The sequence below is a fragment of the Microbacterium sp. PRF11 genome, from assembly GCF_031844085.1.
Classification (GTDB): domain Bacteria; phylum Actinomycetota; class Actinomycetes; order Actinomycetales; family Microbacteriaceae; genus Microbacterium.
Window position 1 is genome coordinate 344321 of record NZ_JAUZUP010000002.1, and the last position, 56148, is coordinate 400468.

Consider the following 56148-nt stretch of genomic DNA (forward strand, 5'->3'; position numbering starts at 1 on the left):
ACGCGCCGTCCCCTCCGCGAAGGGACCCACCACCCCGTCCCCCGCGAGGACGAACGACGGTTCGGCATCGTGGTCGTGACGCGGCGGTTCCGAGCCGGCGATCAGCTCGACCCGACTCGTCCCGAGCGCCCGCGCGAGCCGCTCGAGACTGGCCATGCTCGGACGCGCGAGCCCCCGCTCCAATTGGCTGAGGAAGGGATGCGACAGCTCGGCGGCCTCGGCGAGCTGCGTGAGCGTGAGGCCCCGCGCCTTGCGCAACCCCCGCAGGTGCGCGCCGAGCCGCTCGTCGCTGGTGGGAGCCGGGATCGCTGGTGCCATGGACGTCATCGTGCCACCCTCTCGAACAGCCGGGCGACGACCTCGGCCTCATCGGCGGTCACCAGGCACCCGTCTTCGACGACCACCCGCCCGCCGACCAGGACGGTGCGCGGACGCCGCCCGGGCGCCGCCCACAGCAATCCCGCGACCGGATCGGCCACCCCGGCGTCCGCGACGCCCGAGACATCCCACACGCAGACATCACCCGCGGATCCAGGCGCGAGGCGACCGAGCTCCGACCGACCCAGACCGTCGGCCGACCCCTCGCTCGCCATCGCCAGAACCTCGGATGCCGCCAGCTGCGGCCCCACGAGCGCCGACACCTGCATCGCCAGACGCGCGTCGGCCAGCAGATGTCCCGCGTCGTTGCTGCCACCCCCGCTGGTCCCGAGACCGACCGCGACCCCCGCGTCGAGAAGACGCCGGACGGGCGCGACCCCCCAGCCCATGGGCACATCGCACCCGGGGGCGTGCGTCGCGGACGCCCCGGATGCCGCTACCTGCGCGATCTCGTCGGCGGTGACGTCGCAGAGGTGGGCGAGCGTGACATCCGGGGCGAGCCAGCCCCACTCCGCGAGCAGCTCGAGGGGGCGACGACCGTATCGCTCGAGGGCGATCTCGACGTCGATCACCTCGTTCGCCTGCGTCCGCCGCCGCAGACCGTGCCGCGCGGCGACCTCGCCGAGCAGCTCGAACGTCTCCCGCGGGTCGCTGTGCACTCCCGCCGGCCCGACCGCGACCTGCAGCATCCCGTCCTCCGACACCCCGCCGGGTCGTCCCGGCACGAGCGCGGCGACGATGGCCTCGGCGGAGGCCGCGGCCTCCTGGGGGTCGTCCCGCGCGGCCCCGCGCACGAAGACGAGTCGCGAACCGAGGTCCGAAGCCGCCTCCGCCGCGGCCCGCGCCATCGCGACCGTATCCGCCCCGCTCGGCCAGGTCAGGTGGTGGTCGGCCACGGTCGTGACCCCGCACAGCAGCGCCTCCGCGAGACCGGCCCGGGCGGCGAGCCCGACGAGATCCGCATCGACCGTGGCCTCGTCGTACGCGGCCGCCATCGCCGGGAGCCACTCCCGCATCGGGATCCCCCGCGTGCCCGGCAGAGTCCGGAACGCCGTCTGCAACAGGTGGTGGTGGGCGTTGACGAGCCCGGCCGTGACGACGCAGCCGGTGGCATCCACGATCCGCGCGCCCTCGATGTCGGCGGACTCCGCGACCACGCCGTCGACGATGATCACGTCGCCCAGACGCACGCGACCGGCGCTCTCGACGACCGCCACGGCGCCGCGCACGACGACGACGCTCACGCGCTCCTCACCGCGCACGAGCCCGCCTCGGACGGCCACGGACCGGCCGACGCGTGCAACCGGACGCCGCCCCGCTCGCGCAGCGGACGGGCGTCGGCGTCGTTCCGGGATGCCACGATCTCCGCGATCACCGACAGGGCCGTCTCCTCGGGGGACGCGCCGCCCAGATCCAGGCCCAGGGGCGAATGCAACCGCGAGAGCTCGGCATCCGTCACCCCGGCGGTGCGGAGCAGCGCCGCCCGCCGTGCGACGGTGGCCCGCGCCCCCATCGCGCCGACGAAGCCGGCGGGGGAGCGCAGAGCAACCCGCAGCGCGGGCACGTCGAGGCGTTGGTCGTGGGTCAGAACGCACACCGCGGTCCGCTCGTCGAGGTCGGTGAGCGAGGCGAGATGCTCGTGCGGGGTGGCCACCACCACGTCCCGAGCCTCGGGGAACCGCTCGCGCGTGGCCAGCAGCGCCCACTCGTCGCAGACGGTCACCGCGAAACCGGCCGCCGCTCCCACGCGGCACAGCGCGGCGGCGTGCTCACCCGCACCGAGGATGATCAGGCGCGCGGCGGCGGCTCGCCTCAGGACGAGCGCCTCGCCGTCGAGATCGAGCCGGAGGGTGGTCGCGCGCCCGGCGCGCGCGGCCTCGAGAGCGGGTCGCGCCGCCTCGTCGACCCGGTACGCGACGACGTCCACCGCGCCTCCGCACGCGAGACCCGCGGCGATGGGCGTCACGGTTCCGTCGTCGGTGAAGCCGAAGCGGGCGCGCCGCACGGAGCCCGTCCGCAAGGCGTCGAGCCCGAGCATGACGGCGTCGCTCTCGACGCACCCGCCCGAGATCGACCCGATGACCCGCGCACCGCGCGTGACCGCCAGGGTGGCACCGACGCCGCGTGGGGCGCTGCGCACGACCCGCGTCACCGTCACGGCCGCGACGGGGGTCCCCGCGTCGAGCAGCGGCAGCAGATCGGCGGCCAGTTCGAGCATGGACGCGACGGTAGTCGGGGCGTGTTTCGCGCACGCTACGCTGTCGTGACCATGCCCGCCGGACCCTTCGCCGCCGCGTCGGGGCTCGTGCTGGCCGCCGGCGCCGGGCGCCGCTACGGCGGCCCGAAGGCCCTCGCGCGCACCCCCGCGGGCGCCCCGTGGCTCGTCCTGGCGATTCGCGCGCTCGTCGAGGGCGGATGCCGCGACGTCACGGTCGCGCTGGGCGCCGCGGCCGACGAAGCGGCGTCGCTCGTCCCCGACGGAACCGCGATCGTCCGCGTCGAGGACTGGGCGTCTGGTCTCGCGGCGTCGCTGCGCGCGGGGCTCGCGGCCCTGGCATCCGGCCCGTCCCCCGCGGCGGTCGTGCTCCCCGTCGACACCCCCGACGTCCCCGCCGCGGCGATCGCCCGGATCGCCCGACGCGCCCATCCCGACGCCCTCTCCCAGGCGACCTACCGCGGGGTCCCCGGTCATCCGGTGCTGCTCGGACGCGCGCACTGGGAGCCGTTGTCCGCGACGGTCCGGGGCGACACCGGCGCCCGTCCCTACCTCATCGCGCAGGGCGCCGACTTCGTCGAGTGCGGCGACCTCTGGTCGGGCGCCGACCGCGATACGCCCTGAGCCCGCGGGTCATCCGGGCGGCGACGGCGCCAGTCGGTACAGGATCCGGGGCCGTCCCCGCGCCCCGTAGCGATGCGCGAGGTCGATGACCCCGACGGCGACGAGATGCTCGAGATAGCGCTGCGCCGTCGCCCGCGACAGCCCGCACGCGCTCGCGACCTCGGTCGCCGACACGAACGCGACGGGATCGAGACTCGCCCGCACCCGCTCGAGCGTGACCGTCGCGAGCCCCTTCGGCAGGGCATCCGTCCGGGCGGGAACCCGCACGGTCCCGGTCCCGAGCAGTCGATCGATATCACCCTGTGAGAGCGTGCGCTCGCGCGCGGCCTCCACGCGCGCCCTCCGCTCGCCGCGGTACGTCTCGAGCCGGCGCCGCAGCACGTCCTCGGTGAACGGTTTGACGAGGTATCCCACGACGTGTGCGGCGAGGGCCTGACGCACGGTCACCTGATCCTGCGACGAGCTGATGACCAACACGTCCAGGCCGTCCGCGCCCAGCGTGCGCAAACGGTGCAGCACCTCGACCCCGCTGATGTCGGGAAGACGCATGTCGAGCAGGACCAGGTCGACACCGGAGCGAGCCCGCTCCACCGCGGCCTCTCCCGTCGCGGCCGACCCCACGACCGAGAAGCCCGCGACCCCGGCCACGAACCGACCGTGCAGAGCGCGCGCCGCGGCGTCGTCGTCGACGACGAGCACCCGGATGGCGTCGACGCTCACGAGCTCACCGCCCCGGCGACGGGGAGCTCGAACGCGAACCGCGCCCCGCCCCAGCCCGAGCGTGACACGAGGATCTCGCCGCCGCGCTCGGCGACGGCGCGTCGCACGACCGCGAGACCGATGCCGCGACCCGTGCCGGTCGGGTCGGGCTTCGACGTGAAGCCGCGCGAGAACGCCCGTTCGATCTCCCGCGGATCCAGCCCCGGTCCGTCGTCGTCGACGGCCCCGTGAAGGGTGTCGCCGACCTGGCCGAGCGTGCAGCGCACCCTCGTCGCTCCCGCCTCGGCGGCGTTGCGACACAGATTCGCGAGGATCAGCACGACCGTCTCGTCGATGGGCAGCTCGCGGTCGATCTGCACCTCGAGGTGCGCGCCCCGCGCGGCGACCTCGCTGCGCAGCGCCTCGATGCTCGCACTCACCAGCGACGCGCCCAAGCGGTCGTCCGACGGCTCGCGCGCAGCGAGTCCGGGCAGGGCGCCGGAGATGTAACCGAGCGCCTCGCTCGTGTCGCCGCGCGAGACGAGGCCGTGCAGCACGTGCAGCCGCGTGCCGAACTCGTGCGCCTGCTCGCGCAGGGCGACCATCGTGCGGGAGGTCTGCTCCTGCTCGGCGGCCAGCGCATCGAGCCGGCGGAAGCGCCGTTCGATCGCCGCCGCGAGCACGGACGAGGCCAGGGTGCCGGCCACGAGCGCCCCCAGACCCCAGGGCAGGATCGCACCGACCGCCTCGTTGCGCTCCGACAGGATGCTTGATTCCAGCACCCCCACCGCCACCATCCCGACGACCTCGTCCCCGTCGCGGATCGGCACCTTGGCGCGCAGCGAGCTGCCCGACGGGCCGGTCTCGGTACCGAGGAACGGCGTCCCGGCGAGCACGGAGGCGTTGGTCGTCTCGACCTGGCGCCCCCGCTGCTCCTGCTCCGGGTGGGTGATGCGCACCCCCTCGTCGTCGGTGATCACGACGTAGAACACACCCGTCGTGCGCTCGACGAGATCGGCCAGCGGCTGCAGCACGGCGGACGCGGGGCGGAGGTCGGCGGCATCCGCGAGGTCGACGAGGCTGCCGACCTCGGAGACGGATGCCACGGCCGTCCGCACGTCGTCGAGCTCGGCGAGCCCCGAGGCCACGTCGAACACGCGGTCGACGGTGTCGGCGCGGATCCGTCGTTCCTGTGCCGAGGCGGCGATGACGAGCGTGAGCCCCACGGCGGCGAGCACGATGACGCTGGGCAGCACGACGAGGGCGCGCCGCACCGCGCGAGCGGTGAACGGTGACGGGGAGTCGCGCATGGACGGCTTTCGATCGCGAGAAATATGAGCACAAAGCGCGCACGGGGTGCGCGCCAGCCGTCCTCCTGGGAGCGTCGTCACATTCTGCGCACGACGACGTTCGCAAGAAGGAGCTGTGATGACGGAGCCTACGCCTCCCCCTGTTTCCGACCATCCTTCGACGGATCGGTCCCGACGCCGATGGGTCGGCCGCATCGCGGGCGGGGTGGTCGCCGCGACGGCGATCGCGGTCGCCTCCTACGGGTCGATCACGTCGGCCTCGGCCGGCGACGACATCCACGCGTCGATGACGATCATCGCCCCGGCCGCGGCCGGCGGCGGCTGGGACGGCGTCGCCCGCGAACTGCAGCAGGCGCAGAAGGCCAACGGACTCGTCAACAACGTCCAGGTGGTCAACATGCCCGGCGCCGGCGGCACGATCGCCCTCGGCAACGTGTCGGTGCTGAACGGACAGGCGAGCAACCTGCTCGTCGGCGGCACGGGCCTGCTGGCGGCCACGGTGCAGTTCGACAGCGCCGCGACCCTCGACGACGTGACGCCGCTGGCGGTCATGGTCGAGGAGTACGACGTGATCGTCGTACCCGCCGATTCGCCGTACGAGACGCTCGACGACCTCGTCGAGGCGTGGCGGCAGAACCCGAAGGCGCTGCCGTGGACCGGGGGCGGCTCGTTCGACCAGCTCGTCGTCGCCGAGCTGGCCCTGGCGGCCGGCATCGCACCCGTCGACATGACCTACATCTCGTCCGACGGCGGCGGTGAGGCGATCCAGGCGCTGCTCAACGGCACCGCTCAGGCCGCGGCCGGCGGCTACCCCGACAACATCGACCAGATCGAGTCGGGACGTCTACGGGCTCTCGCGCTGGTCGCCGCCGAGCCGATCGAGGGCATCGACATCCCGACGGCCGTGTCGCAGGGATACCAAGTGGGTCTGACCAACTGGCGCATGCTCGCCGCCCCGAGCGGTCTGAGCGGCGAGCAGGTCGACGGTCTCACCGAGCTCGTCCTCGATTCGGTCGCGACCCCGGAGTGGGCCGACGCGCGCGCTCGCTACCACTGGACCGAGCGCATCATCACCGGCGACGACCTCACGGGCTTCCTCGCCGACGAACGCGTGCGCATCGAGCGCCTGTACGAGGAGATGGGTCTGTGATCCCGGCGAACAACAACCCCACGTCGGTCTCGGCGACCGTCGGCGACCGGCTGCTCTTCCAACGCGGCAGCGGTGCGCGCGGCATCGCGAAGGGCCTCGTGATGCCCGTCATCCTCGCGGCGTTCGCGACGTACCTGCTGTACGGCATCGTCGTGATGAAGGTGCCGCCGAGCGCGGCCTTCCCCGGCCCGCAGTTCTTCCCCGGCATCATCGCCGCGGGCCTGTACCTCTTCGCGATCCTCCTCGGCGTCGCGGCTGTGCGCGCGGCTCTGGTGACGCCCTCCGCGGAGGACGAGGAGCGGGAGGAAGCGGCCGGCACGCGACGGGTGGGCGTCGACTGGCGATCGTTCGCCTGGGTCGTCGGCTCGTTCCTCGGCTTCGCGTTCCTGCTCGGCATCCTGGGTTGGATCATCGCCGCCGCCCTGCTGTTCGTGGGCATCGCCCGCGGTTTCGGCCAGCGCCGGATCCTCTTCGCACTGCTGGTCGGCCTGACGATCAGCTCGCTCAGCTACATCGCCTTCGACATGGGGTTGGGTCTGTCCCTGCCCTCCGGAATCCTCGGATGGGCCTTCTGACATGGACGTTCTGATCCTCCTCGGCGAAGGCTTCGCCGGCGCCCTGACACCGCAGAACCTGCTGTGGGTGCTCGTGGGCTGCGTGCTCGGCACCGCGGTCGGCGTCATGCCCGGCCTCGGCTCCTCCATGGCGGTGGCGCTGCTGCTGCCGGTGACGTTCTCGCTCGACCCGACCGCGGCGTTCATCATGTTCTCCGGCGTCTACTTCGGCGGGCTGTTCGGCGACTCCATCACCGGCATTCTGATGAACACCCCCGGCCAGGCCTCGGCGATCGCGTCGACGTTCGAAGGTCACAAGATGGCGCTGAACGGCCGCGCGGCCCAAGCCCTGGCGACGGCCGCGATCGGCGCCTTCATCGGCGGCATCGTCGCGGCGAGCCTGCTGGTGTTCTTCGCCCCGCTGCTGGCGGACCTGTCGAGCAGCTTCGGGCCGGCGGAGTTCTTCGCGCTCGCGATCTTCGCCTTCGCGGCGACCTCGTCGGTCGTGACCGACAACGCGGTCAAGGGTCTCGCCTCGCTGTTCGTGGGCCTCGGCATCGCCGTCGTCGGCATCGACGGGGTCACCGGTGCCCCGCGCTTCACGCTGGACTCGCCGAACCTGTTCGACGGGATCTCGCTCGTGACGGTGACGGTCGGCATCCTGGCCCTGGGAGAGGTCATCCACGTGGCGGCGCTGGAGCGGCACGTCAAGGGCGGCGCGATGGTGCGCCCCGCGGGGCGCCCCTGGCTGTCGCGCCGCGAGTTCCGCGAGGCGACGCCCGCGTGGTTGCGGGGGACGGCGATCGGTCTGCCGTTCGGCGTCATCCCGGCGGGCGGGTCGGAGATCCCGACCTTCCTCGCGTACGGCATCGAGAAGCGCCTCGACGGGCGCCGCAAGAAGCCGCGCTTCGGCACCGGGGCGATCCGCGGCCTCGCCGCCCCCGAGGCGGCGGGCAACTCGACCACCGGTATGGCGATGGGTTCGCTCCTCGCGCTCGGCCTTCCGGTGTCGGCGACGGCGGCGATCATGCTCGCGGCCTTCCGCCAGTACGGCCTGCAGCCGGGGCCCCTGCTGTTCGAGCGCGCTCCCGACCTCGTGTGGGCGCTGATCGCGAGCTTCTTCATCGCCATGATGGTGCTGCTGCTCCTCAACCTGCCGTTCGCGATGCTGTGGGCGAAGCTGCTGGTCATCCCGCGTCCCTACCTCTACGCGGCGATCGCCGTGTTCTGCGGGCTCGGCATCTACGCGACGTCGGGCGCCACCTTCGACTTGGTGATGCTGCTGGCGATCGGCCTGCTCGGGTTCGTGATGCGCGCGCACGACTATCCGCTCGCCCCGCTCATCATCGGCATGGTGCTCGGCCCCCTCGCCGAGACGAGCCTCCGGGATGCCGCGATGAGCGCGAACGGCGACCTCACGACGCTCCTGCAGGGCCCGATCGTGCTGACGATCTACGCCGTGCTCGCCGTCGTGCTGCTCGCCGCGGGCCGCAACCGCCTCGTCGCGAGACGCCGTGCGGCGAAGGCGGAGCAACGCGAGAGCGTCGAGATCTCCTGACGACGATCCGGAACGGGCGGGGTGCGACGGCACCCCGCCCGTTCCGTCGTTCCGGGCCCGTCGGACGTCAGGAGAACAATTTTGTGGTGGCTATAGACAAATACCGGTGCGGGGGATATTTTTTCGGAGCCGTCATAATTCGACGGGTCCACAGCCGGGACGATGACGTACCCGATCCGACGCCGGGGAGGGCGCGGGTACGACCACGGGGGTCCCTGCAGTTCAGAGAGGAACGCAGATCACATGCTGAAGAAAATCCTGACCGGTGCGGCCATCGCCGCCCTCGCCGTCGGTCTCGGAGCGTGCAGCTCCACCCGCCCGGCCGACGGTGGCGGAGCAGCCGCGGGCGGCAGCGGAGACTGCAACGTCGGCATCGCGATGCCCACCCGCAGCCTCGAGCGGTGGATCAACGACGGCGAGCAGCTGCAGAAGAAGCTCACCGACGCCGGCTGCACCGTCGACCTGCAGTACGCCGACAACAAGACCGACCAGCAGATCAGCCAGATCCAGAACCAGATCTCGGGCGGCGCGAAGATCCTCGTGATCGCCGCGATCGACGGCTCGACGCTGGGTCCGGTGCTGCAGGAGGCCAAGGCGCAGAACGCCACGGTCATCGCCTACGACCGCCTCATCAACGGCAGCGAGAACGTCGACTACTACGCCACCTTCGACAACTACAAGGTGGGCACCCTGCAGGGGCAGTTCATCGAGGAGCAGCTGGGCCTCAAGACCGGCGCCGGCCCCTTCAACCTCGAGCCCTTCGCCGGCAGCCCCGACGACAACAACGCGAAGTTCTTCTTCGCCGGCGCGTGGGACGTGCTCCAGCCCTACATCGAGAAGGGCCAGCTCGTGGTGCCGAGCGGCAAGTCGCCCGCGAACGACGACGCCTGGGCCTCGATCGGCATCCAGGGATGGGCGTCCGACAAAGCGCAGTCCGAGATGGACAACCGCCTCTCGTCGTTCTACGGCGACGGCAAGAAGGTGAACGTGGTGCTCTCGCCCAACGACAGCCTCGCGATCGGCATCGAGGCCTCGCTGAAGTCCGCCGGCTACACCGCCGGCGCCGAGTACCCGCTCATCACGGGCCAGGATGCCGACAAGGCCAACGTCAAGGCGATCCTCGACGGCACGCAGGCGATGACGGTCTGGAAGGACACCCGCGCCCTCGGCGACCGGGTGTTCACGATGATCGAGCAGATCAAGGACGGCCAGACCGTCGAGGTCAACGACGAGAAGACCTACGACAACGGCAAGAAGGTCGTGCCGTCCTACCTGCTGACGCCCGAGGTCGTCGTCAAGGACGACGTCCAGACGAAGCTCATCGACTCGGGCTTCCTGAAGGCCTCCGACGTCGGACTCTGATCACTCCCGCGGCGGGGCGGGCTCGCGTCCGCCCCGCCGCTCGATCCCGACGGAGGGACAACCCATGACCGAACCGATCCTGCGCATGTCGGGGATCTCGAAGTCGTTCAACGGCGTTCCGGCCCTGGCCGACGTGTCGATCGACGTCCACCGCGGCGAGGTCCACGCGATCTGCGGGGAGAACGGCGCCGGCAAGTCGACCCTGATGAAGGTGCTCAGCGGCGTCTACCCGGCCGGCAGCTTCGAGGGCTCCATCACCCTCGAGGGCGAGCAGATGGCGTTCCGCTCGATCAACGACAGCGAGGCCGCGGGAATCGTCATCATCCATCAGGAGCTGGCGCTCAGCCCCTACCTCTCGATCGCCGAGAACATCTTCCTCGGCAACGAGAAGTCGCGGCGCGGCGTCATCGACTGGAACGCCACCAACACCGCCGCGGCCGAGCTGCTTGCGCGCGTGGGGCTGCGTGAGAACCCGGCGACGAAGATCTTCGAGCTCGGCGTCGGCAAGCAGCAGCTCGTCGAGATCGCCAAGGCGCTCGCGAAGGAGGTGAAGCTCCTCATCCTCGACGAGCCCACCGCCGCCCTGAACGACGACGACTCCGCTCACCTGCTCGACCTCATCGACCAGCTGCGCACGCAGGGCATCACCTGCATCATCATCAGCCACAAGCTCAAAGAGGTGCTGCGCATCTCCGACCGCATCACGATCATCCGCGACGGTCGAACGATCGAGACGATGCACCGCTCCGACGCCGACACCGACGAGGGACGCATCATCCGCGCCATGGTCGGCCGCGACCTGAACAGCCTCTTCCCACCGCGCGAACCCGACATCGGCGAGGAGCTGTTCCGCGTCGAGAACTGGACCGTGCACCACCCCGTCGACACCGAGCGCGTCGTCATCGACGACGCGTCCTTCATGGTGCGCGCCGGCGAGATCGTCGGTTTCGCGGGCCTCATGGGCGCCGGCCGGACCGAACTGGCGATGAGCATCTTCGGACGCATGTACGGCACCGGCATCTCGGGCGAGGTCTACAAGAACGGGCAGCAGATCGACGTCCGCACGGTCGACGCCGCGATCAAGCACGGCATCGCCTACGCCACCGAGGACCGCAAGAAGTACGGGCTCAACCTCATCGGGGACATCCAGGTCAACGTCTCGGCATCCGCCCTCGCCCGTCTCGCCCGCCTCGGCGTCGTCGACCGGTACCGCGAGTACAAGGTCGCCGACTCGTACCGCTACAAGATGAACATCAAGGCGCCCAGCGTCGCCGCGATCACCGGTCGCCTCTCCGGCGGGAACCAGCAGAAGGTGGTCCTGTCGAAGTGGATGTTCACCGGACCCGACGTGCTGATCCTCGACGAGCCGACCCGCGGCATCGACGTCGGGGCGAAGTACGAGATCTACGGCATCATCAACGAACTCGCGGCCCAGGGGAAGGCCGTCATCGTCATCTCGTCGGAGCTGCCCGAGGTCATCGGCCTCTCCGACCGCATCTACACGATCTCCGAGGGACGCATCACGGCTGAGGTCAGCCGCGACGACGCCACGCAGGAGACCCTCATGCGGCACATGACCGCCGGAAGGAACTGACAGCAATGGCCACCGCATCCACCCAGACGGTCGAGGCACCGACGCAACCGGGGCCCCGCCGTCGCGGCATCCTGTCGCGCATCAATTTCCGGCAGTTCGGCATCCTCGCCGCCCTCGTCATCATCATCGCGCTGTTCCAGGTGCTCACCGGCGGTCGCCTGCTGCTGCCGGGCAACGTGAACAACCTCATCCAACAGAACGCCTACGTGCTGATCCTCGCGATCGGCATGGTCATGGTCATCATCGCCGGGCACATCGACCTGTCCGTCGGTTCGGTCGTGGCGATGGTGGGCGCGATCGCGGCGATCGCCATGAACCAGTGGGGGCTGCCCTGGTACGTCGCCGTGGTGCTCTCGCTCGTCGTCGGCGCCGTGGTCGGGGCGTGGCAGGGCTTCTGGGTCGCCTTCATCGGCATCCCCGCGTTCATCGTGACCTTGGCGGGCATGCTGTTGTTCCGCGGTCTGACGCTCGTGCTGCTGACCGGCGGCACGATCAGCGGTCTGCCCGACGGCTTCACCGCGATCGGCGCCGGCTGGCTGCCGCCGGTGCTCGGCTACCTGGGCAACTGGGATGCCCTGACCCTCGCGCTCGGCGCGATCGCGAGCGCCGCGCTGATCGTGCAGCAGCTGCGCACGCGAGCGACCCTGCGCCGCCTCGAGCTGCCGCGCGAGGTCGCCTGGTCGTTCTGGGCCAAGAACGCCGCCGCCGTCGTGGTCATCATGGCCGCCTCCTTCACGCTGGCGACCTACAACGGCACCCCGATCGTGCTGATCATCCTGGCCGTGCTCGTGCTGGCGTATACGTTCGTCCTCAACCGCACGACCTTCGGCCGTCACATCTACGCCATGGGCGGCAACCTGTTCGCGGCCGTGATGAGCGGTGTGAAGACGAAGTGGGTCAACTTCTTCATCTTCGTCAACATGGGCGCCCTCGCCGGTCTCGCAGCCGTCGTCAGCACCGCGCGAGCGGGGAGTGCGGTCGCCGCCGCCGGGCAGAACTACGAACTGGATGCCATCGCGGCGGTGTTCATCGGCGGCGCTGCCGTGCAGGGCGGCATCGGCACCGTGGTCGGCGCGGTCGTCGGCGGCCTCGTCATGGGCGTGCTGAACATGGGGTTGTCCATCCTCAGCGTCGACGCGGCCTGGCAGATGGCCATCAAGGGCATCGTGCTGCTGCTGGCCGTCGCGTTCGACATCTTCAACAAGCGGCGCAACGGCGGTGTCTGACCGGATGGGGAGCGCGGCCCCGGGGCCCGCTCCCCATCCGCGTCACTGCGTTTCTCGTCCGTATGGCTCCGATGGGATGATGGGGGAGGTGCGCCCCTCATGACCCCTGCCGTGTTCGAGCCCGCGACGCCGCTCGCACCCCCGCCGGGTCGTACGACCAACGACCTGATCCGCCAGCAGAACCTCGCGTCCGTGCTCTCGCTGCTGCACTCCCGGGGAGCGCTCTCACGCGCGCAGCTCGGAGCCACCACCGGACTCAACCGCTCGACCGTGACCGGTCTGGTCATGGAGCTGATCGAACTCGGCCTCGTCCGGGAGGCGCCCGGAGGCGAACGCACCGGCAAGGTGGGCCGCCCGACCCTCGACATCGAGCCCGAGGACCACGTCGCCGCCCTGAGTGTTCGGGCCGAGCCGCACGCCGTGACCGTGGCGCTCGTGGGCCTGGGCGGAGTGGTCCACGCACGACTGCGCCACGACACCGCCGGGGCGCCCTCGCCCAAGCGGTTCGTGCAGATCGTCGCGAACTCCGTCGAGGCGATGCGCGCCGACATCGACCGGCACTACCGCGTGGTCGGCGCGGGCCTCGCCGTCCCCGGGCTGGTGAACGCCAACGGCTCCGTGCTGGTGTCGCCGACGCTCGGCTGGAAACGCGATCCGGTCGCCGCACGCCTCAGCGACGAGCTCGGGATGCCGGTGACCGCCGGCAACGACGCCAGCATCGGCGCCCTCGCCGAGTCGCGGTTCGGGGTGGGGGTCGGGGTGGGAAACCTGCTGTACCTCGGCGGCGCGATGCGCAGCATCGGCGGCGGCCTCATCATCGACGGCACCCTGCTGCGCGGGACCTCGGGCTATGCCGGCGAGCTCGGCCACACGGTCGTGGATCCGCGTGGGCGCGCGTGCGTGTGCGGGCGCCGCGGCTGTCTCGAGGCCGAGGTGAGCCTCGACATCCTCGAGCCGCTCCTCGGCCGCCGCAAGCTCGACGAGGACGAGCTCGACGTCGAGCTGGGCGTCGCCCGCGACCCCCGCGTCATGACCGAGGTCGCCCGCCAGGTCGAGATGCTCTCCCTCGCGCTGACGAACTTCGTCAATGCCTTCGCCCCCGAGACGGTCGTGCTCTCGGGCTACCTCGGGGCGCTGCTGTCGGTGAGCCGCGAACGCCTCGCCGACGCGGTGCGCGTGCACCCCCTCGGCGCCGAGGGCCGTGCCATCCGGCTGGAGCGCGCGCACCTGCGCTCGCGCCTCATGCTCGTCGGCCCCGCGGAGCTGGCGTTCGCCGACCTCCTGGCCAATCCCGCCGGTTTCCGCGGCTGATCCGCGCTCGCCCGATACCGGGGATCAGCCGCCCAGGACCACGTTCAGCGGTGCCTCGCCGCGTTGCAGACGTTTGATCTGCTCACGCACCAGTCGGGCGATGCGCGGGCGCATGGCATCCGTCGCTCCGCCGACGTGCGGCGAGATGAGCACGCCGTCGAGGCTCCAGAGCGGGTGGTCGGCGGGCAGCGGCTCGGGGTCGGTTACATCCAGCGCCGCGCGCAGGCGACCGCGACGTACGTGGTCGACCAGGGTGTCCGTGTCGATGAGCGGACCGCGACCGACGTTGACGACGAGCGCACCCTCGGGCAGCGCCGAGAAGGCGGCGTCGTCCAGCACGTGGCGGGTGCTGTCGCCGCCGGGGAGCGAAGCGATGAGGATGTCGGTGTCGGCCAGCACGTCGCCGAGCTTGCCGATCGGGAACACCTCGACGCCGTCCTGCAGCCGGCCGTGCGAGGCGACCGCACGCAACGACACCTCGAACGGCTGCAAACGCGCCGCGATCGCACGACCCACGCCGCCGAAGCCGAGCAGCGTGACGCGCGCGTCGGCCAGGCCGGGTGCCGTGCCCCCGGTCCACTCGCCGCGGTCCTGTGCGCGCACGAACGCGGGGAGGTGTCGCTGCGCGGCGAGCGTGAGCGCGAGGGCGAGTTCCGACGTCGCCGTCTCGTGCACGCTCGAGGCGTTCGCGAACACCACGCCCTCGGGCAGGCGCCCCTCGACATTGTCGTAGCCGATCGACTGGCCCTGCACGAGGCCGACCTCGACCTCGCTCAGGCGCTCGATCACGCCGTCCATCGACATGTACGGCGGCACCACCATGTCGAAACGCTCGCGCGGGGCGGGGCCCGTCATGTCCCAGACCACCACCTCGACGCCGTCGGGCAGCTCGCCGAGGTCGTCGCGGAGCTGGGCGGTGGGAACGGACACGAGGAGGGGGGTCGAGGTCGTCACCCGCCCGACGCTACCGCCGCCGTTCGAGACGCGCGCGGAGCTTGCGCGCCCGGGGGAGGGGGATGCTAGCGCGTCAGGCCGCGGCGCCCACGACGGCCGCGATGGCCGAGGTGAAGAACCCGAGCCCGTCGACGCCGGAGCGCATGGCGGCGGAGGTGCCGGGGCCGAAGCCGGGCTCGACCGCGTGCTCGGGGTGCGGCATGAGGCCCACGACGTTGCCGCGCTCATTGGTGAGGCCGGCGATGTCGTCGAGCGAGCCGTTGGGGTTCACGCCCAGGTAGCGGAAGGTCACGAGGCCCTCGCCGTTGACGCGCGCCAGGGTCTCGGCGTCGGCGATGTAGCCGCCGTCGGCGTTCTTCAGCGGGATGACGATCTCGTCGCCCTCGGCGAAGTCGCTGGTCCAGGCGGTCGAGGCGTTCTCGACGCGCAGGCGCTGGTCGCGGCGGATGAACTGCTGGTGGGCGTTGCGGATCAGGCCGCCTGGCAGCAGGTGCGCCTCGACGAGCATCTGGAAGCCGTTGCAGATGCCGAGCACGGGCATGCCCTTCGCCGCGGCGTCCTTCACCTCGGCCATGATCGGCGCGAAGGCGGCGATGGCGCCGGCGCGCAGGTAGTCGCCGTAGCTGAAGCCGCCGGGCAGGACCAGGGCGTCGACGCCCTTCAGGTCGTGCTCGCCGTGCCAGAGGGCGACGGGCTCTCCTCCGGCGAGACGGATGGCGCGCTGCGCGTCGCGGTCGTCGAGCGAACCGGGGAAGGTGATGACCCCGATGCGAGCGGTCACTGCACCACCTCGACGTTCACCACGTCTTCGATGACGGCGTTCGAGAGCATCTCGTCGGCCAGTTCGCGCGCGCGGGCGAGCGTGGCCTCGTCGACCTCTCCGTCGACGGTGAGCTCGAAGCGCTTGCCGATGCGCACGTCGGAGAAGCGGTTCTCGCCGAGCCGCGAGAGAGCGCCGGCCACGGCCTTTCCCTGCGGGTCGAGAAGCTCGGCCTTGGGCATGACGTCGACGACGATGGTGGGCACAGCAGCTCCAGAAGTCGGGTGGCGTTGTGGATGCCATTCTACGCGAGCGCCCGCCGTCGTCCCGTCCCCCGTGGCGGCCGGCTCGCGATGAATGTGGGAGTGCTCTCTTGACGTCGTGGGAGCGATCCCATACTGTCGTCCCGATTGGTTTGGGAGCGCTCTCACGCAACGCAGCCCACGCGTTCCGTCACGCCGATCCGCACCCACCACAAAGGAGTGATTCGTGAAAACCCGTGCCCTGCGCCGGACGGCCCTCGTCGCCGCCGTCGCCTCCACCTCTGCTCTCGTGCTCGCCGGATGCTCCGGCGGCGGGGGTTCCGCCTCGGGCGGCGACGGCGAGGTCACCCTCACCATCGCCACCTTCAACGACTTCGGGTACACCGACGCGCTCCTGCAGGAGTACATGGACGCGCACCCGAACGTGAAGATCGTGCACAACAAGGCCGCGACCAGCAACGAGGCCCGCGAGAACTACTTCCAGAAGCTCGGCAAGACGGGTCTGGCCGACATCGAGGCGATCGAGGTCGACTGGCTCCCCGAGGTCATGGAGTACGCCGACCTGCTGGCGCCCGTCCCCGACGACCTCAAGAGCCGCTGGCTCGACTACAAGGTCGAGGCCGCCACCAGCCCTGAGGGCCAGCTCGTCGGCTACGGCACCGACATCGGCCCCGAGGGCGTCTGCTACCGCTCCGATCTCTTCGCCGCGGCGGGTCTGCCGACCGACCGCGCCGAGGTCGCCAAGATGCTCGAGGGCGACTGGTCGAAATACTTCTCGGTCGGCGACCAGTACGTCGCCGCGACCGGCAAGGCGTTCTTCGACTCCGCCGGGGGCACGTACCAGGGCGCGATCAACCAGGTCGAGGCCGCGTACGAGAACCCCGACGACGGCGAGATCATCGCCACCGACAACCCCGACGTGAAGAAGATCTACGACCAGGTCCTGAAGGCCAGCGCCACGCAGTCGGCGCACCTCGGCCAGTGGTCCGACGACTGGTTCGCCGGCCTGTCGAACGGCGCGTTCGCGACCATGCTCTGCCCGGGCTGGATGCTCGGCGTCATCGAGGGCAACGCGCCCGAGGTCACCGGCTGGGACATCGCCAACGTCTTCCCCGGCGGCGCGGGCAACTGGGGCGGTTCGTACCTGACCGTGCCCGGCAACGGCAAGAACGTCGAGGCCGCCCAGGAGCTCGCCGACTGGCTGACCGACCCCGAGACGCAGGTCAAGGCGTTCGAGAACGCCGGAACCTTCCCGAGCCAGACCGACGCCCTCAGCGCCGCGGCCCTGACCGGCAGCACCAACGCGTACTTCAACGACGCCCCCGTCGGCGAGATGCTCTCCGAGCGCGCGCAGGCCGTGAAGGTCTCGCCGTACAAGGGCACCTTCTACTTCCAGATCAACGACGCCATGCAGAAGGCCCTGACGCGCGTCGAAGACGGAACCCAGGATGCCGCGACCTCCTGGCAGCAGTGGGCGACCGAGGTCGACGCCCTGTCCTGACCCTCGCGAGCGGATGCCGGGGCCTGAGCGCCGGGCCCCGGCATCCGTCCCGCTCGTCTCGAGGAGGAGACACCGTGACAAGCACACTCGAGCGGCCCGCGCGGGCCGCGGCGTCGGCGCCGGCGGGGGAGCGCACGCCCCGCCGCCTCGGCTTCGGCCGGCGCCGCAGCGCGTGGGACCTGAAGCTCTCGCCCTACCTCTACATCTCGCCGTTCTTCATCCTGTTCGCGATCACGGGCCTCTTCCCCATCGCCTACACCGCCGTGATCTCGTTCATGGACTGGGACCTGGTCCGAGGCTCCGGCGAGTTCATCGGCTTCGACCAGTACGCGTGGGTGCTCTCGCAGCCCAAGTTCTGGATCGCCCTGCGCAACACCTTCAGCATCTTCCTGCTCTCGAGCGTTCCGCAGCTCATCCTCGCGATCTTCATCGCCGCGATGCTCGACCAGAACATCCGCGCCAAGACCTTCTGGCGCATGAGTGTGCTGGTGCCCTACGTGATGGCGCCCGTCGCCGTCGCCCTCATCTTCAGCAACATGTTCGGCGACCAGTACGGCGTCGTGAACACCACCCTGCAGAACCTGGGTCTCCCGGCCGTGCCGTGGCACTCCGACGCCTTCGCCAGCCACATCGCGATCGCGACCATGGTCAACTTCCGCTGGACCGGGTACAATACGCTCATCCTGCTCGCGGCGATGCAGGCCATTCCGCGCGAGTACTACGAGGCCGCCACCGTCGACGGCGCCGGCAAGATCCGTCAGTTCTTCTCGATCACCCTGCCGAGCCTCAAGCCCACCCTCGTCTTCGTCATCATCACCGCCACCATCGGCGGCCTGCAGATCTTCGACGAGCCGCGCATGTACGACCAGTACGGCACGGGCGGCGCCGACAACCAGTGGCTGACCGTGACCCTCTGGCTCTACAACGTCGGCTGGGGCGAGTGGAACTTCGGCCGGGCCGCGGCTCTCGCGTGGATCCTGTTCCTGCTCATCCTCGCCATCGGCGCGATCAACCTGTTCATCACCCGCTCGCTCGTCCGCGACGAGGGCGGCCGCGGCGACGCGCGCTCCCGCCGCGAGATCCGCGCGCAGGCCCGAGCGGCGAAGGCGCAGGTGCGCCGGGATGCCACGGCCTCGCCGATCCGGTCGACGACACCTCGTTCGAAGGAAGGCCGTTCATGACCGCCGTCAGCCCCGCCCCGGTCCCCGTCCGCGACCCCGAGCTCTCCGCTGCCCCGCGTCGGGGTCGCGTCATCCGCGGCTCCCGCCCCGGGTGGATCGTCTACGCCGCGCTCGGCGCGGTGCTGCTGGCGAGCGTGTTCCCCTTCTACTGGTCGCTGCTGATCGGTTCGGGCGACTCCTCGACGATCCGCGACGCCAACCGGTCGTGGATCCCCGGGGGCAACTTTTTCGCCAACGCCGCGTCCGTGATCGGCGACCCCGCGGTCAACTTCTGGCCGGCGCTGCTGAACTCGATCGTCAGCTCCGGCTTGATCGCGGCATCCGTCGTCTTCTTCTCGACCCTCGCGGGGTGGGCGTTCGCGAAGCTGAAGTTCCGCGGCGGCCCGTGGCTCCTCGTCTTCGTCGTGGCGACGATGGCCGTGCCGACGCAGCTGGGCGTCGTGCCGCTGTACATCCTGTTCAGCGAGCTCGGCTGGACGGGTCAGCTCGGGGCCATCATCATCCCCGCGCTCACGAGTGCCTTCGGTGTCTTCTGGATGACGCAGTACCTGCGGCAGTCGGTCCCCGACGAGCTGATCGAGGCCGCGCGCGTGGATGGGGCGAGCTCGTTCCGCACGTTCCTCACCGTCGGCGTTCCGGCCGCGCGACCCGCAGCCGCGATGCTCGGCCTGTTCACCTTCGTGAGCGCGTGGAACAACTTCTTCTGGCCGTTCATCGTGCTCGACCGCCAGAACCCGACGCTGCCGGTGGCGCTGTCGCTGCTGCAGTCCAACTACTTCGTCGACTACTCGATCGTCCTCGCGGGCGTGCTGCTGTCGACGATCCCGCTGCTGCTGCTGTTCGTCTTCGCGGGCAAGCAGCTGGTCAGTGGCATCATGCAAGGGGCGGTCAAGGGATGACCCTCGCGCCCACGGAAGGAACCCGATCCATGTCCCAGTCCCGTTCGTTCCCCGAACGCTTCCTCTTCGGCGCCGCCACCGCGGCCTTCCAGATCGAGGGAGCGGCCTTCGAAGACGGTCGCACCGCCTCGATCTGGGACGCGTTCTGCCGCGTGCCCGACGCCGTGATCAACGGCGACAACGGCGACGTCGCGTGCGACCACTACCACCGCTACGCCGACGACGTGCAGCTCATGAAGAGCCTGGGCCTGCAGACCTACCGCTTCTCGACGTCGTGGTCGCGCGTGCGCCCCGACGGCGGCGCGCTCAACCCGAAGGGCGTCGACTTCTACAAGCGCCTCGTCGACGAGCTGCTCGACGCCGGCATCCTGCCGTGGCTCACGCTGTACCACTGGGACCTCCCACAGGCGCTGCAGGACAAGGGTGGGTGGACCGTGCGCGAGACGAGCGAGCGCTTCACCGAGTACGCGCTCGACATGCACGACGCCCTCGGCGACCGCGTCGACGTGTGGACCACGCTCAACGAGCCGTGGTGCTCCTCGTTCCTCAGCTACACCGCCGGCATCCACGCACCCGGGCACTACTCGCAGGCCGAGGGCATGCTCGCGGCGCACCACCTGCTGCTGGGGCACGGGCAGACCGTGCGCGAGCTGCGCGCCCGCGACTCCGCGCTCAACCTCGGTCTCACGCTCAACCTGACGGTCGCGGATGCCGTCGACCCGGCCGTCCCCGCCGACCTCGACGCGGCGCGTCGCGTCGACGGGCAGTTCAACCGCTGGTTCCTCGACCCGGTGTTCCGCGGAAAGTACCCGGCCGACATCATCAAGGACTTCCGCGACACCGACGCCGAAGCCGTGGCCCGCTGGCAGGAGGCCGTGCAGCCGGGCGACCTCGAGATCATCTCGACGCCGATCGACTCGCTCGGGGTGAACTACTACCACGGCGAGTTCGTCGGCGGAACGCCGCCCGAGATCGAGCCGCCCGCGGGCGACGCCCCCACGGTCCGTCCCGTCGGCAAGCCCTTCCCCGCCCACGAGAACCTGTACTGGCACGACCGCGGCCTGAAGCGCACGAACATGCACTGGGAGGTGCAGCCCGAGGGGCTGACGCGCCTGCTCGAGCGCGTCAGCGAGGAGTACTCGGCGGAGGCGGGCGTGGCGCTCTACGTCACCGAGAACGGCGCCTCGTACGACGACGAGCTGACCACCGAGGGCGGCGAGACGCGGGTGCACGACGTCGAGCGCGTGGAGTTCGTCGAGGCGCACCTGGGCGCGGTCCTGGATGCCGTGGACAAGGGCGTCGACGTACGCGGCTACTTCTACTGGTCGCTGATGGACAACTTCGAGTGGGCCTGGGGTTACGAGAAACGGTTCGGCATCGTGTACGTCGATTACCAGACCCAGGAGCGCATCGTGAAGGACTCCGGCCGGCAGTACGCTTCCATCATCGCCGAGCGCGCTCTGGCCACCGCACCCGCGGTCTAGGCCCGCGCGCGGGGCCCGGAGGAGGCAGAGCGTTGGAACTCGCACCGCTGCGGGGGACCGCCACGATCGAAGAGGTCGCGGCGCGGGCCGGCGTCTCGCGATCCACGGTGTCCCGCGTCGTCAACGGCTCGACGTCCGTCTCCCCCGCCGCGCTCGAGGCCGTGCGCCGCGCGATCGACGAACTGCAATACGTTCCCAATCGCGCGGCGCGCTCCCTCGCCAGCCGGCAGACGCGGGCGATCGCCCTCGTCATCCCGGAGCAGACCGACCGCTTCTTCGGCGACCCGTTCTTCGCCTCGATCGTCGCGGGCATCGGCGAGGTCGTCGGGGAGTCCGACTACATCATGAACATGCTCATCGCGAGCGATGACGCCAGCGCCAAGGCGCTCGGCTACCTGCGCGGCGGAAGCGTCGACGGGGCGATCGTGGCATCCCACCACACCAGCGACACCTTCCTCGACCGGGTGGCCGACGTCGTACCCGTCGTCTACGGCGGTCGTCCCGCACGCATCCGCGCCGAGGACTACTACGTCGACGTCGACAACGTGGCCGGGGGCCGCGCCGCGACCGAGCACCTGCTCGACCGCGGCCATCGGCGTATCGCGACCGTCTCGGGGCCGTCCGACATGCCCGCCGGCATCGACCGCCTGCAGGGTTTCCGCGACGCGATGGGCGCCGCGGGGCTCGAGCCGGTCGCCGTCGAGAACGGCGACTTCACCGAGATGGGCGGGGCGCTGGCGATGAACCGCATCCTGTCAGGTGGGGTCGAGCTCGACGCGGTGTTCGTCGCGAGCGACCTCATGGCGCGCGGGGCCTACGCCGCCCTGCGGGAGAAGGGCGTCGAACCCGGCCGCGACGTCGCCGTGATCGGCTTCGACGACTCGTCGGTCTCGACCGCCCTCACCCCCGCGCTGACCACCGTGCGCCAGCCCTCCCTCGCGCAGGGGCGGCACATGGCATCCGTCCTCCTCGACATCCTCGCCGGTCGCCCGGCCCCGCACGCGACGATCCTGCCGACCGAGATCGTGGAGCGGGCGTCGGCCTGAGCCGTGACCGGCCCGTCCTCACACGGGTGCACAGCCTCTCTCCGTGACGGCCGGCGGTGGCTCAGCGCACCTCGGGCCGCGGCTGCTGGTACACGTCGGGGACGTCGTCGCCGTCGGCATCCACCTCTTCGGCGAGAGCGAGCTGCTTGTAGCGCCGGTTGCGCACCAGCAGCACACCCGAGGCGAGCACGGATGCCAGGAGCGACGCGGCCATGATCGCGATCTTCGCGTCGTCGGTGTGAGGTGAGCCCTCGGGGAAGCTGAGCTCGGCGATCAGCAGCGACACGGTGAACCCGATGCCGGCGAGCAGACCCACCCCGGCCAGGTCGATCCACTTCAGCGCGGGGTCGAGCCGCACCTTCGTCACGAGCGTGAGCAGGCGCACTCCGAGCAGGATGCCGAGGGGCTTGCCGAGAACGAGACCGGCGACGACGCCGATCGTCACCGGATCGGCCAGAGCGCGCACGATGCCCTCGCCACCGCCGACGGACACCCCCGCGGCGAAGAACGCGAACACGGGCACCGCGATCCCCGCCGACAGGGGCCGGTAGCGGTGCTCGAACTGCTCGGCGAGATCCATGCCGCGGTGCACCGGCTGCCGTCGCGACGGAGCCACGGGGATGGTGAACGCCAGCGCGACGCCGGCGATCGTGGCGTGCACGCCCGACGCGTGCAGGAACGCCCACGCCGCGAAGCCGATCGGCAGCAGCACGACCCACGCGGCCCAGCCGTTGCGGGCGAACCACGCACGACCGCGGTGCGCGATCACGCCGTAGACCACCACGATCACGGCGAAGACGCCGAGGGGCAGCAGCGAGATGTCGCTGGTGTAGAAGATCGCGATGATCGCGATCGCGATGAGGTCGTCGACCACGGCGAGGGTCAGCAGGAAGATGCGCAGAGGCCCGGGAAGGTGGGAGCCTACGATGGCGAGCACGGCGACCGCGAACGCGATGTCGGTGGCGGTGGGGATCGCCCACCCGGCCAACAGGCTCGGCTGCGTGTGCACGATGGCCACGTAGATGAGCGCGGGCATCGCGACGCCGGCGAAGGCGGCGGTGACGGGCACGATCGCGGTGTTCAGGCGCCGCAGGCTCCCCGAGACGATCTCGCGCTTGAGTTCGAGACCGACCATGAAGAAGAAGACGGCGAGCAGGCCATCGGCCGCCCACGCCCCGACACTGAGGTCGAGGTGCCACGGCTCGTAGCCGAAGCGGAAGTCGCGCAGCGCGAAGTACGTGTCGGAGGCGGGCGAGTTCGCCCAGATGATCGCGGCGATCGCGGCCACGACCAGCAGCATCCCGCCGACGGACTCGCGGCGCAGAAGCGTCGTGACGCGGTGGACCTCGGCGTAGCCGGGCCAGTTCGGTGCGCGGACGGTGTCGTGGCTCATGAAGCTCCTCAGGGGTCGATCGACAGAATGTCGACCAGACTTCCCGACGCACCGGCATCCATTCTATGAGGCGGGCACCGCCCCGACCGCCGCCGGGGCGGCCGGGGCGGGATGTGCTAGTCCTCTTCGGGGTTGAAGTGCGACGCCGTGTCGGAGTGACCCGCGGCCACGCCGTCGGGGTCGTTCGGGATGGTGCCGTCGCTGCCGAGCCCGCCCGGCTTGGCCTCACCGTCGGAGTCGGTGGACGGGCCCTCGGTCGGCGAGACCTCGACGTCGGCGCCTTCGTAGGAGTTCTCGTCGGCGGCGGCCTGCGAGGGGTCGGTGGTTCCGGATGCCATGAGCGTGCCTCTCGTCGTCGGTGGCGGAGCGCCGGTCGGTGCCCGCCGGGTGCTCGACGTTACCCAGCGGCCGGGGCGCGGCATCCCCTCTTGCGGGGTGGTGCGGGGTGTGCTGGCGGGAGCCCCGCACGCGCCGGGCTCCGGGGATCTGTGCGCCGAGGCGCCCCGTACGGCGGCGTCGACGGTCGCAGCGCCGTTTTCTCCGGAACCCGGCACCGAGCCACGCGGGGAAACGCCGAACGCGCACGCCCCGCGGGGACGTGCGCGCTCGAGCGGGCGGCTCAGACCGACAGAGCCGGCTGCTTGACGACGAGGCGGTCGCCGTCCCAGCCCACCGGCATCGGGTCGGTGATGCCGCCCACGAAGCCGCCGTCGGGACCGACGTTGCGGAACGCCAGCAGCTGCCAGACGCCCTCGCGGTCCTTCACCAGGCGACCGACGTAGAGGTCGTCGTCGGTGATCGGCTGTGCCTGGGCGATGTCGAACGGACCGAGCACGCTATCGGCGGCGACCGCCCACACCGCACCGCGCGGGTGGCGTGCGCGCACGGCATCCATCGCCTGGGCGGGCATGCACGAGAACAGCAGCACGGCCCGGCCGTCGACCTCCTCGACCTGCGTCACCTCGAGCTGACCGAAGCCCTCGTCGGTGGGGGCGCTGACCGGCGCCTGCAGGGTCCATGACTCGAGGTCGCTCGAGGTCGCGTGCGCGACGACGCCGCGGCCGTTGAGCGGTCCGTGCGTCGCGCGGGCCGTGACGTACATGTGCCAGCCGTCGCCCGCGGAGTCGGCGAACACCCACGGGTCACGGAAGGCCTCGTCGTGCCAGTCGGTGGTGGCCAGACGCTCGTACGTCTCGCCGTCGGCCTCGAGCACCGGGTTGGCCGGGCTCTTGTGCCACGTGTACAGGTCGGTCGACGTCGCGAATCCGACGCGCTGCACGTTGCGGCCGTCGTCGGCGAGACGCGAGCCCGTATAGAAGAGGAACCAGGTGCCGTCCTCTCGACGCACGGTCGAGCCGGTCCAGGTGGCCAGGGCGTCGAAGTCGTCGGCCCCGCCGCGCACGAGGGCGTCGGCGACGCGCTTCCAGTTCTTCAGGTCGGTCGACACGGCGTGACCGATCGAGGCGCGGTAGTGGCGGTCCTCCGGGTCGTGCAGCGCGCGCGAGGCGTACAGGAAGAACAGGTGGTGGGTGTCGCCGTCATCGGCGAACCAGAAATCCCACACGTAGGAATCGGCGAGGTCGAACACGTCAGGCACTCTCTTTCGGTGCAGCGGGCTGCTGCAGGTCTTCTCGGGTCGGGGGGTCCATGCCCTCGCGGCCGACCGTGACGGCGGCGGCGCGCGCGGCGCGGTGCAGCAGGGGCGGGAGGGTCTCGGCATCCAGTCCGCACACGGCGGCGCGCAACGCCGCGGTGTCTCCGGGCAGATCCAGGATGCCGTCGAGCAGCGCGCCCATGAAGGTGTCGCCGGCGCCGACGGTGTCGACGACCTGCGTCGCGACCGCGGGGATCCGCACGGTGCCGTGGGCGGTCACCGCGAGAGAGCCCTCGCCGCCGTCGGTGATGACGGCGAGACCGGCGCCGAGCGCGACCCATTCGCGGGCCACGTCGGCCGGCGCGACGCCCGGGTAGAGCCACTCGGCGTCCTCGGCGCTCGCCTTGACGACGTCGCTGAGCGCGACGAGCGCCTCGACGCGGGCGCGGGCATCCTCGACACCGCCGGTGAGGGCGGGCCGGATGTTCGGGTCGTAGCTGACCAGCGCCGTCTCGCGAGCCCGCTCGGCGGCGGCGCGCACCTCGTCGGCGCCGGGGGCGAGGGTTGCGGCGACGGACCCGGTGTGGAACACCCGCGCCGACGGCACCTCGACGGGCGAGGGCAGCACCCAGTCGATGTCGAAGTCATAGGTGGCGTTGCCGACCTGGTCGATGACCGCGCGTGCGGTGGCGGTGCGCTCCGGCGAACCCGCCGAGTGCAGGGCGACCCCGGATGCCGAGAGCCACGCGTTCAGCGCACGCCCGCGGTCGTCGTCGGCGACGCGCGCCACGAGGGCGGCGCTGCGACCCAGCCGGCCGAGGGCGACCGTGACGTTGGCGGGGCTCCCGCCGGGGCGCTCGGCCGCCCCGGCGGAAGTGGTGACGATGTCGATGAGTGCTTCACCGAGCACGACGACATCGAGTGCGGCGCTCATCCCTTGACCCCCGAGGCGGCGATGCTGCTGACGAACGCGCGCTGGAAGACCAGGAACACGATCAGCACGGGCAGGGTGATGAGCGAGGTGTAGGCCATGACCTCACCCCACGCGGTGTTGAGTTGGAAGAAGTACTGCATGCCGACCATGACGGGTCTCAACTCCTCTTTCTGCACGACCATGAGGGGCCAAAGGTACTGGTTCCACGCGGGCAGGAACGTGAGGATCGCGACCGTCGCGAAGGCCGGACCCGACAGGGGCACGATGATGCGGCGGTAGATGGTGAACCAGCTCGCCCCGTCGATGCGGGCCGCCTCATCGAGGGACTGCGGGATCGTGGAGAAGTACTGCGCGAAGAGGAAGATCGAGAAGGCGTTCGCGATGAACGGCACGATCTGCACCTGGTAGGTGTTCAGCCAGCCGAAGTCGTACTTCAGCACGCCGCCCTCCATCACAAGGGTGGGCAGCTGGTTGACCCAGTAGACCATCGGTACCGCGATCGTCTCGAACGGCACGATGAGCGTCGCGATGACCAGCGCCATCACCACGACCCGGCCCTTCCAGCGCAACCGCGAGAGGGCGAAGCCGGCGAGGGAGTTCACGATGAGCCCGAGCCCGACGGTGAGGACCGTCACCAGGATCGAGTTGAACAGGAACTGCCCGACGGGCACGCGGTCGAAGACGCCGAAGTAGTTGTCGAGGCTGATGTCGCCGGTCGGCAGGAACGCCGCGGGGGAGTTGATGTCCCGCAGGATCTGCGCGTCGGGCTTGAGGCTCGACACGAACATGAACACGAGCGGGAACAGGAAGAACAGCGCGAGGATCGACATCGACACGTAGGTGAGGATGCGACCGTTGCGGCCCTCGGACGAGCGGGTGCGCCGCCCGGTGGGCGACGAGGGGCGGGCCGTGCGCGCGGTGCGCGCGGGCCGCTCGAGGATGCCGGTCATGTCAGTTCTTCTCCCGGGTCAGCCAGCGCTGGATGAGGGCGACGATGAGGACGGCGACGAAGAACAGGAGCGAGATCGCGGCGGCGTAGCCGATCTCCTGCTGCTCGTAGCCCTTGCGCACCGCGTGGAACACGACGGTCGACGTCGAGTTGAGGGGGCCGCCCTGGGTCATCACGTCGACCTGCACGAACAGACCGAGAGCGGCGATGGTGATGGTGACGAGGACGAACACCATGGTGGGGCGCAGGCCCGGCCAGGTGACGTTAGTGAACTGGCGCCACCGGCTCGCGCCGTCCATCCGCGCCGCCTCGTACAGCTCCTCGGGGATGGTCTGCAGCCCCGCGAGCCAGATGATCATGTGGAAGCCCACGGCCTGCCAGATCGACAGCACGATGATCGCGCCGAGCGCGGTGCTGGGGTCGTTGAGCCAGTCGGCGCCCTTGAGGGCACCGAAGGTGAGGGTGTCGATCATCGAGTTGATGAGGCCGTCGCTCTGGTACATGAAGCGCCAGAGGATCGACACCACGACGATCGACGTCACCACGGGGATGAAGAACACGACGCGGAAGAACGTCGTCCCGCGCAGACGCTGGTTGACGAGCACCGCGAGGAAGAGGCCGAGACCGGCCTGCACCGGGACGACGACCAGGGCGAAGAGGAAGGTGTTCAGCGCCGACTGCAGGAAGACGGGGTCGGCGGTGAAGGCCCGCAGGAAGTTGTCGAGACCGACGAAGCGCGGCGGGTTGGGGGAGATCAGCCGGGCGTTGGTGAACGACAGCGTGAAGGCCAGCAGTACCGGGACGATCAGGAACAGCACGAGCAGGACGGCGGCGGGGGCCATCATGGCCAGGCCCGCCCACGTCTCGCGACCGCGGGAGGTGCGGAAGCGGCGGAGGGAACGTCGCGGCTGCTTCGCCGCGGCGACCGGAGGTGACACGGTCATCAGGTTCTTCTTTCGCGGGGTGCGGTGGGGGCCCGGACGGGCCCCCACCGCGGACGCGGCGTTACTTCGCGCCGTAGCCGTCGTTGGACTCGATGTTGGTGTCGATCTCGGTGACCGCGGCATCCAGAGCCGACTGCACGTCGGCGCCGTTCATGATGTCCTTGGCCGCCGTCTCGAACGTGGTCGAGATCACCGCATACGCGGGGGTCTCGGGACGCAGCACCGCGTACTCCTTCGAGAACTCCGCGAACGGACGCAGCGCGCCGTCGGTGGAGTTGAAGTACTTCGACGCTTCCGTCGCCGCCTCCGTGGCGGGGATCACGAGCTGCTCGTCGGCGAACCGGGTGATGTATTTGTCGTCGAAGCTGAACTCGAGGTATTCGCGAGCGCCCTCGGCGTCGTTGCACGACGAGGAGATTCCCCACTGCCACGAACCGCCGCCGATCTTGGGACCGTTGCCGAGGTCCGGCGGCGGGAGGATCAGCAGGTCGTCGCCCACGGCATCCACCGCGGCGAGACCGTTCCAGACGCCCGTGTAGCTGAGAGCGACCTTGCCGTCGACGAACTCCTGGTTGCCCACGGTGCCGCCGCTATTGGCGTAGCCCTTCTTGAACAGGTCCTGGAACCAGGTGCCCCACTTCACGGCATCCGGTCCGTTGAGGGCGCCGTCGGCCGACAGCATGGTGTCGCGATCGATGAGGTCGCCCCCGAAGCTCTGCAGGAACGGCGAGTAGGCGTAGGGCCACCACTCGCCCTTGTCCTCGGCGCCGATGTCGATCGGGGTGTCGTAGCCGGCGGCCTTGAGCGTGGCCAGGGCCGCGTCGAACTCGGTCTCGGTCCACGGCTGCGCCGTCGTGGGGATGCGGATGCCGTTGGCCTCGAGGACCGACTTGCGCGCGAAGATGCCGAGGGCGGCATCCCAGTATCCGGCGGAGTAGATCTCACCGTTGTACGTTCCGACCGCGGTGGGAAGGAGCTTGTCGGTGATGTCGCTGGAGATGCCGAGCGGCTGCAGGTAGTTCGCCCACGCCCAGTTCGGCATGATCGGCCCGTCGAGGTCGAGCAGGCACGGCAGGTCGTTCGAGGCGGCGGCCGCGACGATCGCGTCGTTGTAGGCGCCCTGCGGGAACGACTCGGTCTTGACCTCGTATTTGTCCTGCGACGCGTTGAAGTCGCTGATGATCTGCTCGTAGACGGCGAGCTCGGCGGGGTTGCCCGCGGAGTGCGTCCACATGGTCAGCACGGTGCGACCGTCTTCGGTCGTCGTGCTGCCCTGGCCTGCCTGACCGCAGCCGGTCAGCACCAGCGCGGCAGCGACGCCCGTCGCGGCGAGCGGGATGAAGGACTTCTTCATCGGATTCCTTTCGGTGTGAGGCGACATCGCTGTCGTCATCGTGAGGGGGCCGCCGGGGCGGCGTCAGTCCGTGACCCGGGGGTCCCGCGCGCTGCCGAGGTGCGCGGGTGGGCCGACGGAAGCCCGACGAACGATCGGGCAGTCCATGAGGTGGGGGGATGCGGTGTCCGCCTCGCGGAGGCCGAGGGCGACCTCCATGGCCCAGCGGCCCATGGCCGCGTGGGGGAGCGAGACGGTGGTCAGCGGCGGATCGAGCTCCGCCGCCACCAGCTGCTGGTCGTCGTAGCCGACGATCGACAGGTCTTCGGGGATCCGGATGCCGTGCCGGTGCGCCCACATGACGACACCGGCGGCGATCCGGTCGTTGAAAGCGAAGACGCCGGTGGGGCGCTGCGCCTCGGGGAGGGCCCACAGCTCGCCGATCGCGCCCTGCCCGCCCGCGGCCGAGGTCTCGGCGAAGACGTGGAGGGCGGCATCCGGTTCGATGCCGGCCTCGGTCAGCACGTCGCGGTACCCCTGCAGACGGAGCTGGGCCGCCACGGGGCGGTCGTCGTCGCCGTCGTCGATGTAGGCGATGCGACGGTGACCGGCGTCGACGAGCTCCTGCGCGGCGGCGCGGCCCCCGGCGTAGTCGTCGGGGACGACCGCGGGGAAACCGCCGTCTTCGGGGCGGCAGTCGAGGAACACGGTGCCGGCGGGAAGACCCGCGGGGGCGGGGAGCACCCGGTGGTACATCGAGGCGTAGACCATGCCGTCGACGTTGTGGTTCACGAGCGTCGAGATCGCGTCGGACTCGATCTCGGGGTGGCCGTCGGTGTCGACGAGGATCACCAGGCGACCGTTCTCGCGAGCGACCTCCTGGGCTCCGGCGAGCATGCGTCCCGCGAAGGGCGTGGTGGCGATGCGGTCGGAGACGAGACCGATCGTGCCGGTGACGCGGGTGCGCAGGCTCCGGGCGATCGGGTTGGGCGAGTAGCCGACCTCGTCGGCGACGCGACGGACCCGCTCCTTCGTTTCGTCGGAGATGCGCGACTCGGCGTCGTTGAGCACGAGGGAGACGGTCGCGGGCGAGACGCCGGCGGCTTTGGCCACATCTGCGATGCGCACTCGAGCCATGTCTCACCCTCCATTGGATAATCGATTTACCTTGCTGATAAACCGATTTATCAGCGACCGAGATCAGTGTGGGGTCTACGGTGGCGCGCTGTCAAGTAACGGTCCGGCAACGGTGGTCGCGCGGCATCCCGGTCTCCGGCATCCACCCGACGCCGAAAGCACACGTTCGGTTCGAGCGCACACGTCCCGCGGGCGCCCGAACGTGTGGTCTCGGGCCGATCGTGTGATCTCGGCGCGGAAAGCGCGATCGCGACGCGGGCCAGCGCGGCGCCGCCGGGAGGGCGGCGTCCGGGGCGCTCGAGGTCACACGAACGGTTCGAGCGCACACGTTCCGCAGGTCTCAAAACGTGTGCGCTCGAGCCGAACGTGTGATCTCGCGGGCAGCAAGCGCGCCGGGCGGGCGCGACCGGATGCCGAGCCGGCGGCGGATCAGCTCGGGTCGCCGCCGAGCGGACCCACCGCGGGGATGGGACCGCCGTCGTCGGCGCCGGTCCTGCGCGCGCGGGCGATCGCGTTGCCGAGGTGGTAGATCACCAGGGCGGCGATCGAGCCGAGCACGATCGCACCGAGCTGGAACTGCCCGATGTCCATCGTGAAGCCGGCGATCGCCAGCACCAGGGCGACCGCCCCGGTGTACTGGTTGACCGGGCGCGAGAAGTCGACGCGGTTGTCGACCCAGATCTTGATGCCGATGATGCCGATGAGGCCGTACAGCGCGGTGGTGACACCGCCGAGCACCCCGGGCGGGATGGTGTTGAACACCGCGCCGACCTTGGGGGAGAGGCTCAGCACGATCGCGGTGAGACCCGCGATCCAGTACACCGCGGTCGAGTAGACGCGGGTGGCAGCCATCACGCCGATGTTCTCGCCGTACGTCGTGGTGCCCGATCCGCCGAAGGATCCGGCGAGGGTCGTGGCGAGACCGTCGGCGATCAGGGCGCGCCCGGTGGAGCGGTTGGCGGTGGCATCCGTCATCGCCGCCACCCCGCGTACGTGCCCGACGTTCTCGGCGACCAGCACCAGCACCACCGGAAGGAACATCGCGATGACCGACCAGGTGCCCGGGGAGGCGAAGTCGGGGAACTGGAAGACCGGCAGCCCGACCCACGGCGCCTGCTCGACGGCCGAGAAGTCGATGAGCGCCTCGCCCGTCGTCAGCTGGATGAGCACCGTCGCGACATAGCCCACGATCACGCCGAGGAAGATCGAGATCCGGCCGAGGAATCCGCGGAAGAGCACGCTGAAGAGGATGACCGCGACGAGCGTGATCGTCCCGGGCAGCGGCTGCAGCTCGAAGTTCTGCCACGCCACGGGCGCGAGGTTGAAGCCGATGAGCGCCACGATCGCGCCCGCCACGACCGGCGGCATGACCTTGTCGACCCATCCGAGGCCGACGAACTGCACCACGAAGCCGATCGCGGCCAGCAGCACACCCACCGCCACGATGCCCGCGAGCGCCGATCCGGTGCCCGAGATCGTGGTCGCCGCGGTGATCGGGGCGATGAACGCGAACGACGAGCCGAGATAGCTGGGGAGGCGGTTGCGCGTGATCAGCAGGAAGAGCAGGGTGCCCACGCCCGAGAACAGCAGCGTCGTCGACACGGGGAATTGGGTCAGCACCGGCACGAGGAAGGTCGCGCCGAACATCGCGATGACGTGCTGCAGGCCGATCGCGACGGTCGCGCCCCAGTTCAGACGCTCGCCCGGCGCGACGACCGCGCCCGGAGCAACGGTGCGCCCGTTGCCGTGCAGCTTCCAGCGGAACATTGAGTCTCCTTGGTGGTGGATGGATGCCGAGATCACACGTTCCGTTCGAGATCACACGCATTTCCGGTGTCGGGACGTGTGACCTCGACCCGATCGTGTGACCTCGCGAACGACGCGCGAGTCAGGATGCCGTCAGCAGGCGCAGCAGCGTCGCGTAGCGGTCGCGCGTGCGCTCGACGATCTCGGGCGGGAGGGCGGGCGGCTCGCCCTGCTTGTCCCAGTTCTCCGCCAGCCAATTGCGCACGATCTGCTTGTCGAAGCTCGCCATGCGTTCGGCGGGGGTGCTCCCGGTGCGCCAGGCCTCGGCATCCCAGTAGCGCGACGAATCCGAGGTGAGCACCTCGTCGGCCAGCGTCAGCACGCCGGCATCGTCGAAACCGAACTCGAACTTCGTGTCGGCCAGGATCAGGCCGCGTGCCTCGGCGGTCGTCGAGGCGCGACGGTAGATCTCGAGGGAGAGGTCGCGCAGGGCGGTGGCGGTCTCGGCCCCGACGATCTCGACCGAGCGCTCGAAGGTGATGTTCTCGTCGTGCTCACCCATCGGCGCCTTGAACGCCGGGGTGTACAGCGGCTCCGGGAGGCGATCGCCGTCCTCGAGCCCCTCGGGAAGGGGGATGCCGCAGACCGTGCCCTCCGCCCGGTACTCCGCCCAGCCCGATCCGGTGAGGTAGCCGCGCACCACGCACTCGATCGGCTGCATGTCGAGCGAGCGCACGAGCATGGCGCGTCCCTGGACGGCATCCGGGATCGACGCCACCGCGTCGTCGCCCGAGAGCTCGTGGTCGGGCAGCAGATGGTTGGGGATCGCACGCCCGCCGTCGGCTCCGGCGAGCTGGTCGAACCACCACAGGCTGAGCGTCGTCAGCAGCACGCCTTTGTCGGGGATGCCGGGGGACAGGACGTGGTCGAAGGCGCTCACGCGGTCGCTGGCGACCACGAGCAGGCGGGCAGGTGCGGCGTCGTCGGCGGTGTCGGCGGGTACGAAGAGGTCGCGGACTTTGCCGGAGTAGACGTGGCGCCAGCCGGGGAGATCGACGGGGGGAGCGGAGGTCACCCGCTCATTATTGCGGGTGCGCGCGCGACGCACCCGTGCGGATTGTTCCACACCGGCGCGCACGGCGCCCGCCCCCGGGGCGGCGGGAGGCACCTGGCTAGCCTAGAAGGATGACCGATGCAGCCTCCGACAACGCGGTATCCGTCGACCCCCACCTGGGGAGTGGCCACAAGACCATCCGCGGGTGGGTGTTCTGGCCGGCCGCGGGTATCGCTCTGGCGTTCATCGCGTTCGCGCTGTTCTTCCCCGCGGCCGCGGAGGCCACCTTCACCAGCGTCCAGACGGCGATCGTCTCGACCTTCAACTGGTACTACGTGCTGATCGCGGCGTTCTTCGTGGTGTTCGCCCTGGCGATGGGATTCAGCCGGTTCGGCAACATCAAGCTGGGCCGGGACGACGACGAGCCCGAGTTCTCGACGGTCTCGTGGTTCTCGCTGCTGTTCGCCGCCGGCATGGGCATCGGACTGGTGTTCTACGGGGTGAGCGAACCGCTCAGCCACTTCGTCTCGCCGCGACCGGGCGTCACCGGCACCCCGGCGGAGCTCGCGCAGCAGGCGATGTCGCAGACCTTCCTGCACTGGGGCGTGCACGCCTGGTCGATCTACGTCGTGCTCGGGCTGGCGCTCGCCTACGCCTTCCATCGTCGCAAGCGCCCCCGCACCATCCGCTGGGCTCTCGAGCCGATCCTCGGGGCGCGTCTCGTCCAGGGCGGTTGGGGCAACGCGATCGACGTCGCCGCACTCGTCGGCACGCTGTTCGGTGTCGCCACCTCGCTCGGTCTGGGCGTCATCCAGATCAGCGCCGGGCTCGACTTCCTGGGCGTGGTGCCTCCCACCATCGTCAGCCAGGCGATCATCATCGGCATCATCACCGGGCTCGTGCTCTTCTCGTTGCTCTCGGGCGTGGGCAAGGGCATGAAGTGGCTCTCGAACATCAACCTCGTCCTCGCCGGGCTTCTCATGCTGTTCCTGCTCTTCGCCGGCCCCACGGAGTTCCTGCTGCGCGATGTGGTCCAGTCGATCGGCAACTACATCCAGAGCTTCGTGGGGCTCTCGTTCACCGTCAGCGCCTACGCCGGCGATGACGGCGTCGCCTGGCAGGGTGCGTGGACGGCGTTCTATTGGGGCTGGTGGATCTCGTGGGCGCCCTTCGTGGGCATCTTCATCGCCCGCATCTCGCGCGGTCGCACCGTGCGCGAGTTCGTGGTCGGCGTGATCCTGGTGCCCACGCTCGTCGGCATCCTGTGGTTCACCGTGCTCGGTGGGAGTGCGATCTATGGAGAGCTGACCGGCACGGCCTCCTATACGGGGGCCGACGGATCGGTCGACGTCTCGACGGCGCTCTTCCAGATGCTCGAGGGCATTCCGGGTTCGGTGGTGCTCATCGTGGGCTTCCTGATCCTGATCGCGGTGTTCTTCGTGACCTCGGCCGATTCCGGTGCGCTCGTGATGAGCATGATCGCCACCGGCGGCGAAGAGGAGCCGAAGAACTGGGTGCGCGTCTTCTTCGCCCTCGCCACCGCCGTGATCGCGTTCGCGCTGCTCATCGCCGGAGGCTTGCAGGCGCTGCAGACCGCCGCGATCAGCATCGCGCTGCCGTTCAGCGTCGTGCTGCTCGCGATCTGCTGGGCGACGGTCGTGGCGTTCCGCCGCGAGCTGAAGGCCTACGACAAGGCGGAGCGCGCGCAGCTGCGCGACTCGATCGGCGAGCACTACGGGCTCGAGGTGGAGGAGCCGAATCAGCGCGGGATCTTCGGCATCCCGATTCGGTGGCGTCAGCCCCGCGGTTCCTCTCCCGCCCCCGCGGAGTCCGCACCCGAGCCCGAGAAGACGCCCCGCGACTCCTAGGCCCGCCCGCCCCGTCGAGTGTCCAGCACACGCCGCCCCATCCCACCGGGGCCCGGCGTGTCCTGGACACTCGACGTTTCTCCACGAGCGTTGGCGCTCAGCGACCATCGGGCGTATAGTCCATGTGGACTAGTCGACACGGACCATAAGGAGGACGGATGCCGGAGACCAGCCGCCTCACTCCCGTCGCCGTCATGATCCTGGCGACGCTCCGCGAGGGCGACATGCACACCTATGAGCTCGTGCGCCTGCTCAAAGAGCGTCGGGACGATCGGCTCGTGCCCCTGCAGAAGGGCACGATCTACCACACCGTCGCGCGCCTCGAGCGCGACGGGCTGCTCGCGGAGGTCGGCGTCGACCGCGACGGCAACCGCCCCGAGCGCACCACCTACACACTCCGGGATGCCGGCCACCGGGCCGTCGAGGAATGGGTGCGCGCGGAGCTGCCCCAGATCGACCGGTCGACCGACTTCCGTGTCGCGCTGTCCGAAGCGCACAACCTCGAACGCGACGAGGTCATCGACCTGCTCGACCGCCGCCGCGCACTGCTCGTCGCCTCCCTCGACGAACACCGCACCGGCCTCGACCGTGCGGCCGAGCGCGAGACCCCCGACCAATTCCTCATCGAGCTGCAGCGGCAGGCCGCTCTGCTCGACGCCGAAATCGCGTGGCAGGACTCCCTGCGTGCGCGCCTCGACGATCGCTCCCTCGCCTGGGGCATCGCCGAGATCCCCGATCACATCAAAAAGAAGCATCGCGTCTCGAAGGAGACCACACCATGACCGACTCCCGCGCCGCCTCCGCGGCATCCCGCTCGACGGGGTCCTTCAAGACCCCCGCCAAGAGTCCCTGGCCGGCCCTGTGGGCCCTGGTCATCGGGTTCTTCATGATCCTGGTCGACACCACGATCGTCTCGGTGGCGAACCCCGCGATCAAGGCCGCGCTCGACCCGAACACCAACAACCTCGACAACGTCGTGTGGGTCACCAGCGCCTACCTGCTGACCTACGCCGTTCCCCTGCTGATCACCGGCCGCCTCGGCGACCGCTTCGGCCCGAAGAACATCTACCTCACGGGTCTCGCGATCTTCACGATCGCGTCTCTCGCGTGCGGCCTCGCGCCCTCGCTCGAGGTGCTCATCGCGGCTCGCGCCGTGCAGGGCCTGGGCGCGGCGCTCATGACCCCGCAGACGATGGCCGTCATCACCCGCACCTTCCCGCCGCAGAACCGCGGCGCGGCCATGGGTCTGTGGGGAGCGACCGCCGGCGTCGCGACGCTCGTCGGCCCCCTCGCCGGTGGCCTGCTGGTCGACGGCTTCGGCTGGGAGTGGATCTTCTTCATCAACATCCCCGTCGGCATCATCGGCTTCATCGCCGCGGTCATCCTGGTGCCGCAGCTGCCCCGGACGGCGCACAGGTTCGACATCCTCGGCGTCGTCCTCAGCGCGGTCGGTCTGTTCCTGATCGTCTTCGGCCTGCAGGAGGGCGAGCACTACGCGTGGGCCGCGTGGATCTGGGCGATGGTGATCGCCGGCGTCGTGGTGATGGGCGTCTTCATCTGGACGCAGGGCCGCAGCACGGGCGAACCCCTCGTCCCGCTCGTCCTGTTCAAGGACCGCAACTTCTCGGTCGCCAACTTCGCGATCGCGGCGGTCGGCTTCACCGTGACGAGCATGGCGCTGCCGCAGATGTTCTACCTGCAGCTCGCCCGCGGCCTCACGCCCACCGAGTCGGCGCTGCTGCTCGTCCCTCTCGCGATCCTCTCGGGCGTCCTCGCCCCGTTCGCGGGCAAGCTGCTCGACCGCACGGACCCCCGCTTCCTGCTGGTCCCCGGTCTGCTGCTGGTGGGCGGTTCGCTCGGCATCTACGTCGCGCTCATCCTCAACGACGCGCCGATCTGGATGTTCCTCATCCCCTCGGCGCTGATGGGCGTCGGGAACGCGGGCATGTGGGGTCCTCTCGCCACCACCGCCACGCGCAACCTGCCGCCGCGTCAGGCGGGAGCGGGAGCGGGCATCTACAACACGACCCGCACCGTGGGCTCCGTGATCGGCTCGGCATCCATCGCCGCCTTCATGCAGGCGCGCCTCGAAGCCAACCTGCCCGGAGCGGCCGACGCGTCGGCGAGCTTCGGCGGTGGGGCGCTGCCGCCGCAGGTGGTCCCCGGCTTCTCGACGGCGATGGGCCAGTCGCTCATCCTGCCGATCATCGTGATCGGCCTCGGCCTCATCGCGGTGCTCTTCATGCGCCGACCCTCGATGATCCGCCCGCACGGCGCCCCGCGCGACGCGGCTCCGGCCCAGACGGCGCAGGCCGCCCCGGCCGCCGCGGGCGAGTAAGCCGCATCATCGAACGCCGTCGTCCCTTCCGAGGGGCGGCGGCGTTCGGCGTTCCCGCCTGTATGTGCCGGGTAGCGAAGGGAGGGGATTCGGGGGAGGGAGGGCGGATGCCGTGGCCTGGGCCCTCGGCTGCGGGTTTCTCCTCCGCTCCCCGGGGTTGCGCTGTCGGTGTTGCGGGCGGGCCGGGTAGGGCGGGGGAGGGGATTCGGGGAGGGGAGGGCGGATGCCGTGGCCTGGGCCCTCCGCTGCGGATTTCTCCTCCGCTGCCCGCCGCACACCCGGCCGGCGCGGATGGGGGAGGGGCGCCGGCCGGGCGGGGTTCCGCAGATCGGGAACATCGATGAGACGCACCGGGCGGCGATTTCGTCACGTCACCGTCCCGGATTCCCCTCGTGAGCGGCCCTCCGCCGCACCCACCGACGCTCCGTCAGCCCGGTACCGGCGTCGAGCAGAGCCATGCTCTCCGGCCGGAAGCCGCGCCGTTCGTAGAACCGCCGCGCTCCCCCGTTGACGTCGAAGACGAGCAGGTGCGCGTCCTCGTCGCCGATCGCGGCGTGCAGCAAGCGCGCCCCCAAACCGGTCCCCTGCACGTCTCGTTCCAGGTACAGGGTGCAGAGCTCGAGCGGCGGGAGCCCCGCGTGAGGCCGGTCGTCGATCGCCGTGCTGGCCACGCCCACGACGACGCCGTCGGCCCGTGCGACCGTGACGACGCGGGAACCGGACCGGATCCGCTCGGCCCACCGGCCCACGCGATCCGCGACGGGGACATCGAGCAGCGCGTCGTCGACGATCCCCCGGTACGTCTGCTGCCAGGCGAGCGTCTGGAAAGCCGCCACGGCGGGGGCGTCCTCCGCGCGGGCCCGCTCGATCACGATGCCCGTCATCGGCGACGCACGCACATCAACGCCCCGACCGGACGCTCGCCGCGGGTCTCGCGCGTGTGCGTCTCGACGACGTCGAAGCCGGCGGCATCCACTTCTCGCGCGAGCTCCGCGACGGGCCAGCGGTAGGCGCGCACCACCGCGTGGTCGAAGGCCTCCATCCCGGGGCCGACGAAGAACCCGAGCAGGAGCGAGCCGCCCGGTCGCAGGACCCGCGCGAATTCGCGCAGCGGCCCGCCGATCTTGTCGGGCGCGTGATGGATGGTCGAGAACCACGACAGGATGCCGCCGACCTCCCCGTCCGCCACCTCGAGGTCGTCGATGGTGCCGGCGTCGAAACGGATGCCGGGATGCGCCGCCCGCGCGTGCGCGACGAATCGCGGCGCGAGGTCGACACCGCGCACGTCGACGCCGAGGTCGACGAGATGCGCCGTCCAGTGGCCCGGACCGCAGCCGGCGTCGAGCACCGGTCCGCTGACGCCGGCGGCCCACGTCTCGACGATGCGCCGGTCCACCGGGTGCACGGCATCCATCGTCCCGAGCGCCGCGATGTACTCATCGGCGCGGGCGTCGTAAGCGGCGGGGGTCATCGGTCGAGGCTACGGGGTGATCCTCGTGCGCGACGGGAGGAGGTCCCGCGAGGGGAGGACGGATGCCGCGGGCTCGGTCCTCCGCAGCCGGAATCTCCTCCGCTCCCGGAGCGCGAACCTCAGTCCTGAGCGACCTTTGCGGCGATGTCGCTGCGGTACTGACCGCCCTCGAGGCCGATGCGCTCGAGACCGGCATAGGCCGCTTCTCGCGCCTCGCCGAACGTCGACCCGGTGGCGACGACGCTCAGCACGCGTCCGCCGGTCGCGACGAGCTCGCCGTCGCGAAGCGCCGTGGCGGCGTGGGCGACGTGCACGCCGTCGACCTCTTCGGCCTCATCGATGCCCGTGAGCACCCGACCGGTGAGGGGCGCCTCGGGGTAGCCCTCGCTCGCGAGCACGACGGTGACAGCGGTCGCCTCGGCGAAGGCGGGACGCGGCTCGTCCTCGAGGGTGCCGGAGGCCGCGGCCAGCAACAGGCGCGACAGAGGGTCGATCAGGCGGGGGAGCACGACCTGCGTCTCGGGGTCGCCGAAGCGGGCGTTGAACTCGATGACCTTCACGCCCTGCTCCGTGAGGATGAGCCCGGCGTAGAGCAGTCCGATGAACGGGGTGCCCTCGGTATCCATCTGACGGATCACGGGCTCGGCGATGTCGCGGGTGACCTGCGCGACGAACTCGTCCTCGCCGCCGAAGCGCTCCGTGAGCCACGGCAGCGGGGAGTACGCACCCATGCCGCCAGTGTTGGGTCCCTCGTCGCCGTCGCGCAGGCGCTTGAAGTCCTGGGCGGGGCTGAGGGGGGCGACGTGGTCGCCGTCGCTCAGGAAGAACAGGGACACCTCGGGTCCCGAGAGGAACTCCTCGATCAGCACGGCACCGCTCGGCAGGTAGCTCTCGGCGTGGGCGAGGGCGGCGGCGCGGTCGGAGGTCACGATGACGCCCTTGCCCGCGGCCAGCCCGTCGGCCTTGACGACGTACGGGGCACCGAACCGATCGAGGGCGCCCTCGACGGCAGCGAGATCGTGCGCGCGCACCGAGCCGCCGGTGGGGACGCCGGCGGCATCCATGATGCGTTTGGCGTAGGTCTTCGAGCCCTCGAGCTGGGCTGCGGCCTTGCCCGGACCGAACACCGGGATGCCGTGCGCGCGCAGCGGATCGGCGACCCCGGCGACGAGGGGCGCCTCGGGGCCGACGACGACGAGGTCGATCGCCTCTTCCTGGGCGAAGGTCAGCACCGCGGTGGGATCCATCGGATCGAGGTCGACCAGGTGCGCCTCGCGCGCGATGCCCGCGTTGCCCGGGGCGGCGAAGATCGCGTGCGACTCCTCCTCGGAGCGCAGGGCGAGGATGATGGCGTGCTCGCGCGCGCCCGAACCGAGGACCAGGATTCTCACGCGGCCAGCCTATCGAGCGCGGGGGCACCGGTTGAGTGTCCAGGACACGCCGCGGCCGGTCCGTCGGACACAGCATGTCCTGGACACTCAACCGGGTCCGCGGGCTCCGAAGGTACCGTGGATGCCATGCCTCCCCGCCGCATCGAGACCGGAGACGGCCGTGCTGCACTCGCCGCGGTGGCCGCCGGCGACGCGCCCCGCCCGGTCACCGCCACCGCGGTCCGCTACCTCCTGCAACTGCTCGTCGAGAAGGCGCCCGGCAACTCGGTCGAGATGCGCGTTCCGCCCTTCGGCGCCGTGCAGGTGATCGAGGGCCCGCGTCACACCCGCGGTACGCCCCCCAACGTCGTCGAGACCGATGCCGCGACGTGGATCGCCGTCGCCACGGGCGAAGAGCACTGGGCGGATGCCGTCACGGCCGGCCGGATCGTCGCCTCCGGCGTCCGCGCCGACCTGAGCGCGCTGCTGCCGCTGCGGCCGTAGGCGTGGGCGCCTCTGGGCGCTCAGCCAGATCACGTGATGTCGGCCACAGCACACGCCATGTGCCGCGATCTCGACGAGATCACGTGACCTCGCCGGGCGCGCCCGCGCCGCCCTGACCCGTCGCGCGTCAGCGACGGACCGGATCCCCGCCGCCGGCGAGGAACCGGTCGAGCTCGCGCCGGGTCGGCGCCGCCTCCCAGTCCCCGGGCACGAGGCACGCCATCGCGCCGCACGCGTTCGCGCGCACGAGCGTGTCGGGCAGGTCGAGGCCCTCGAGCACGGCGCTGAGGAAGCCGGCGACGAAGGCGTCGCCCGCGCCGACCGTGTCGAGCGCATCGATGCGGAAACCGGGCGCCTCGGTCGTGCCGTGCGCCGTCCGCACCGCGGCCCCGTCGGGACCGCGCTTGACCACGACCCGGGATACTCCCGCCGCTAGCAGCGCGTCCTCGGCATCCGGACCCATGAGCGCGAGCTCCTCGACCCCGCCGAACACGAGGGACGCCCGTTCCGCAATCTCGCGAAGGATCGGCCCCGCGACCGCGGCGGTCGCCAGGGCGGAGCGGTAGTTGACGTCGAAGCTCACGGGGATGCCGGCGGCGCGGGCGCGCTCGACGGCTGAGAGCACGGCGGCGCGGGCGGTGTCCGACAGCAGGGGAGTGATCCCCGTGACGTGCAGCAGGTCGGCGTCTTCGATCCATCCCGCCGGAATATCGTCGGGCGCCAGACGGGAGCCGGCCGAACCGCGCCGGTAGTAGTGCACGGCGGTGGATGCCGCGGACGGCCGCTCCTTGAGCATCAAGCCCGTGGGCGCGCCGGGATCGACGACCGCGTGCACCTCGAGGCCTTCGGCCCGGAGCTCGCGCGCGATGCGCTCGCCGAGGGGGTCATCGCCCACCCGGCCCAGCCACGCGGTGTCGACACCGAGACGGCGCAGGCCGATCGCGACGTTGCTCTCGGCTCCGCCGATGCCGAGCGCGAGACCGGAGGCGTGCCGCAGCGAACCGATCTCGGTGGTGCGGGCGAGCGCCATGGTCTCACCGATGGTGACGATGCGGCTCACGACCCGCACACCTCCACGAACCGCCTCGCCCGCTCGCGCAGCGCACCCAGGTCGCCGCCGTGAAACGCGTCGCCGAGCAAGGGGCCGCCGACGCTGACCGCCACGGCCCCCGCCGAGAGCCACGCGGCCGCGGAGTCGGCATCCACCCCTCCGGAGGGGATGACGGCGATGTCGGGGAACGGCCCGCGCAGATCCTTCAGATAGCACGGGCCGACCTGGCCGGCCGGGAAGATCTTGACCGCGGTGGCGCCCGCCGCCCACGACGAGTGCAGCTCGGTCGGGGTGAGTCCGCCGGGGACGATCGGGATGCCGGCGGCCACCGCCCGCTCCACGAGCACGGACGAGGTGATCGGTGTCACGAGGTAGTCGGCGCCGACGTCGATCGCGCGCTCGAGCTGGTCGAGGGTCGTCACGGTCCCGATGCCGAGATCGCCGTCGAAGGTGGAGCGCAGCGCGGCGAAGGCATCGAAGGTGCCGGGCGTGGTCAGCGTCAGCTCGACGCTCCGCACCCCTCCCTCGGCGAGCGCCGTGAGCACCGGGGCGTAGTCCGATGCGGCCGACGCCCGCGCGACGACGACGAGCTTCGACGACAGCGTGCGGGCGGGGAGCTCACCAGTCATGGACGGTCCCGTCGAGCAGGCGGTTCACCGGCAGGTAGGCCTTGGTGTACTCGAACGCGCTGGCGGCCTCCTCGTCGAGCTCGACGCCGAGACCCGGCTGGTCTCCCGGGTGCAGGAAGCCCCGGTCGAACGTGAACGACGTCCGGAAGACCTCGAGGGTCTGCTCGTTGTGCGGCATGTACTCCTGGATGCCGAAGTTGTGGATCGCGAGGTCCAGGTGCAGGGCGGCGGCCATACCGACGGGCGAGATGTCGGTGGGGCCGTGGATGCCGGATCGGATGCCGTAGATCGCGGCGAAGTCGAGGAGCTTCTTCATCGCGGTGATACCGCCGGTGTGCGTGACGGCCGAGCGCACGTAATCGATCAGGCGCTCGGTGATGAGGGTCTGGTAGTCGTAGACCGTGTTGAAGACCTCGCCGATCGCGAGCGGGGTCGTCGAGTGCTGGCGGATGAGGCGCAGCGCCGTCTGGTCCTCGCCGGGGGTGGCGTCCTCGAGCCAGAACAGGTCGTAGGGCTCGACGTCCTTCGCGAAGCGGGCGGCCTCGATCGGCGTCATGCGGTGGTGGCCGTCATGCAGGATGCGCAGGTCGGTGCCGAACTCCTCGCGGATCTTCGCGAAGACGCCGGGCATGTGGTTGAGGTATTGCCGGGTGTCCCACGTCTCCTCGGCCGGGCGGTCGCCGGAGCGCTTCGCGGGTTCGTAGTCGTAGCGCACGCCTGGACCGGCGGCCGAGACGCCGTAGATCTGGCCGAGGCCCGGGACGCCGGTCTGCACGCGCACCGCGGTGAACCCGAGTTCGCGGTAGCCGGTGATCGCGTTCGACAGGGCCGCGAAGTCGGTGCCGGAGGCGTGCGCGTACACGCGCACCCCGTCGCGGCTGGCCCCACCGAGCAGCTGGTACAGCGGCATCCCGGCCTTCTTCGCCTTGATGTCCCACAGCGCCATGTCGACCGCGGCGATCGCGGCCATGGTGACCGGTCCGCGGCGCCAGTACGCGCCCCGGTACAGGTACTGCCAGGTGTCCTCGATGCGGTCCTCGTCGCGGCCGATCAGCGTCGAGGCGAGGTGGTCGGAGAGGTACGACGCCACCGACAGCTCGCGGCCGTTGAGGGTGGCATCCCCCCATCCGACGACGCCGTCGCTGGTGACGACCTTGAGGGTGACGAAGTTGCGGCCGGGGCTGGTGACGATGACGTCGACGGAGGCGATGCTCATGCGGGGACTTTCTGAGGAGAGGGAAGCGGAGCCGAAGCGGGGGCGTTCGTGGCCCCGGGGCGTCCTGCGTGGCCCCGGGGCCACGCGGACGCGACAGGGGCTCGCGATGCGGAGGGATGCCGGGCGGACTCGCCGTCAGAGCCCGCCCGGGTGCGGGGCGTCGAGCCCCGCGGGTCACATCGCGGCGCGCGGGTCGGTCAGGTCGCGACCGGTCCACTCGGGAGCGACGATCGCGGCGACCAGCGCCGAGGCCGTGAAGATGCCCATGAGCACCATGATCGGCACGATGCTGCCGGTCGCGGCGGCCACCCACGCGGCGGCGACGACCGGGCCGATGCCCGTGGCGACGATGGCCGCGATCTCGCGCACGACCGCGGTGAGGGTGTAGCGGTTGCGGGCGCCGAAGATCTCGGGGATCGAGATGTTCTCCATGGATGCCAGACCCAGCACCGAGATGTTGTGGATGAGCGCGTAGCCGACGAAGATCCAGCCGACCTCGCGAGAGTTGATCAGCAGCAGCGTCGGGACGATGAGCAGCAGCGACAGGGCCGACATCACGATGTACATGCGGCGGCGGCCGAACTTGTCGCCGAGGAAGCCGACGAGGGGGATCGTGATGAAGCCGATCAGCGACGACACGATGACGATCTCGGGGCCGACCTCCTTGGAGATGGCCAGGGTGATCGTGATGAACGAGATGAGGTAGGTCTGCACGAGGCCGGAGTTGCCGGCCTGACCGAAGCGCAGGAAGAACGACACGAGGACGGCCTTGAGGGGCTTCTTCTGCAGAGACTCCAGGGTGCGGATGTCGTTGGTCTCGGTGGCGACCTTCTGCAGCTCCGCGCGCGAGAGCGCCTTGCCGTCGACGACGTCGGTGCGCTCTTCGAAGACCGGGCTCTCCTTGAGGTTGAAGCGCACCCACAGGGCGAAGAGCATGATCACCGCGCTGCCGATGAAGGGGATGCGCCAGCCCCACGCGATGACGTCGCTCTCCATCATCACGGCGAGCAGGATCGCCCAGATGCCCGAGGCGAACAGCGTGCCGCAGTTGGTGCCCAGGGCCACGAGCGAGGCGACGATGCCGCGGCGGTTGTCGGGGGCGTACTCCGCGAGCATGACGCCGGCGCCCGAGATCTCCGCTCCCGCGCCGAAGCCCTGGGCGAGGCGCAGGATCACCAGGAGGATCGGGGCCAGGATGCCGACCTGCTCGTACGTGGGCAGCACGCCGATGAGGGTGGTCGCCGCGCCCATGAGCAGGATCGTGTAGAACAGCACCTGCTTGCGGCCGATCTTGTCGCCGATGCGTGCGAAGAAGAACGCGCCGACCGGTCGGGCCACGTAGCCCACGCCGTAGGTCGCCATCGCGAGGACGACGGCCATCGCGGCATCCCCTCCCGCGAAGAAGATCTGGCTGAAGACGAGGGCGGCGGCGAGCGAGTAGAGCTGGAAGTCCATGAACTCCAGCGCGGTGCCGAGCCAGCCCGAGACGGCGGCGCGGGCGAGGTCGCCGACGGATCGTTTGGCGACGGGCGGCGGCGTCGACGCGTCGACGCCGGGGGCGGAAGAGCTGCTCATCGGATTACTCCTTCGTAGTGATGATGTGTCGGGTGTCAGAGGGAGAGAAGGACCTTGGCGGATGCCGAGGAGTCCCGCGCCGTGGCGAAGGCGGCCTCGGCGTCGGTCGCGGGGACGACGTGCGACACGACCGCGTCGAGGGCGTCGGTCGAGGCCAAGAGGGCGATCGCGTCGTCGATCTCGGTCGAGAAGCGGAACGCGCCGCGAACGGTCAGCTCCTTGGCGAGCATCGGCGCGAGGTTCACCCCGATGTCGGCGTCGGGGAGCATCCCGACCTGCACGACCGTGCCGGCGCGGCGGGCCGCCCGTACGGCCTGGGTGAGGGCGACGCCCACGCCGGAGCACTCGAAGACGACGCCGAAGGACTCGGGGTCGATCGCGTCGGTGCCGACGAGGAACGTCTCGCCCGCGCCGAGGGTGGTCGCCCGTCCGAGGGGTTCGGGGCGCACATCGCTCGCGCCCACGACGGCGGCGCCGGCGTCGACGGCGGCGGCGACCACGAGCAGACCGATGGGACCGGCGCCGACGACGAGGGCGCGCTTTGCGGTCAGGTCGCCCGCGAGGCCGACCGCATGCAACGCCACGGCGAGAGGTTCGGCGAGTGCGGCGCGCTCGAGCGGCAGACCCTCGGGGAGCGCACGGACCATGTGCTCCTCGACGATAAGGAACTCGGCCGCCCCGCCCTGACGGTGGGGGAAGCCCGCGGCGCTGCCGAGGTAGTCGCCGCCCGTGCGCAGGTGCGGGCGCTGCTCGAGCCCCGGGACGGACGGGCCGAATCGCGCGGGGTGCACCGTCACGGGCGTCCCCGGTGCCAGGCGCCCCGAGGGGTCGAGATCGACCACGGCTGAGAGCTCGTGGCCGGGGGTGAGGGGCTCGCGCACGGCGTACTCGCCGTTCTTGCCGTGGAAGTAGTAGTGCAGATCCGACCCGCAGATGCCGACGTAGCGCACGCGTAGGCGCACCTCGCCCTCACCGGGCTCGGGCGTCGGTCGGTCTTCCCAGCGGATGTCCTCCGCGCCGTGGATCGCGAGTAGCTTCATCGCGTCTCCTTCGTGTCGATGCGCCCGACGGGCGCCGGATGGTCAGGGGGTCGTCGGTGCCAGGGCGCCGGATGCCGACAGGCTGTCGGCGATGGCGTGATCGACGCCGCGCGACACGATCGTGTCGAGCAGATCGCCGACGCGGTCGACGAAGCCGCTGCGGTGGGCGAGCTCCTCGCCGAACAGCTGCAGGTCGACGATCGCGCGAGCGGCGAGATCGCGCCCGCCGCGGGTGGTGACGGCGCTCAGCCGCTCGCGCGCGGGATCGGCCATCGCGGCGGCGTGCGGCCCCGGGTCGAAGCCCGCGGGAGGCGCGATGCAGGCGAGGTAGGCCGCGACCGTCAGCGCGATCAGGTGCGGGAACGCGCCGCGCTCGAAGGCCTGGAGCACCGGGCCGGGGATGCGCTGACCGAGCTTGACCGACCCGTCCGAACCGACCTGGCTCGTCCGGTGCCCGAGCGCGCTGTTGCCCCAGCGCGAGAAGAGGTCGCTCTCGTACTGCGCGATGTCGACGCCCGCCGGGGCGGTCACCGACGGCTCGTACTCCTGGCGCAGGATCGCGGCGGCGGCGGCTTCGATGTCGGGCAGGGCGATGGCATCCGGGATCGTCGCCGCCCCGCGCAGCGCGCCGAGGTAGGCGATGAGGGAGTGCGTGCCGTTGAGTAGTCGCACCTTGAGCTGCTCGTAGGCGCCGACCTCGTCGGTGAACACCGCGCCTCCCGCCTCCCACGCGGGCCGCCCTCCTGCGAAGCGGTCCTCGATCGCCCACATCGTGAACGGCTCGGCGGGGACGGGGACGTCGTCGCGCACGCCCAGCAGCGCCGCGACGCGGTCGACGAGCTCGGGTGTCGTGGCGGGCACGATGCGGTCCACCATGCTCGACGGGAAGGTCACGGCCCGGTCGAGGTAGGCGAGGACGTCGGCACCCTCGGCATCCGGGAGCTCCCCGAGGAAGTCGCGCACGAGCTTCTCGGTGTGCGAGCCGTTCGAGACGAGGTTGTCGCAACTCAGGATGGAGATCGGCTCGCCGCCCAGAGCGGCGCGACGCTGCAGGCCGCGCGCGAGCTGGCCGATCGTGGAGCGGGGGTCTGCGCCGCGGAGGTCGGCGGCGACGACCGGGTCGGTGACGTCGAGGCGCTGGGTGGACGGCGAGTAGCTGTAGCCGTTCTCGGTGACCGTGAGCGTCGCGATGCGGATGCGCGGGTCGGCGAGGTCGTCCACGACCCGGGCCGGGTCGGTGGCGGCCACGTACGAGTCGGTGTGCACGCCCGGGACGACGAGCGAGGCGTCGTCGGGCGAGATCGTCGCGACGGCGTACAGGTGATCCTGCGCGTGCAGGGCGTCGACCACGCGGCGCGAGCGGGAGGCGACACCGATGATGCCCCAGTCCCCGCCGTCGGCGCGCATCGCGGCGGCGGTGTACACGGCTTGGTGCGCGCGGTGGAAGCTGCCGAGGCCGAGGTGCAGGATGCCGGCGCCGCCGGGTGCGGGCGGCGCGGACACGGTCGCGCGGCGCATTCGGGCGCTCACGCGCGGGTTCCTGTCGAGGCGGCGCGGGTCGACTCGGGGAGATCGTCGATGATCGGCATGAAAGCATTGTGCGTGGTTTGTACAAACTTGTCAAGCTTTTACATGGCGGCATGGGCGATGATGGGACGACGACGGCAGGGGGTGGACATGGCGGCGAATCTCACCGAGGTGGCGAAGTACGCGGGCGTCTCGATCGCGACCGCGTCGCGCGCGTTCGGCGAGCCCGACCGTCTCGCGCCCGCGACGCTCGAGCGCGTGCGTCGCGCGGCCGTCGAGCTGGGCTATGCCGCGCCGCAAGCGGCCGTCGGCACCCGCACCATCGCGGTGATCGTCCCGGATGCCGCCAACCCGGTCTACGCGACCCTCCTCAAAGCCATCCAGGGGCAGGCGTGGCACGGGCGCCACCGCATCGTGCTGTTCGACGCCGACGAGGACCTCCGCCGCGAGCGCGAGGCGATCGAGCTCGGCTGCCGCACCGACGGTCTCGTGCTGTGCTCGCCGCGCCTGCCCGAGACCGAGGTGCTCGAGCTCGTCGGCGACACCCCCCACGTCGTGGTCAACCGCGTCCTCGACGGCGCGCTGTGCGTCGTCATGGACGCGGAGCGCGGACCCACCCAGGCCGTCGAACACCTCTCCGCTCTCGGCCATTCGCACATCTCCTACGCCTCCGGCCCGCACGGATCCTGGGCGGACGAGCAACGCGCCGACGCCGTCGAGCGAGCGTGCGCACGCTTCGGCATCCGCCTGTCGCGGTTGAGCCACAACGCGGCCTCGATCCAGGGCGGCCGGGCGGCGGCCGCCGCCGCCGTCGCCACCGGGGCGACCGCCGTCATCGCCTACAACGATCTCGTCGCCCTCGGGCTCGAGGCCGGAATGGCCGAGCTCGGGTGCGTGTGCCCCGACGATGTCAGCATCGTCGGGATCGACGACATCGACCTCGCAGGCGCCGTCACCCCCAGCCTCACGACCGTGCGCATGCCCATCGCCCGTTCGGGAGCGCTCGCGGTGGAGCTGCTTCTGCAGGCGATGGGCGGCTCCGTCCCGACCGAAAACACCGTGCTGCCGTCGCAGCTCATCGTGCGCGGGTCGACCGCGCCGCCGCCGGCCGCCGCGCGGGCCTGACCCGCCCTGCCCGGGCGGTCCCGCCCGCCACCGCGCCCTCCGCCGCGGTCAAGTGATCTCGCCGTCGAGAGGTCACGACCCGCTCCGGCCCGGACGGTGGGAGAATGAGCGCATGGCCGAGCAGCCCACCCCCGAGCGACCGGTGTACGTCCGAGACGACATCGAGACCGCGACCGTGCGTCGCGCCCCCAAGTACGGTGTCTTCCTCGCGGCGGGGGCGTTCCTCGGCATCCTGGTCGCCCTCATCCTCACCGTCGCGATCGACGGCTCCGACATCAGCCCCTACACCCAGGTGGTGTACTCCGAGCTGCAGGTTTTCGGCTTCACCGCGCTGATCTGCGTCGTCGCGGGCGTCGCGCTGGCGGCGATCGTCGCGCTGATCTTCGAGCGCGCCCTCGGCGGTCGCACCCGTCAGGTGACCGTCGACCACGAGCAGTACGAGGTCTGACCCTCACGCCAGCTCGGCGATGATCGGGTGGATCGCCGCGTCGAACGCCGCGACGTCGCCGCGCAGGCCGTCGGTCACCGCGACCGTGAGCGAGCCGATCCACCACACCCCCCGCTGAGCCAGGGGGAGCACCTGCACGTTCAACTCGAACGAGTGCGCCCGCCGGCCGACCGCCCGTTCGTGCGCGGCGATCGCGCTCGCGTACGCCCGGTACGACACCCCCGGCCGCGCCGCCGCATCGCGCGCGTACCGTCCGTGGGCGTGCCGGGCGAAGTCGACCGCGTCGTCGGCGTGCGGCGCGATGGCCTCGCGCAGCGTCTGCGCGCCCTCGACCGGCAGGGCGACGAGGGTCTCGAACCCGTCGATCAGCTCGAGCGGCACGGGGGAGGGGTGCGCCTGCGGCTCCACCGTCATCGCCCAGTACTCGCGCCACTCGCGTTCGAGCTGCGCCTGCGCGGCCTCCGCCCTCTCGGCGCCCGTCGGAACGCGCCGCAGCGCGGGCAGCTCCTCGGGGGAGCGGATGCCGACCACCTGACGCAGATAGAGCGCGACGAGCACCGGTTGCGCCGCGTCTTCGCGGATCACCCACTCCGGCTGGCCGCCCGTCATGGCGTCATTGTAGGGAGCCCGCGCGGCGCGGAACACGGGCCTTGCGTCGGAAGGCGCTGCTCCCGCCGGCATCCCCGGCACCCGCGCGTGTCCGCCCCGGGTAGTCTGTTGCGGTGGCCTCCGCTCCCCACGAAAACCCGTACTCCGCCGCAGGCGTCGATACCGCCGCCGGAGATCTCGCCGTCGAACTGATGAAGTCTGCGGTGCGCCGTACGCACGGCCCCGAAGTGCTGGGGGGCGTCGGCGGTTTCGCCGGTCTCTTCGACGCCTCGGCGCTGCGCGACTACGCCAAGCCGCTGCTCGCGACGAGCACCGACGGCGTCGGCACGAAGGTCGCGATCGCGCAGGCCATCGACAAGCACGACACGATCGGCGAAGACCTCGTCGGCATGGTCGTCGATGACATCGTGGTGGTCGGGGCGCGTCCGCTGTTCATGACCGACTACATCGCGTGCGGCAAGGTCGTGCCGCAGCGCATCGCCGACATCGTCGCGGGGATCGCCCGCGGCTGCGCGATGACCGGCACCGCGCTGGTCGGTGGCGAGACCGCGGAGCACCCGGGCCTGCTGGGCGTCGACGATTACGACGTCGCCGGAGCCGCGACCGGCGTGGTCGAGGCCGACCGCGTGCTCGGTGCCGATCGCGTCCGTGCCGGCGACGTCGTGCTGGCGCTCGCTTCGAGCGGTCTGCACTCCAACGGCTACTCGCTCGTGCGCCACATCATCACGGGTGCCGGCATCGCCTACGGCTCCGCGTCGGCCGACCTCGGCGGCACCTGGGGCGAGGCGCTGCTCGAGCCCACGCGCCTGTACACCTCGCCGCTGCTGCGCCTGCTCGACGACGCGGCGGTGGGTGCTGGCATCCACTCGCTCAGCCACGTGACCGGCGGCGGCATCGCGGCGAACCTCGCGCGCGTACTGCCGCAGGACACGTGGGTCGACGTCGATCGCTCGACGTGGAGCCCCTCGCCGGTGTTCCGCGTGCTCGCCGACATGGGCGGGCTCGACCTCACCGCGACCGAGGGCACCTGGAACCTCGGCATCGGCTTCCTCGCCGTCGTATCGCCCGAGATCGCGGATGCCGCGACGGCGGCGCTGAGGGCCGACGGCATCGCCACGTGGCAGGTCGGCGTCGTCCGCGACGGCGCCCGCCCCGAGGGCGAGTACGAACAGGGCGCGAAGGGCGTCGACGGAGGCGCCGTGCGTCTGGTCGGTTCCTACGCGGATGCCGGGACCCCGGCGAACGGAGCGAAGTAACACCCCATGTGCGGCATCGTCGGCATGGCCGGGCAGGGCCCGGTCAACCAGGAGATCTACGACGCGCTCCTCCTCCTCCAGCACCGCGGGCAGGACTCGACGGGCATGGCCACGGCCGAGTCCAGCGGGGTGTTCCACATCCACAAGGCCCGCGGCCAGGTGCGTGAGGCCTTCCGCACGCGTGACATGCGCGCGCTGCTCGGCGACATCGGCCTCGGCCACGTGCGCTACGCCACGAAGGGCACGGCATCCAACGAAGAAGAGGCGCAGCCCTTCTACGTCAACGCGCCCTACGGCATCGTCCTCGTGCACAACGGCAACCTGACCAACACGCGCGAGCTCACCAGCGAGCTGTTCAGCAAGGACCGCCGCCACCTCAACACCAGCAGCGACACCGAGCTGCTCGTGAACATCCTGGGCTCCGAGCTGCAGTCCGAGATCACCGGACCCGACCTCGACCCGGCCCAGGTCTTCCGCGCGGTCGGGCGCGTGCACGAGCGTGTCGAGGGGTCGTACGCCTCGATCGCCCTCATCGCCGGCTACGGGCTCCTCGCGTTCCGCGACCCGTTCGGCATCCGCCCGCTCATCCTGGGCAAGCGCCCCGCCGCGCAGGTCCCCGGCGGCGAGCCGCGCGACGAGTACATCGTGGCATCCGAGTCCCTCGTGCTCGAGAACGCGGGCTTCGAGGTCGTGCGCGACGTCGAGCCCGGTGAGGCCGTGTTCATCACCCTCGACGGAACGCTCCACGCGCAGCAGTGCGCCGCGAACCCGACGCTCGCGCCGTGCTCGTTCGAATACGTCTACCTCGCGCGGCCCGACTCGGTCATGAACGGCGTCTCGGTGTACGAGACGCGTCTGCGCATGGGCGAGCGCCTCGCCGACACCGTCGCGAAGTACACCCCCGCGGGTTCCATCGACGTGGTCATGCCGATCCCCGACTCGGCGCGTCCGGCGGCGATGCAGGTGGCCCGCAAGCTCGGCATCGAGTACCGCGAGGGCTTCTACAAGAACCGCTACGTCGGCCGCACGTTCATCATGCCCGGGCAGGCCGTGCGCAAGAAGAGCGTCCGTCAGAAGCTCAACGCGATGTCGACGGAGTTCCAGGGCAAGAACGTCCTCCTCGTCGACGACTCGATCGTGCGCGGCACCACTAGCCGCGAGATCATCCAGATGGCTCGGGATGCCGGTGCGAAGAGCGTCACGTTCGCCTCGGCCGCACCTCCCGTGCGCTTCCCGCACGTGTACGGCATCAATATGCCCTCGCGCCACGAGCTCGTCGCCCACGGCCGGACGATCCCGGAGATCGCCGAGGAGCTCGGCTGCGACTATCTCGTCTACCAGGAGGTCGACGACCTCAAGGCGGCGATCATGGAGGGCACCGACCTGGTCGACCTCGACATGAGCTGCTTCGACGGCCGGTACGTCACCGGCACCGTGTCGGACGAGTACCTCGCGTGGGTCGAGGGCAGCCAGGAGTCTTGACCTCCCGCCGCGCGGGGACGATCGCGCTCGCCGCGGCGGCCGTCGTCCTGCTCGCGCTCACGCTGCGGATCGCAGTGGCCTCGCTGTCGCCGCTGTTGACGGTCATCGGCCGCGACTTCGAGGTCCCGGCGGCGGTGGTGGGTCTCATCGGCATGGCGCCGCCGGTGGCCTTCGCCCTGTCGGGCATGGTGACCCCGGCGATCGAGCGGCGACTCAGCCTCGAGCGCACGGTGCTCATCGCAGCGGTCGTCGGCGCGACCATGCTGTCGTTGCGCGCCGCGGCCGCCGACGCGTGGTCGCTGCTGGCGGCGACGGCGGGCATCTTCGCCGCGGTGGGTGTCGGCAACGTGCTGCTGCCCACGGTGGTGAAGAAGTACTTCCCCGAGCGCATCGGGCTCATGACGACGGTGTACTCCACGACGATGGCGGTGGCGACGTTCACCCCGCCGCTGGTGGCCGTTCCGCTGGCCGACGCCGTCGGGTGGCGCGGGTCGTTCGTGACGTGGGCGGTCGTGGCGCTGGCGGCGGTGGTGCCGTGGATCGCGCTGAGCCTCCGCGCCCGCGCGTCGAGCGCCGACGCCGTCGACGAGCCGCGCACCGCGGTTCTCTCGCGCATCGTGCGCGTCCCCCAGACGTGGGCGCTGGTCGTCACGTTCGGGGTGAACTCCGCCGTCGCCTACGCGATGTTCGCGTGGCTGCCGCCGCTGCTGATCGAGGTGGCCGGAGTGGATGCCGCCGAGGCCGGCGGTCTGCTCGCGCTCTTCTCGTTCATGGGCCTGCCGGTGTCGCTACTGGTGCCCTTGCTGGTGGCCCGGCTCGGGCGGACCACGCCGTTCTACGTCGTCGCCGTGGTCGGCGGCCTGACGGGCGTGGTCGGCCTGCTCGTGGCGCCCGCGGCGGCGACGGTGCTGTGGGTGGTGCTGATCGGCATCCCGCCGCTGATGTTCCCGCTGGCGCTCACGCTGTTCGGGCTGCGGACGCGCTCGCACGAGACCGCGGTCGCGCTCAGCGGGTTCGTGCAGAGCGTCGGTTACGGGTTCGCCGCGCTCATGCCCCTGGCGATCGGCGTGACGCACGAGACGACCGGCGGCTGGACCGTCGGTCTGTGCGTGCTCGGCGGCGCACTCCTGCTGGTCGTTCCCGCAGCGGTCATCATGACGCGTCGCGAGAGCGTGGAGGCGGCGTGGGAGCGCCGCACCGGGCACGCGTGGTGACCGTGTCCTCCCGGAGGGCGGGATCGAAGGTCAGGACCGAACCGCCGGAGCGGTGAGCAGCGGAACGGGAGGCGTCAGGCCTTCTCGTCTTCGTACTCGTCGCTGTACTGGTCGGCCCACTTGTCGACGTATGCGTCGTCGCCCGTTTCGGGTGCGCCCAGTTCGCGCTCGAGAGCCGAGTAGTTCACCGAATAGGTGTCGTACTTCAGCTCACGGGCGATCTTGGTGTTCTTCGCCTTCTGACGGCCACGCCCCATGCGAGACCCCCTCACGATCGACGTCGAGGGCCATGATGTGAGCCCTGCGTATTGCGGTTCCGGACCGAGCCGGTAAGAGTAACACCCAGGATATCACGGCGCATTCCGGCCGAGCCGTCGAGCGGATCACCGCGGGCCGCCGGCGCCCCGGAAGGAGCAGTCATGGTGGACCAGCCCCATCCCGTCGCCGCGCGCGGAGCGGTCATCGCGGGAGTCGTCCCGGGCCAATCGTCACGGGTCGTGCGCGAAGCCGCGCGGTACGCGGGTCTCGCCGGTGCCGAGCTCATCGTCGTCCACGTCGACACCACGCGGTTCGTCGCGTTCGAGGACCCCGACGGCTACGTACCGGCAGGCGTCGATCTCGCGGGGACCGCCGCCAAGGCCGCGCTCGACGAGGTGCGTCGAGAGGCCGAGGAGGCCCTCGCCGGCCACACCCAGGTGTGGAGCGTGCGGCAGGAGATCGGCGACCCGGCGCTCGCGCTCATCCGTCTCGCCGACGAGGTCGACGCCTCTCTGCTCGTGGTGGGTACGCGCAAGCGGGGGATCGGGGAATCGGTCCGCGAGTTCCTCACCGGATCCGTCGCCGCCCGCTTGAGCCACCGTCAGCGCCGACCGGTCCTCGTCGTCCCGCAGGGCGACCCGGTCGGCGCCGACGATCAGCTGCCGTGGGAGTGACTCAGCCGCGCATCGCGCGCGCCACGGCCTCGGAGGCCTGACGCAGCGCCTCCTCGACCCCGTCGATCCCGGATGCCGTCAGCTCGCCGCCGCGCGCCACGTGAGCGCGGAGCTCGGAGCGCACCCGGCCGCGGAACTCGGTGACCGCGGCGTCGGCGCGCGACAACTGCTCGCGGCTGCGGGAGCGCGCGTCGTCGACGGGCGCGGCGTGCGCCTGTTCGCGCTCCCCGCGGGAGGCGGCGGCCAGGTCGGCGCGCAGGCTCCGCATGGCATCCCGGACGCTGCCGCGCACCTCGTCGGCGATGAGCCGGACGCTGTCGGCGAGGCCCGCCTGGATGCCCTCCAGATCGCCCGAGCGTGCGGCGACCTCGCTGCGCCCGGCGTCGGTGATCTCGTACACGGTCTTGCGGCCGTCGACGGTCTTGGTGACCAGGCCCTCTTCCTCGAGCTTGGCCAGGCGCGGGTAGATGGTGCCCGCCGAGGGCGAGTAGGTGCCGCCGGTGCGTTCGGTCAGCGCCTGCATGAGGTCGTAGCCGTGGCGCGGCGCCTCGTCGAGCAGGCTGAGGATGTACAGGCGCAGATCGCCGTGAGAGAAGACGGGGCTCATCACCACTCCTCCTCTCCGGCGAGCTCCTCGGGACGCAGGCCCGAGATGCCGCGGCGCAGCACCGTGATCTCGCCCGAGACCGTGTTGGCGCGGACGTCGACGAACGACCCCGCGAGCGCGCCGGTCGAGCCGGTGTAGTTCGTGGGGCCGGAGCCGGAGCGCACCTGGCCGTCGATCTGGACACGTCCGCTGACCGAGCGCGAGACGTAGTTCGCAGGCAGGGAGCGGTCGAGGCGGATGGTGGCCGTGCCGCTGACGGAGTTGAGGCTGATGGCCTGCGTGGGCCCCGTCGAATCGACGAGCATGGCGCCCGAGACCGTGTCGATGGACGCCTTCGTGATGCGCCCGGTGGCCGCCACGTCTCCCGAGACGCTGTTGGCGCTGAGTGCGCCGTCGAGCTCGCGCACCTGCAGATCGCCCGAGACGGCGTTGAGGTTGACGTCGCCGACGAGGCCGTCGACGATGATGTCGCCCGAGACGGTGTTGAGGCGCACGTCGGTGCGCAGGCCCGAGACGAGGGCGCTCGCGCTGACGACGCCGAGGGTCAGGGCGACCGCGCGCGGAACGGCGACGCTCACCTCGGCCTTGGGTCCGCCGGAGCCGAAGTTGCGGAACACCTCGAGGAAGTTGTCCCACCGCAGCTGCGGGTGGTCGATCTCGAGGCGGCCGTCGACCATCTCGATGCGCAGATCTTTCACCGTCACGCCGTGCACCTCGATGCGCGCGTCGGGTT

The 56148-nt window shown here is 70.8% G+C and carries 54 protein-coding genes (2 of these 54 only partly in view); 23 read left to right on the forward strand and 31 right to left on the reverse strand.

The genetic code is table 11. The features are described 5' to 3' along the window. The 3 genes in view from Q9R20_RS07190 to Q9R20_RS07200 are tightly spaced (each overlapping or abutting the next) and all read right to left on the reverse strand, a layout consistent with a single transcriptional unit that may run on beyond the window. Positions 1–327 carry the 5' portion of a helix-turn-helix domain-containing protein gene (locus Q9R20_RS07190; RefSeq protein WP_311248693.1) on the reverse strand. 294 nt of this gene lie to the left of the window's left edge, so 327 of the gene's 621 nt are visible here — the first part of the coding sequence; it begins with the start codon at positions 325–327; its stop codon lies off the left edge, out of view. Beyond that, positions 324–1622 (reverse strand): amidohydrolase family protein, encoded by a 1299-nt coding sequence (locus Q9R20_RS07195; protein ID WP_311248694.1) that lies wholly within the window; start codon positions 1620–1622, stop codon positions 324–326. The genes Q9R20_RS07190 and Q9R20_RS07195 overlap by 4 nt, the downstream gene beginning before the upstream one ends. Next, entirely contained in the window at positions 1619–2596 is a 978-nt protein-coding gene (locus Q9R20_RS07200; RefSeq protein ID WP_311248695.1) for an XdhC/CoxI family protein, read from the reverse strand. Before Q9R20_RS07200 ends, Q9R20_RS07195 begins: the two co-directional genes overlap by 4 nt. 51 nt (positions 2597–2647) lie before the next feature. Here Q9R20_RS07200 and Q9R20_RS07205 point away from each other — a divergent pair, with 51 nt between their 5' ends. Continuing rightward, positions 2648–3217, forward strand: a complete 570-nt coding sequence (locus Q9R20_RS07205) for an NTP transferase domain-containing protein (RefSeq protein WP_311248696.1) — start codon at positions 2648–2650, stop codon at positions 3215–3217. Positions 3218–3226: 9 nt separating this feature from the next. Here Q9R20_RS07205 and Q9R20_RS07210 read toward each other — a convergent pair whose 3' ends face one another. Further along, positions 3227–3937 (reverse strand): response regulator, encoded by a 711-nt coding sequence (locus Q9R20_RS07210; protein WP_311248697.1) that lies wholly within the window; start codon positions 3935–3937, stop codon positions 3227–3229. Beyond that, positions 3934–5226, reverse strand: a complete 1293-nt coding sequence (locus tag Q9R20_RS07215) for an ATP-binding protein (protein WP_311248698.1) — start codon at positions 5224–5226, stop codon at positions 3934–3936. Before Q9R20_RS07215 ends, Q9R20_RS07210 begins: the two co-directional genes overlap by 4 nt. A gap of 118 nt (positions 5227–5344) precedes the next feature. Between Q9R20_RS07215 and Q9R20_RS07220 the strand changes: the two genes are divergently transcribed. The 7 genes from Q9R20_RS07220 to Q9R20_RS07250 all read left to right on the forward strand — a co-directional run bounded on the left by Q9R20_RS07220 (position 5345) and on the right by Q9R20_RS07250 (position 13981). Continuing rightward, complete coding sequence (locus Q9R20_RS07220; RefSeq protein WP_311248699.1) at positions 5345–6376, forward strand: tripartite tricarboxylate transporter substrate-binding protein; 1032 nt, start codon at positions 5345–5347, stop codon at positions 6374–6376. Beyond that, positions 6373–6951, forward strand: coding sequence for a tripartite tricarboxylate transporter TctB family protein (locus Q9R20_RS07225; protein ID WP_311248700.1), 579 nt, complete (start codon positions 6373–6375; stop codon positions 6949–6951). The genes Q9R20_RS07220 and Q9R20_RS07225 overlap by 4 nt, the downstream gene beginning before the upstream one ends. A 1-nt stretch (position 6952) precedes the next feature. After that, positions 6953–8488 (forward strand): tripartite tricarboxylate transporter permease, encoded by a 1536-nt coding sequence (locus Q9R20_RS07230; protein ID WP_311248701.1) that lies wholly within the window; start codon positions 6953–6955, stop codon positions 8486–8488. A 243-nt stretch (positions 8489–8731) separates the two neighbouring features. Beyond that, positions 8732–9850, forward strand: coding sequence for a multiple monosaccharide ABC transporter substrate-binding protein (chvE, locus tag Q9R20_RS07235; RefSeq protein WP_311248702.1), 1119 nt, complete (start codon positions 8732–8734; stop codon positions 9848–9850). A 64-nt stretch (positions 9851–9914) separates the two neighbouring features. Next, the gene (gene mmsA / locus Q9R20_RS07240) at positions 9915–11444 is read left to right on the forward strand and encodes a multiple monosaccharide ABC transporter ATP-binding protein (protein ID WP_311248703.1); all 1530 of its coding nucleotides are present in this window, start codon (positions 9915–9917) and stop codon (positions 11442–11444) included. Positions 11445–11449: 5 nt separating this feature from the next. After that, on the forward strand, positions 11450–12670 hold the full coding sequence (gene mmsB / locus Q9R20_RS07245) for a multiple monosaccharide ABC transporter permease (protein ID WP_311248704.1): 1221 nt from the start codon (positions 11450–11452) through the stop codon (positions 12668–12670). A gap of 99 nt (positions 12671–12769) precedes the next feature. Next, a complete protein-coding gene (locus tag Q9R20_RS07250; RefSeq protein WP_311248705.1) occupies positions 12770–13981 on the forward strand; it encodes an ROK family transcriptional regulator in 1212 nt (403 codons plus the stop codon). Positions 13982–14005: 24 nt separating this feature from the next. Here the strand turns inward: Q9R20_RS07250 and Q9R20_RS07255 are convergent, their stop codons facing one another. From Q9R20_RS07255 to purS, 3 genes are all read right to left on the reverse strand, one after another. Beyond that, complete coding sequence (locus tag Q9R20_RS07255) at positions 14006–14935, reverse strand: 2-hydroxyacid dehydrogenase (protein ID WP_311248706.1); 930 nt, start codon at positions 14933–14935, stop codon at positions 14006–14008. Positions 14936–15008: 73 nt separating this feature from the next. Then, the gene (purQ, locus tag Q9R20_RS07260; protein WP_295839962.1) at positions 15009–15716 is read right to left on the reverse strand and encodes a phosphoribosylformylglycinamidine synthase subunit PurQ; all 708 of its coding nucleotides are present in this window, start codon (positions 15714–15716) and stop codon (positions 15009–15011) included. Then, positions 15713–15961 (reverse strand): phosphoribosylformylglycinamidine synthase subunit PurS, encoded by a 249-nt coding sequence (purS, locus tag Q9R20_RS07265; protein ID WP_311248707.1) that lies wholly within the window; start codon positions 15959–15961, stop codon positions 15713–15715. The genes purQ and purS overlap by 4 nt, the downstream gene beginning before the upstream one ends. A 223-nt stretch (positions 15962–16184) precedes the next feature. Here purS and Q9R20_RS07270 point away from each other — a divergent pair, with 223 nt between their 5' ends. From Q9R20_RS07270 to Q9R20_RS07290, 5 genes are all read left to right on the forward strand, one after another. Beyond that, positions 16185–17459: an ABC transporter substrate-binding protein gene (locus tag Q9R20_RS07270; RefSeq protein WP_311248708.1), complete on the forward strand. Its 1275-nt coding sequence runs from the start codon at positions 16185–16187 to the stop codon at positions 17457–17459. A gap of 74 nt (positions 17460–17533) precedes the next feature. Then, positions 17534–18640, forward strand: coding sequence for a sugar ABC transporter permease (locus Q9R20_RS07275; protein ID WP_311248709.1), 1107 nt, complete (start codon positions 17534–17536; stop codon positions 18638–18640). Continuing rightward, entirely contained in the window at positions 18637–19539 is a 903-nt protein-coding gene (locus Q9R20_RS07280; RefSeq protein ID WP_311248710.1) for a carbohydrate ABC transporter permease, read from the forward strand. Before Q9R20_RS07275 ends, Q9R20_RS07280 begins: the two co-directional genes overlap by 4 nt. A 29-nt stretch (positions 19540–19568) precedes the next feature. Next, entirely contained in the window at positions 19569–21023 is a 1455-nt protein-coding gene (locus Q9R20_RS07285; protein ID WP_311248711.1) for a family 1 glycosylhydrolase, read from the forward strand. A 32-nt stretch (positions 21024–21055) separates the two neighbouring features. Next, positions 21056–22069 carry a LacI family DNA-binding transcriptional regulator gene (locus Q9R20_RS07290; protein ID WP_311248712.1) on the forward strand — a complete coding sequence of 338 codons (1014 nt, stop codon included), beginning with the start codon at positions 21056–21058 and terminating at the stop codon, positions 22067–22069. A 61-nt stretch (positions 22070–22130) separates the two neighbouring features. On the opposite strand, the gene nhaA is transcribed toward Q9R20_RS07290, so the two are convergent. From nhaA to Q9R20_RS07340, 10 genes are all read right to left on the reverse strand, one after another. Further along, a complete protein-coding gene (nhaA, locus tag Q9R20_RS07295; RefSeq protein ID WP_311248713.1) occupies positions 22131–23462 on the reverse strand; it encodes a Na+/H+ antiporter NhaA in 1332 nt (443 codons plus the stop codon). A 116-nt stretch (positions 23463–23578) separates the two neighbouring features. Further along, complete coding sequence (locus tag Q9R20_RS07300; protein WP_311248714.1) at positions 23579–23800, reverse strand: hypothetical protein; 222 nt, start codon at positions 23798–23800, stop codon at positions 23579–23581. Positions 23801–24081: 281 nt separating this feature from the next. Beyond that, complete coding sequence (locus Q9R20_RS07305; protein WP_311248715.1) at positions 24082–25050, reverse strand: glycosyl hydrolase family 32; 969 nt, start codon at positions 25048–25050, stop codon at positions 24082–24084. A gap of 1 nt (position 25051) precedes the next feature. Continuing rightward, entirely contained in the window at positions 25052–25990 is a 939-nt protein-coding gene (locus tag Q9R20_RS07310) for a PfkB family carbohydrate kinase (RefSeq protein WP_311248716.1), read from the reverse strand. After that, complete coding sequence (locus tag Q9R20_RS07315; RefSeq protein ID WP_311248717.1) at positions 25987–26940, reverse strand: carbohydrate ABC transporter permease; 954 nt, start codon at positions 26938–26940, stop codon at positions 25987–25989. The genes Q9R20_RS07310 and Q9R20_RS07315 overlap by 4 nt, the downstream gene beginning before the upstream one ends. A 1-nt stretch (position 26941) precedes the next feature. Continuing rightward, on the reverse strand, positions 26942–27883 hold the full coding sequence (locus Q9R20_RS07320; protein ID WP_295839950.1) for a carbohydrate ABC transporter permease: 942 nt from the start codon (positions 27881–27883) through the stop codon (positions 26942–26944). 61 nt (positions 27884–27944) lie between these two features. Then, complete coding sequence (locus Q9R20_RS07325) at positions 27945–29237, reverse strand: extracellular solute-binding protein (RefSeq protein WP_311248718.1); 1293 nt, start codon at positions 29235–29237, stop codon at positions 27945–27947. A gap of 63 nt (positions 29238–29300) precedes the next feature. Beyond that, on the reverse strand, positions 29301–30353 hold the full coding sequence (locus Q9R20_RS07330; protein WP_311248719.1) for a LacI family DNA-binding transcriptional regulator: 1053 nt from the start codon (positions 30351–30353) through the stop codon (positions 29301–29303). 429 nt (positions 30354–30782) lie between these two features. Continuing rightward, positions 30783–32120: a solute carrier family 23 protein gene (locus Q9R20_RS07335; protein WP_311248720.1), complete on the reverse strand. Its 1338-nt coding sequence runs from the start codon at positions 32118–32120 to the stop codon at positions 30783–30785. 121 nt (positions 32121–32241) lie between these two features. Next, positions 32242–33174 (reverse strand): phosphoribosylaminoimidazolesuccinocarboxamide synthase, encoded by a 933-nt coding sequence (locus Q9R20_RS07340; RefSeq protein WP_311248721.1) that lies wholly within the window; start codon positions 33172–33174, stop codon positions 32242–32244. Between the two features lie 110 nt (positions 33175–33284). Here Q9R20_RS07340 and Q9R20_RS07345 point away from each other — a divergent pair, with 110 nt between their 5' ends. From Q9R20_RS07345 to Q9R20_RS07355, 3 genes are all read left to right on the forward strand, one after another. Next, entirely contained in the window at positions 33285–35021 is a 1737-nt protein-coding gene (locus Q9R20_RS07345) for a BCCT family transporter (protein WP_311248722.1), read from the forward strand. 158 nt (positions 35022–35179) lie between these two features. Continuing rightward, positions 35180–35803, forward strand: a complete 624-nt coding sequence (locus Q9R20_RS07350) for a helix-turn-helix transcriptional regulator (protein WP_311248723.1) — start codon at positions 35180–35182, stop codon at positions 35801–35803. Continuing rightward, complete coding sequence (locus Q9R20_RS07355) at positions 35800–37359, forward strand: MFS transporter (protein WP_311248724.1); 1560 nt, start codon at positions 35800–35802, stop codon at positions 37357–37359. The genes Q9R20_RS07350 and Q9R20_RS07355 overlap by 4 nt, the downstream gene beginning before the upstream one ends. A gap of 371 nt (positions 37360–37730) precedes the next feature. Here the strand turns inward: Q9R20_RS07355 and Q9R20_RS07360 are convergent, their stop codons facing one another. The 3 genes from Q9R20_RS07360 to purD form a co-directional block, all read right to left on the reverse strand. After that, entirely contained in the window at positions 37731–38243 is a 513-nt protein-coding gene (locus tag Q9R20_RS07360; protein WP_311248725.1) for a GNAT family N-acetyltransferase, read from the reverse strand. Continuing rightward, positions 38240–38830: a class I SAM-dependent methyltransferase gene (locus tag Q9R20_RS07365; protein ID WP_311248726.1), complete on the reverse strand. Its 591-nt coding sequence runs from the start codon at positions 38828–38830 to the stop codon at positions 38240–38242. The genes Q9R20_RS07360 and Q9R20_RS07365 overlap by 4 nt, the downstream gene beginning before the upstream one ends. Positions 38831–38949: 119 nt before the next feature. Next, a complete protein-coding gene (gene purD / locus Q9R20_RS07370; protein ID WP_311248727.1) occupies positions 38950–40221 on the reverse strand; it encodes a phosphoribosylamine--glycine ligase in 1272 nt (423 codons plus the stop codon). Positions 40222–40347: 126 nt separating this feature from the next. On the opposite strand from purD, the gene Q9R20_RS07375 reads away from it, so the two are divergent. Continuing rightward, positions 40348–40704, forward strand: a complete 357-nt coding sequence (locus tag Q9R20_RS07375) for a sterol carrier family protein (protein ID WP_311248728.1) — start codon at positions 40348–40350, stop codon at positions 40702–40704. Positions 40705–40831: 127 nt separating this feature from the next. Here the strand turns inward: Q9R20_RS07375 and Q9R20_RS07380 are convergent, their stop codons facing one another. The 6 genes from Q9R20_RS07380 to Q9R20_RS07405 form a co-directional block, all read right to left on the reverse strand. Continuing rightward, on the reverse strand, positions 40832–41764 hold the full coding sequence (locus Q9R20_RS07380) for a sugar kinase (RefSeq protein WP_311248729.1): 933 nt from the start codon (positions 41762–41764) through the stop codon (positions 40832–40834). Beyond that, positions 41761–42384, reverse strand: coding sequence for a bifunctional 4-hydroxy-2-oxoglutarate aldolase/2-dehydro-3-deoxy-phosphogluconate aldolase (locus Q9R20_RS07385; RefSeq protein ID WP_311248730.1), 624 nt, complete (start codon positions 42382–42384; stop codon positions 41761–41763). Before Q9R20_RS07385 ends, Q9R20_RS07380 begins: the two co-directional genes overlap by 4 nt. Next, positions 42374–43600, reverse strand: coding sequence for a D-mannonate dehydratase ManD (gene manD / locus Q9R20_RS07390; protein WP_311248731.1), 1227 nt, complete (start codon positions 43598–43600; stop codon positions 42374–42376). Before manD ends, Q9R20_RS07385 begins: the two co-directional genes overlap by 11 nt. A 174-nt stretch (positions 43601–43774) precedes the next feature. Beyond that, positions 43775–45175, reverse strand: a complete 1401-nt coding sequence (locus Q9R20_RS07395) for an MFS transporter (protein ID WP_311248732.1) — start codon at positions 45173–45175, stop codon at positions 43775–43777. A gap of 35 nt (positions 45176–45210) precedes the next feature. Then, positions 45211–46215 (reverse strand): zinc-binding dehydrogenase, encoded by a 1005-nt coding sequence (locus tag Q9R20_RS07400; RefSeq protein WP_311248733.1) that lies wholly within the window; start codon positions 46213–46215, stop codon positions 45211–45213. A gap of 42 nt (positions 46216–46257) precedes the next feature. Further along, the gene (locus Q9R20_RS07405; RefSeq protein ID WP_311248734.1) at positions 46258–47745 is read right to left on the reverse strand and encodes a mannitol dehydrogenase family protein; all 1488 of its coding nucleotides are present in this window, start codon (positions 47743–47745) and stop codon (positions 46258–46260) included. Between the two features lie 147 nt (positions 47746–47892). On the opposite strand from Q9R20_RS07405, the gene Q9R20_RS07410 reads away from it, so the two are divergent. Both Q9R20_RS07410 and Q9R20_RS07415 read left to right on the forward strand, forming a co-directional pair. Further along, positions 47893–48867: a LacI family DNA-binding transcriptional regulator gene (locus tag Q9R20_RS07410; protein ID WP_311248735.1), complete on the forward strand. Its 975-nt coding sequence runs from the start codon at positions 47893–47895 to the stop codon at positions 48865–48867. Between the two features lie 112 nt (positions 48868–48979). Further along, positions 48980–49315 carry a potassium transporter Trk gene (locus Q9R20_RS07415; RefSeq protein WP_295839933.1) on the forward strand — a complete coding sequence of 112 codons (336 nt, stop codon included), beginning with the start codon at positions 48980–48982 and terminating at the stop codon, positions 49313–49315. A gap of 3 nt (positions 49316–49318) precedes the next feature. Here the strand turns inward: Q9R20_RS07415 and Q9R20_RS07420 are convergent, their stop codons facing one another. Then, positions 49319–49924, reverse strand: a complete 606-nt coding sequence (locus Q9R20_RS07420; protein ID WP_311248736.1) for a zinc-binding alcohol dehydrogenase — start codon at positions 49922–49924, stop codon at positions 49319–49321. A 113-nt stretch (positions 49925–50037) separates the two neighbouring features. Here Q9R20_RS07420 and purM point away from each other — a divergent pair, with 113 nt between their 5' ends. The 3 genes from purM to Q9R20_RS07435 are packed head-to-tail and all read left to right on the forward strand — an operon-like array spanning position 50038 to position 53876. Further along, complete coding sequence (gene purM / locus Q9R20_RS07425) at positions 50038–51180, forward strand: phosphoribosylformylglycinamidine cyclo-ligase (RefSeq protein WP_311248737.1); 1143 nt, start codon at positions 50038–50040, stop codon at positions 51178–51180. Between the two features lie 6 nt (positions 51181–51186). Next, positions 51187–52662, forward strand: a complete 1476-nt coding sequence (gene purF, locus Q9R20_RS07430) for an amidophosphoribosyltransferase (RefSeq protein ID WP_311248738.1) — start codon at positions 51187–51189, stop codon at positions 52660–52662. After that, entirely contained in the window at positions 52659–53876 is a 1218-nt protein-coding gene (locus Q9R20_RS07435) for an MFS transporter (protein ID WP_311248739.1), read from the forward strand. The genes purF and Q9R20_RS07435 overlap by 4 nt, the downstream gene beginning before the upstream one ends. Before the next feature lie 74 nt (positions 53877–53950). Here the strand turns inward: Q9R20_RS07435 and Q9R20_RS07440 are convergent, their stop codons facing one another. Next, positions 53951–54133 (reverse strand): DUF3073 domain-containing protein, encoded by a 183-nt coding sequence (locus Q9R20_RS07440; RefSeq protein ID WP_295839397.1) that lies wholly within the window; start codon positions 54131–54133, stop codon positions 53951–53953. A 162-nt stretch (positions 54134–54295) separates the two neighbouring features. On the opposite strand from Q9R20_RS07440, the gene Q9R20_RS07445 reads away from it, so the two are divergent. After that, positions 54296–54808, forward strand: a complete 513-nt coding sequence (locus Q9R20_RS07445) for a universal stress protein (protein WP_311248740.1) — start codon at positions 54296–54298, stop codon at positions 54806–54808. 1 nt (position 54809) lies between these two features. On the opposite strand, the gene Q9R20_RS07450 is transcribed toward Q9R20_RS07445, so the two are convergent. Both Q9R20_RS07450 and Q9R20_RS07455 read right to left on the reverse strand, forming a co-directional pair. Next, complete coding sequence (locus Q9R20_RS07450; protein ID WP_311248741.1) at positions 54810–55415, reverse strand: PadR family transcriptional regulator; 606 nt, start codon at positions 55413–55415, stop codon at positions 54810–54812. Then, positions 55415–56148, reverse strand: partial view of a DUF4097 family beta strand repeat-containing protein gene (locus Q9R20_RS07455; RefSeq protein ID WP_311248742.1) — the 3' portion only. 112 nt of this gene lie beyond the right edge of the window; only the last 734 of its 846 coding nucleotides appear in the window; the start codon falls outside the window, past its right edge; it ends in the stop codon at positions 55415–55417. The genes Q9R20_RS07450 and Q9R20_RS07455 overlap by 1 nt, the downstream gene beginning before the upstream one ends.

Bases quoted from the DNA above. Each gene is read 5' to 3' on its own strand.
- Q9R20_RS07410 (WP_311248735.1), top strand. From the start codon at position 47,893: ATGGCGGCGAATCTCACCGAGGTGGCGAAGTACGCGGGCGTCTCGATC.
- Q9R20_RS07400 (WP_311248733.1), bottom strand. From the start codon at position 46,215: ATGAAGCTACTCGCGATCCACGGCGCGGAGGACATCCGCTGGGAAGAC.
- Q9R20_RS07220 (WP_311248699.1), top strand. From the start codon at position 5,345: ATGACGGAGCCTACGCCTCCCCCTGTTTCCGACCATCCTTCGACGGAT.
- Q9R20_RS07325 (WP_311248718.1), bottom strand. From the start codon at position 29,237: ATGAAGAAGTCCTTCATCCCGCTCGCCGCGACGGGCGTCGCTGCCGCG.
- Q9R20_RS07320 (WP_295839950.1), bottom strand. From the start codon at position 27,883: ATGACCGTGTCACCTCCGGTCGCCGCGGCGAAGCAGCCGCGACGTTCC.
- Q9R20_RS07280 (WP_311248710.1), top strand. From the start codon at position 18,637: ATGACCGCCGTCAGCCCCGCCCCGGTCCCCGTCCGCGACCCCGAGCTC.
- mmsA (WP_311248703.1), top strand. From the start codon at position 9,915: ATGACCGAACCGATCCTGCGCATGTCGGGGATCTCGAAGTCGTTCAAC.
- manD (WP_311248731.1), bottom strand. From the start codon at position 43,600: ATGAGCATCGCCTCCGTCGACGTCATCGTCACCAGCCCCGGCCGCAAC.
- Q9R20_RS07345 (WP_311248722.1), top strand. From the start codon at position 33,285: ATGACCGATGCAGCCTCCGACAACGCGGTATCCGTCGACCCCCACCTG.
- chvE (WP_311248702.1), top strand. From the start codon at position 8,732: ATGCTGAAGAAAATCCTGACCGGTGCGGCCATCGCCGCCCTCGCCGTC.
- Q9R20_RS07375 (WP_311248728.1), top strand. From the start codon at position 40,348: ATGCCTCCCCGCCGCATCGAGACCGGAGACGGCCGTGCTGCACTCGCC.
- Q9R20_RS07385 (WP_311248730.1), bottom strand. From the start codon at position 42,384: ATGACTGGTGAGCTCCCCGCCCGCACGCTGTCGTCGAAGCTCGTCGTC.
- Q9R20_RS07250 (WP_311248705.1), top strand. From the start codon at position 12,770: ATGACCCCTGCCGTGTTCGAGCCCGCGACGCCGCTCGCACCCCCGCCG.
- Q9R20_RS07310 (WP_311248716.1), bottom strand. From the start codon at position 25,990: ATGAGCGCCGCACTCGATGTCGTCGTGCTCGGTGAAGCACTCATCGAC.
- mmsB (WP_311248704.1), top strand. From the start codon at position 11,450: ATGGCCACCGCATCCACCCAGACGGTCGAGGCACCGACGCAACCGGGG.
- Q9R20_RS07350 (WP_311248723.1), top strand. From the start codon at position 35,180: ATGCCGGAGACCAGCCGCCTCACTCCCGTCGCCGTCATGATCCTGGCG.
- Q9R20_RS07285 (WP_311248711.1), top strand. From the start codon at position 19,569: ATGTCCCAGTCCCGTTCGTTCCCCGAACGCTTCCTCTTCGGCGCCGCC.
- Q9R20_RS07415 (WP_295839933.1), top strand. From the start codon at position 48,980: ATGGCCGAGCAGCCCACCCCCGAGCGACCGGTGTACGTCCGAGACGAC.
- Q9R20_RS07330 (WP_311248719.1), bottom strand. From the start codon at position 30,353: ATGGCTCGAGTGCGCATCGCAGATGTGGCCAAAGCCGCCGGCGTCTCG.
- Q9R20_RS07200 (WP_311248695.1), bottom strand. From the start codon at position 2,596: ATGCTCGAACTGGCCGCCGATCTGCTGCCGCTGCTCGACGCGGGGACC.
- Q9R20_RS07440 (WP_295839397.1), bottom strand. From the start codon at position 54,133: ATGGGGCGTGGCCGTCAGAAGGCGAAGAACACCAAGATCGCCCGTGAG.
- Q9R20_RS07215 (WP_311248698.1), bottom strand. From the start codon at position 5,226: ATGCGCGACTCCCCGTCACCGTTCACCGCTCGCGCGGTGCGGCGCGCC.
- nhaA (WP_311248713.1), bottom strand. From the start codon at position 23,462: ATGAGCCACGACACCGTCCGCGCACCGAACTGGCCCGGCTACGCCGAG.
- Q9R20_RS07300 (WP_311248714.1), bottom strand. From the start codon at position 23,800: ATGGCATCCGGAACCACCGACCCCTCGCAGGCCGCCGCCGACGAGAAC.
- Q9R20_RS07355 (WP_311248724.1), top strand. From the start codon at position 35,800: ATGACCGACTCCCGCGCCGCCTCCGCGGCATCCCGCTCGACGGGGTCC.
- Q9R20_RS07205 (WP_311248696.1), top strand. From the start codon at position 2,648: ATGCCCGCCGGACCCTTCGCCGCCGCGTCGGGGCTCGTGCTGGCCGCC.
- Q9R20_RS07230 (WP_311248701.1), top strand. From the start codon at position 6,953: ATGGACGTTCTGATCCTCCTCGGCGAAGGCTTCGCCGGCGCCCTGACA.
- Q9R20_RS07450 (WP_311248741.1), bottom strand. From the start codon at position 55,415: ATGAGCCCCGTCTTCTCTCACGGCGATCTGCGCCTGTACATCCTCAGC.
- Q9R20_RS07365 (WP_311248726.1), bottom strand. From the start codon at position 38,830: ATGACCCCCGCCGCTTACGACGCCCGCGCCGATGAGTACATCGCGGCG.
- Q9R20_RS07315 (WP_311248717.1), bottom strand. From the start codon at position 26,940: ATGACCGGCATCCTCGAGCGGCCCGCGCGCACCGCGCGCACGGCCCGC.
- Q9R20_RS07395 (WP_311248732.1), bottom strand. From the start codon at position 45,175: ATGAGCAGCTCTTCCGCCCCCGGCGTCGACGCGTCGACGCCGCCGCCC.
- Q9R20_RS07420 (WP_311248736.1), bottom strand. From the start codon at position 49,924: ATGACGGGCGGCCAGCCGGAGTGGGTGATCCGCGAAGACGCGGCGCAA.
- Q9R20_RS07360 (WP_311248725.1), bottom strand. From the start codon at position 38,243: ATGACGGGCATCGTGATCGAGCGGGCCCGCGCGGAGGACGCCCCCGCC.
- Q9R20_RS07335 (WP_311248720.1), bottom strand. From the start codon at position 32,120: ATGTTCCGCTGGAAGCTGCACGGCAACGGGCGCACCGTTGCTCCGGGC.
- purF (WP_311248738.1), top strand. From the start codon at position 51,187: ATGTGCGGCATCGTCGGCATGGCCGGGCAGGGCCCGGTCAACCAGGAG.
- Q9R20_RS07445 (WP_311248740.1), top strand. From the start codon at position 54,296: ATGGTGGACCAGCCCCATCCCGTCGCCGCGCGCGGAGCGGTCATCGCG.